Source organism: Chitinophaga sp. CF418 (assembly GCF_900142925.1).
Lineage (GTDB): Bacteria > Bacteroidota > Bacteroidia > Chitinophagales > Chitinophagaceae > Chitinophaga.
The window spans coordinates 115,344-172,227 of record NZ_FRCN01000014.1 but is presented as its reverse complement, the minus strand read 5'-3'; the positions used below and the strand labels follow the sequence as shown (position 1 = coordinate 172,227).

The 56,884-nt window shown below is 44.6% G+C and carries 60 protein-coding genes and 1 tRNA gene (2 of these 61 only partly in view); 38 read left to right on the top strand and 23 right to left on the bottom strand.

What is annotated here, in order from left to right; translation table 11 throughout:
- The 18 genes from F3I09_RS27135 to F3I09_RS27050 all read left to right on the top strand — a co-directional run.
- Positions 1-21: the final stretch of a prohead protease/major capsid protein fusion protein gene (locus F3I09_RS27135; RefSeq protein WP_149698198.1), read on the top strand. 1,971 nt of this gene lie to the left of the window's left edge; only the last 21 of its 1,992 coding nucleotides appear in the window; its start codon lies off the left edge, out of view; its stop codon occupies positions 19-21.
- Between the two features lie 67 nt (positions 22-88).
- Entirely contained in the window at positions 89-418 is a 330-nt protein-coding gene (locus F3I09_RS27130) for a DUF2190 family protein (RefSeq protein ID WP_149698197.1), read from the top strand.
- Between the two features lie 48 nt (positions 419-466).
- Positions 467-802, top strand: a complete 336-nt coding sequence (locus F3I09_RS27125) for a hypothetical protein (RefSeq protein WP_149698196.1) — start codon at positions 467-469, stop codon at positions 800-802.
- A complete protein-coding gene (locus F3I09_RS27120) occupies positions 802-1,320 on the top strand; it encodes a Gp37 family protein (RefSeq protein ID WP_149698195.1) in 519 nt (172 codons plus the stop codon). Before F3I09_RS27125 ends, F3I09_RS27120 begins: the two co-directional genes overlap by 1 nt.
- A 48-nt stretch (positions 1,321-1,368) precedes the next feature.
- A complete protein-coding gene (locus F3I09_RS27115) occupies positions 1,369-2,784 on the top strand; it encodes a phage tail sheath subtilisin-like domain-containing protein (RefSeq protein WP_149698194.1) in 1,416 nt (471 codons plus the stop codon).
- A gap of 34 nt (positions 2,785-2,818) precedes the next feature.
- The gene (locus F3I09_RS27110) at positions 2,819-3,337 is read left to right on the top strand and encodes a phage major tail tube protein (RefSeq protein WP_149698193.1); all 519 of its coding nucleotides are present in this window, start codon (positions 2,819-2,821) and stop codon (positions 3,335-3,337) included.
- Positions 3,338-3,391: 54 nt separating this feature from the next.
- The gene (locus F3I09_RS27105) at positions 3,392-3,763 is read left to right on the top strand and encodes a phage tail assembly protein (protein ID WP_149698192.1); all 372 of its coding nucleotides are present in this window, start codon (positions 3,392-3,394) and stop codon (positions 3,761-3,763) included.
- A 142-nt stretch (positions 3,764-3,905) separates the two neighbouring features.
- Entirely contained in the window at positions 3,906-5,951 is a 2,046-nt protein-coding gene (locus F3I09_RS27100) for a phage tail tape measure protein (RefSeq protein ID WP_149698191.1), read from the top strand.
- Between the two features lie 55 nt (positions 5,952-6,006).
- The gene (locus F3I09_RS27095; protein WP_149698190.1) at positions 6,007-6,858 is read left to right on the top strand and encodes a phage tail protein; all 852 of its coding nucleotides are present in this window, start codon (positions 6,007-6,009) and stop codon (positions 6,856-6,858) included.
- Entirely contained in the window at positions 6,851-7,075 is a 225-nt protein-coding gene (locus F3I09_RS27090; protein ID WP_188133974.1) for a tail protein X, read from the top strand. Before F3I09_RS27095 ends, F3I09_RS27090 begins: the two co-directional genes overlap by 8 nt.
- A 51-nt stretch (positions 7,076-7,126) precedes the next feature.
- On the top strand, positions 7,127-8,146 hold the full coding sequence (locus tag F3I09_RS27085; RefSeq protein WP_149698188.1) for a phage late control D family protein: 1,020 nt from the start codon (positions 7,127-7,129) through the stop codon (positions 8,144-8,146).
- Positions 8,143-8,859 (top strand): phage baseplate assembly protein V, encoded by a 717-nt coding sequence (locus F3I09_RS27080; RefSeq protein WP_149698187.1) that lies wholly within the window; start codon positions 8,143-8,145, stop codon positions 8,857-8,859. Before F3I09_RS27085 ends, F3I09_RS27080 begins: the two co-directional genes overlap by 4 nt.
- A 48-nt stretch (positions 8,860-8,907) precedes the next feature.
- Complete coding sequence (locus F3I09_RS27075; protein WP_188133973.1) at positions 8,908-9,930, top strand: GPW/gp25 family protein; 1,023 nt, start codon at positions 8,908-8,910, stop codon at positions 9,928-9,930.
- Positions 9,931-9,941: 11 nt separating this feature from the next.
- Positions 9,942-11,045 carry a baseplate J/gp47 family protein gene (locus F3I09_RS27070; RefSeq protein WP_149698185.1) on the top strand — a complete coding sequence of 368 codons (1,104 nt, stop codon included), beginning with the start codon at positions 9,942-9,944 and terminating at the stop codon, positions 11,043-11,045.
- The gene (locus tag F3I09_RS27065; RefSeq protein WP_149698184.1) at positions 11,038-11,685 is read left to right on the top strand and encodes a phage tail protein; all 648 of its coding nucleotides are present in this window, start codon (positions 11,038-11,040) and stop codon (positions 11,683-11,685) included. Before F3I09_RS27070 ends, F3I09_RS27065 begins: the two co-directional genes overlap by 8 nt.
- A 2-nt stretch (positions 11,686-11,687) precedes the next feature.
- On the top strand, positions 11,688-12,128 hold the full coding sequence (locus F3I09_RS27060) for a hypothetical protein (RefSeq protein WP_149698183.1): 441 nt from the start codon (positions 11,688-11,690) through the stop codon (positions 12,126-12,128).
- 6 nt (positions 12,129-12,134) lie between these two features.
- Positions 12,135-13,136 (top strand): hypothetical protein, encoded by a 1,002-nt coding sequence (locus tag F3I09_RS27055; RefSeq protein WP_149698182.1) that lies wholly within the window; start codon positions 12,135-12,137, stop codon positions 13,134-13,136.
- The gene (locus F3I09_RS27050; protein WP_149698181.1) at positions 13,137-14,792 is read left to right on the top strand and encodes a hypothetical protein; all 1,656 of its coding nucleotides are present in this window, start codon (positions 13,137-13,139) and stop codon (positions 14,790-14,792) included.
- Between the two features lie 60 nt (positions 14,793-14,852).
- On the opposite strand, the gene F3I09_RS27045 is transcribed toward F3I09_RS27050, so the two are convergent.
- Positions 14,853-15,245 (bottom strand): hypothetical protein, encoded by a 393-nt coding sequence (locus F3I09_RS27045; RefSeq protein ID WP_149698180.1) that lies wholly within the window; start codon positions 15,243-15,245, stop codon positions 14,853-14,855.
- Positions 15,246-15,355: 110 nt separating this feature from the next.
- Positions 15,356-15,607, bottom strand: coding sequence for a helix-turn-helix domain-containing protein (locus tag F3I09_RS27040; protein ID WP_149698179.1), 252 nt, complete (start codon positions 15,605-15,607; stop codon positions 15,356-15,358).
- 426 nt (positions 15,608-16,033) lie between these two features.
- On the opposite strand from F3I09_RS27040, the gene F3I09_RS27035 reads away from it, so the two are divergent.
- The 4 genes from F3I09_RS27035 to F3I09_RS27020 all read left to right on the top strand — a co-directional run bounded on the left by F3I09_RS27035 (position 16,034) and on the right by F3I09_RS27020 (position 19,845).
- Positions 16,034-16,345, top strand: coding sequence for a hypothetical protein (locus F3I09_RS27035; RefSeq protein ID WP_149698178.1), 312 nt, complete (start codon positions 16,034-16,036; stop codon positions 16,343-16,345).
- A gap of 69 nt (positions 16,346-16,414) precedes the next feature.
- A complete protein-coding gene (locus tag F3I09_RS27030) occupies positions 16,415-16,831 on the top strand; it encodes a hypothetical protein (protein ID WP_149698177.1) in 417 nt (138 codons plus the stop codon).
- An 83-nt stretch (positions 16,832-16,914) separates the two neighbouring features.
- Complete coding sequence (locus F3I09_RS27025) at positions 16,915-17,454, top strand: RNA polymerase sigma factor (protein ID WP_149698176.1); 540 nt, start codon at positions 16,915-16,917, stop codon at positions 17,452-17,454.
- Between the two features lie 180 nt (positions 17,455-17,634).
- Entirely contained in the window at positions 17,635-19,845 is a 2,211-nt protein-coding gene (locus tag F3I09_RS27020) for a S8 family serine peptidase (protein ID WP_149698175.1), read from the top strand.
- 493 nt (positions 19,846-20,338) lie between these two features.
- Here F3I09_RS27020 and F3I09_RS27015 read toward each other — a convergent pair whose 3' ends face one another.
- The 4 genes from F3I09_RS27015 to F3I09_RS27000 all read right to left on the bottom strand — a co-directional run bounded on the left by F3I09_RS27015 (position 20,339) and on the right by F3I09_RS27000 (position 22,438).
- Positions 20,339-20,521: a hypothetical protein gene (locus F3I09_RS27015; protein WP_149698174.1), complete on the bottom strand. Its 183-nt coding sequence runs from the start codon at positions 20,519-20,521 to the stop codon at positions 20,339-20,341.
- Positions 20,505-20,870 (bottom strand): hypothetical protein, encoded by a 366-nt coding sequence (locus F3I09_RS27010; protein WP_149698173.1) that lies wholly within the window; start codon positions 20,868-20,870, stop codon positions 20,505-20,507. Before F3I09_RS27010 ends, F3I09_RS27015 begins: the two co-directional genes overlap by 17 nt.
- A gap of 36 nt (positions 20,871-20,906) precedes the next feature.
- A complete protein-coding gene (locus tag F3I09_RS27005; protein WP_149698172.1) occupies positions 20,907-21,800 on the bottom strand; it encodes an LPD29 domain-containing protein in 894 nt (297 codons plus the stop codon).
- A gap of 161 nt (positions 21,801-21,961) precedes the next feature.
- Positions 21,962-22,438, bottom strand: coding sequence for a hypothetical protein (locus tag F3I09_RS27000; protein WP_149698171.1), 477 nt, complete (start codon positions 22,436-22,438; stop codon positions 21,962-21,964).
- A 301-nt stretch (positions 22,439-22,739) separates the two neighbouring features.
- Here F3I09_RS27000 and F3I09_RS26995 point away from each other — a divergent pair, with 301 nt between their 5' ends.
- From F3I09_RS26995 to F3I09_RS26985, 3 genes are all read left to right on the top strand, one after another.
- Complete coding sequence (locus tag F3I09_RS26995) at positions 22,740-23,018, top strand: hypothetical protein (protein ID WP_149698170.1); 279 nt, start codon at positions 22,740-22,742, stop codon at positions 23,016-23,018.
- Between the two features lie 339 nt (positions 23,019-23,357).
- Entirely contained in the window at positions 23,358-23,948 is a 591-nt protein-coding gene (locus F3I09_RS26990; RefSeq protein ID WP_149698169.1) for a hypothetical protein, read from the top strand.
- Entirely contained in the window at positions 23,945-24,469 is a 525-nt protein-coding gene (locus F3I09_RS26985) for a TIGR02594 family protein (protein ID WP_149698168.1), read from the top strand. The genes F3I09_RS26990 and F3I09_RS26985 overlap by 4 nt, the downstream gene beginning before the upstream one ends.
- 102 nt (positions 24,470-24,571) lie before the next feature.
- Here F3I09_RS26985 and F3I09_RS34215 read toward each other — a convergent pair whose 3' ends face one another.
- From F3I09_RS34215 to F3I09_RS26965, 5 genes are all read right to left on the bottom strand, one after another.
- The gene (locus F3I09_RS34215; RefSeq protein ID WP_188133972.1) at positions 24,572-24,748 is read right to left on the bottom strand and encodes a hypothetical protein; all 177 of its coding nucleotides are present in this window, start codon (positions 24,746-24,748) and stop codon (positions 24,572-24,574) included.
- A 321-nt stretch (positions 24,749-25,069) separates the two neighbouring features.
- Positions 25,070-26,347: a tyrosine-type recombinase/integrase gene (locus F3I09_RS26980; protein WP_149698167.1), complete on the bottom strand. Its 1,278-nt coding sequence runs from the start codon at positions 26,345-26,347 to the stop codon at positions 25,070-25,072.
- Between the two features lie 85 nt (positions 26,348-26,432).
- Positions 26,433-26,519 (bottom strand) — tRNA-Ser (locus F3I09_RS26975).
- Positions 26,520-26,585: 66 nt separating this feature from the next.
- Positions 26,586-27,629, bottom strand: coding sequence for an asparaginase (locus F3I09_RS26970; RefSeq protein WP_149698166.1), 1,044 nt, complete (start codon positions 27,627-27,629; stop codon positions 26,586-26,588).
- A gap of 45 nt (positions 27,630-27,674) precedes the next feature.
- Positions 27,675-28,445 carry a TatD family hydrolase gene (locus F3I09_RS26965; protein ID WP_149698165.1) on the bottom strand — a complete coding sequence of 257 codons (771 nt, stop codon included), beginning with the start codon at positions 28,443-28,445 and terminating at the stop codon, positions 27,675-27,677.
- A gap of 121 nt (positions 28,446-28,566) precedes the next feature.
- Here F3I09_RS26965 and F3I09_RS26960 point away from each other — a divergent pair, with 121 nt between their 5' ends.
- Positions 28,567-29,457: a hypothetical protein gene (locus tag F3I09_RS26960; RefSeq protein WP_149698164.1), complete on the top strand. Its 891-nt coding sequence runs from the start codon at positions 28,567-28,569 to the stop codon at positions 29,455-29,457.
- Positions 29,458-29,521: 64 nt separating this feature from the next.
- On the opposite strand, the gene F3I09_RS26955 is transcribed toward F3I09_RS26960, so the two are convergent.
- Positions 29,522-30,148: a polysaccharide deacetylase family protein gene (locus tag F3I09_RS26955; RefSeq protein WP_149698163.1), complete on the bottom strand. Its 627-nt coding sequence runs from the start codon at positions 30,146-30,148 to the stop codon at positions 29,522-29,524.
- A 54-nt stretch (positions 30,149-30,202) separates the two neighbouring features.
- Here F3I09_RS26955 and gltX point away from each other — a divergent pair, with 54 nt between their 5' ends.
- Entirely contained in the window at positions 30,203-31,735 is a 1,533-nt protein-coding gene (gltX, locus tag F3I09_RS26950; protein ID WP_149698162.1) for a glutamate--tRNA ligase, read from the top strand.
- Positions 31,736-31,846: 111 nt separating this feature from the next.
- Here the strand turns inward: gltX and F3I09_RS26945 are convergent, their stop codons facing one another.
- The gene (locus F3I09_RS26945) at positions 31,847-33,514 is read right to left on the bottom strand and encodes a glutamine--tRNA ligase/YqeY domain fusion protein (protein WP_149698161.1); all 1,668 of its coding nucleotides are present in this window, start codon (positions 33,512-33,514) and stop codon (positions 31,847-31,849) included.
- Positions 33,515-33,640: 126 nt separating this feature from the next.
- On the opposite strand from F3I09_RS26945, the gene F3I09_RS26940 reads away from it, so the two are divergent.
- From F3I09_RS26940 to fumC, 4 genes are all read left to right on the top strand, one after another.
- A complete protein-coding gene (locus F3I09_RS26940; protein ID WP_149698160.1) occupies positions 33,641-34,060 on the top strand; it encodes a cobalamin B12-binding domain-containing protein in 420 nt (139 codons plus the stop codon).
- An 86-nt stretch (positions 34,061-34,146) separates the two neighbouring features.
- Entirely contained in the window at positions 34,147-34,947 is an 801-nt protein-coding gene (locus tag F3I09_RS26935; protein WP_149698159.1) for an outer membrane beta-barrel protein, read from the top strand.
- A 424-nt stretch (positions 34,948-35,371) separates the two neighbouring features.
- Positions 35,372-36,148, top strand: a complete 777-nt coding sequence (locus F3I09_RS26930) for an enoyl-CoA hydratase/isomerase family protein (protein ID WP_149698158.1) — start codon at positions 35,372-35,374, stop codon at positions 36,146-36,148.
- A 159-nt stretch (positions 36,149-36,307) separates the two neighbouring features.
- Entirely contained in the window at positions 36,308-37,708 is a 1,401-nt protein-coding gene (fumC, locus tag F3I09_RS26925) for a class II fumarate hydratase (protein ID WP_149698157.1), read from the top strand.
- An 82-nt stretch (positions 37,709-37,790) separates the two neighbouring features.
- Here the strand turns inward: fumC and F3I09_RS26920 are convergent, their stop codons facing one another.
- The 8 genes from F3I09_RS26920 to F3I09_RS26885 form a co-directional block, all read right to left on the bottom strand.
- On the bottom strand, positions 37,791-38,798 hold the full coding sequence (locus F3I09_RS26920; protein ID WP_149698156.1) for a sulfite exporter TauE/SafE family protein: 1,008 nt from the start codon (positions 38,796-38,798) through the stop codon (positions 37,791-37,793).
- Between the two features lie 210 nt (positions 38,799-39,008).
- Positions 39,009-41,882, bottom strand: coding sequence for a TonB-dependent receptor (locus F3I09_RS26915; protein WP_149698155.1), 2,874 nt, complete (start codon positions 41,880-41,882; stop codon positions 39,009-39,011).
- Between the two features lie 287 nt (positions 41,883-42,169).
- Positions 42,170-42,820: a lipoprotein signal peptidase gene (locus F3I09_RS26910; protein WP_149698154.1), complete on the bottom strand. Its 651-nt coding sequence runs from the start codon at positions 42,818-42,820 to the stop codon at positions 42,170-42,172.
- A gap of 53 nt (positions 42,821-42,873) precedes the next feature.
- Positions 42,874-45,378 carry a bifunctional UDP-N-acetylmuramoyl-tripeptide:D-alanyl-D-alanine ligase/alanine racemase gene (locus F3I09_RS26905; RefSeq protein WP_149698153.1) on the bottom strand — a complete coding sequence of 835 codons (2,505 nt, stop codon included), beginning with the start codon at positions 45,376-45,378 and terminating at the stop codon, positions 42,874-42,876.
- A gap of 388 nt (positions 45,379-45,766) precedes the next feature.
- Positions 45,767-47,467 carry a gliding motility-associated ABC transporter substrate-binding protein GldG gene (gene gldG / locus F3I09_RS26900; RefSeq protein WP_149698152.1) on the bottom strand — a complete coding sequence of 567 codons (1,701 nt, stop codon included), beginning with the start codon at positions 47,465-47,467 and terminating at the stop codon, positions 45,767-45,769.
- 18 nt (positions 47,468-47,485) lie between these two features.
- A complete protein-coding gene (gene gldF, locus F3I09_RS26895) occupies positions 47,486-48,220 on the bottom strand; it encodes a gliding motility-associated ABC transporter permease subunit GldF (protein WP_149698151.1) in 735 nt (244 codons plus the stop codon).
- Between the two features lie 112 nt (positions 48,221-48,332).
- Positions 48,333-48,791, bottom strand: a complete 459-nt coding sequence (locus F3I09_RS26890) for an iron-sulfur cluster assembly scaffold protein (protein ID WP_149698150.1) — start codon at positions 48,789-48,791, stop codon at positions 48,333-48,335.
- Positions 48,792-48,840: 49 nt separating this feature from the next.
- Positions 48,841-50,058, bottom strand: coding sequence for an IscS subfamily cysteine desulfurase (locus F3I09_RS26885; protein ID WP_149698149.1), 1,218 nt, complete (start codon positions 50,056-50,058; stop codon positions 48,841-48,843).
- 128 nt (positions 50,059-50,186) lie between these two features.
- On the opposite strand from F3I09_RS26885, the gene mce reads away from it, so the two are divergent.
- Positions 50,187-50,600 carry a methylmalonyl-CoA epimerase gene (gene mce, locus F3I09_RS26880; RefSeq protein ID WP_370512668.1) on the top strand — a complete coding sequence of 138 codons (414 nt, stop codon included), beginning with the start codon at positions 50,187-50,189 and terminating at the stop codon, positions 50,598-50,600.
- A gap of 377 nt (positions 50,601-50,977) precedes the next feature.
- Here mce and murF read toward each other — a convergent pair whose 3' ends face one another.
- Positions 50,978-52,258, bottom strand: a complete 1,281-nt coding sequence (gene murF / locus F3I09_RS26875) for a UDP-N-acetylmuramoyl-tripeptide--D-alanyl-D-alanine ligase (protein WP_223233397.1) — start codon at positions 52,256-52,258, stop codon at positions 50,978-50,980.
- Between the two features lie 206 nt (positions 52,259-52,464).
- Here murF and F3I09_RS26870 point away from each other — a divergent pair, with 206 nt between their 5' ends.
- The 6 genes from F3I09_RS26870 to F3I09_RS26845 all read left to right on the top strand — a co-directional run bounded on the left by F3I09_RS26870 (position 52,465) and on the right by F3I09_RS26845 (position 56,344).
- On the top strand, positions 52,465-52,842 hold the full coding sequence (locus F3I09_RS26870; RefSeq protein ID WP_149698146.1) for a hypothetical protein: 378 nt from the start codon (positions 52,465-52,467) through the stop codon (positions 52,840-52,842).
- 27 nt (positions 52,843-52,869) lie between these two features.
- The gene (locus F3I09_RS26865; RefSeq protein WP_149698145.1) at positions 52,870-53,415 is read left to right on the top strand and encodes a YceI family protein; all 546 of its coding nucleotides are present in this window, start codon (positions 52,870-52,872) and stop codon (positions 53,413-53,415) included.
- 27 nt (positions 53,416-53,442) lie between these two features.
- Positions 53,443-54,366 carry a DUF5777 family beta-barrel protein gene (locus F3I09_RS26860; protein ID WP_149698144.1) on the top strand — a complete coding sequence of 308 codons (924 nt, stop codon included), beginning with the start codon at positions 53,443-53,445 and terminating at the stop codon, positions 54,364-54,366.
- 92 nt (positions 54,367-54,458) lie between these two features.
- On the top strand, positions 54,459-54,785 hold the full coding sequence (locus F3I09_RS26855) for a DUF4157 domain-containing protein (protein WP_149698143.1): 327 nt from the start codon (positions 54,459-54,461) through the stop codon (positions 54,783-54,785).
- Between the two features lie 142 nt (positions 54,786-54,927).
- Complete coding sequence (gene apaG, locus F3I09_RS26850) at positions 54,928-55,314, top strand: Co2+/Mg2+ efflux protein ApaG (protein WP_089828842.1); 387 nt, start codon at positions 54,928-54,930, stop codon at positions 55,312-55,314.
- A 151-nt stretch (positions 55,315-55,465) separates the two neighbouring features.
- Positions 55,466-56,344, top strand: a complete 879-nt coding sequence (locus F3I09_RS26845; RefSeq protein ID WP_149698142.1) for an MBL fold metallo-hydrolase — start codon at positions 55,466-55,468, stop codon at positions 56,342-56,344.
- Positions 56,345-56,570: 226 nt separating this feature from the next.
- Here the strand turns inward: F3I09_RS26845 and F3I09_RS26840 are convergent, their stop codons facing one another.
- Positions 56,571-56,884 carry the 3' end of a hypothetical protein gene (locus F3I09_RS26840; RefSeq protein WP_149698141.1) on the bottom strand. It continues 631 nt past the right edge of the window, so 314 of the gene's 945 nt are visible here — the last part of the coding sequence; the start codon falls outside the window, past its right edge — the gene reads right to left on this strand; the stop codon is at positions 56,571-56,573.

The following is a 56,884-nucleotide window of genomic DNA, read 5'->3' as shown; positions in this document are numbered from 1 at the left end:
TATAAAAATCCTGGCGCTTAATCTGACTGATAACAACATTTAATAATTATCCCGGCGCGGTCGGTCCCGGGAAATTTAAAATAAAATAATGAGTACCAATTTTAGACACTCATCCCGTAGTATTCAGATTGTTGCGACGGCAAATGTAACAGGCGGAAGCTTGCAGATTATTGGAGGGCTGGTTGGCGTTGCAGAGAGTAGCGTATTGGCTACCGAGCTGTATACGCTGGCTCTTGAAGGTGCTTTCACTGGCTTGCCTAAAAAGACCGGTGAAGCGTGGGCTGTTGGCGATATGGTTTATTTCGATGATGCGACCGATTCGTTAACAAAAACTGCGAGCACTAACGTTTGGGTAGGTTATGCGGCGGAAGCCGCAGCCCTTGCAGATAGTGTTGGCTGTGTATTGCTGAAACAATAATTCCTATACTCCTATAATAGCGCTGGTTTGGGTTTCTTTGATGCATACATGAGGACCGCTTTTGATGTTGTTACGACTGCGATGGGCTGCACGGCTACATGGATTCCATCTTTAGGGGCGGAGCCTGTTACCGCGGAAGTTTTGTATAAAGATCCGACAGAAGGGCAGCCGCTCATCGATACACAATTCGAAATAGAAGGTTGTACCATGGAGTATAAAAAGGGGGATTTGCCTGGCCTCAGAGAAGCCGTAAACAGTTCAGCATTGCCATTGCAGATTATCACTATAACGCACCAGGACGGCAGTGTATTTGAATACTGGGTTAAAAGTTATATAAGCGAGTACGACGGGCAAACATTAGTCGCAAAAATTGTTCAAAGGTAATGGATTACGGAGTAGTTGAGGAAGAAGTGGCAGCACATTTAAATGCGCGATTCGCGGCGTTTGGTGCGGACGACAAGTGTTTAGCCGCTGCAATGCCTGATAATGATGCTGATATGAAGGCCCTGAATGATCGGTTAGACCTGGGGCGTGTCGCTATCCAGTACATTGATAGCAGTTTCGACCCGGATAAAGGGCTGGACACTGCGAGGGTGGAAGAGCGCGCACGGTTTCGAGTGGCATTTCTTGCCACCAGATTACGCGGGGCCTATGGCGTTTACTGGCTGATGGCATTTGCTAAAAAGCATGTGACCGGGTTTAAGCCTACAGACGCTGAACGATTAACGGTGGCTAAGTACGAACCGGTGGCATTTGATCAAAATGCAATACAGCATTCAATTGAGTTTGAATGCCGTACAATAATAACGGAATATGAGCCGGAACAGAGACCCGAAGAAGCACCGATTGGAGGCAATCTTGCCACTATTTCCTTCACGGAGGATTTTATCTATACCTCATAATCTTCTCTGACAATCAACACTATTCCCTATTCCTAAAACAAACTAAAAATGGCATTTATACATGGTACTGAAACCATAGAAATTAGTGACGGTATACGTACCGTCACGGAGGTTAGGACTTCGGTTATTGGGCTTGTGGGTATTGCCCCTAAAGGGCCTAAAAATAAACTTACGTTAGTGCGTTCAAGTGACGATGCAGCGCTGTTTGGCGGTCGTCTGCCTGGGTTTAATATCCCACATGCATTAAATCATATTATTCTGCAAGGCGCGGGTACTATACTGGTTGTGAACGTGTTTGATGAGGCGTTACACACTGAGGCAGTAGAAGATGAAAGCCATACAGTTATTGGTGGGGAATTGCGGCTTTCGGCGGCTCCTATTGGTAATGTGGTTATCACAAAGGATGATGGTTCAGCCGCGACATATGTGGCTGGTACGGACTATCTGTTAAGTGAGTTCGGCTTATTTACTGTGATTAAGGGCCGTATACCTGAGAATACCGTTTTAAAGTTCTCTTTTGATAAGCTGAAGGTTTCCGGAGTTACAGATGCGCATATTATAGGCGCTGTTGATGGGAGTGGTAACAGGACTGGTGCAAAATGTTTTGATCTGGCGTTTACTCTTTATGGGTACGAGCCTAAAATATTAATTTCTCCCGCTTATACATCCTCTCCAACTGTGGCCGCGGCCTTGCTTGCGCAGTCGGATAAGTTGGGCGCAAATGTGGTTCTTGATTGTGCTCCCGATGATACTGTGCCGGACGCTTTAGCCAGCCGCGGGGTAGCGGCAACAGGTAGTTTTAATACTTCCAGCCAGCGGGCTATACTTGCATTCCCTTATGTTCTGTCTTATGATGAGGCGACAAATTCAGACCAGCCATTTCCGTATTCTGCTTTTTATGCTGGTGTAATGGCGGCTACAGATAATAACCCTAGTAAAGGTTATTGGTTCAGTCCTTCAAATAAGAGTATTGTAGGTGTCACAGGTCTTGCGACGCCAGTAACGGCAAGTTTGAACGATCCAGGTGCCGATACAAACCTGCTAAACGCAATAGGGATCACTACTGTGTTTAATGACTTCGGTACAGGGTTTAGAGTATGGGGCAACCGCAATGCATCATATCCGACTAATACCGCCCCTTTAAACTTTGTGCAGATGCGTCGCACAGCCGATGTTGTGCATCGTAGCCTGGAACGCGCAGCCATGCAGTTCAGCGATGATCCTATTAATCAGGCGCTTGCTGACGAAATCAGGCAGTCCGGGAATAATTTCATTAATACCCTTGTTGGCCGTGGGGCATTGCAGGATGGTTCCCGTGTCGAATTTAACAGGGCGGACAACCCGCCCGCGGATCTGGCGAACGGGCAAATTAAGTTCCGTATTGTGTTCATGGGTGCAACGCCTGCTGAGCGCATTACATTCCTTTCCGTTATTGATATTTCCCTTTATTCTGCTTTGAAGTAAACCAAGCATTTAAACAATATAAACTCTATACCTAATGGGATTACGTACTAATCGTTGCGTTAACGCAAACGTGTATATGAACGGCACGAGCCATATGGGCAGAGCCGAAGAAATTACCCTGCCGGACGTTCAGACTAAAATGTCTGATCATAAGGCCCTGGGGATGATTGGGGAGCTTGAATTGCCCGCCGGATTGCAAAAGCTATCGGCAAAATTCAAATGGAACGCTATCTATCCTGAAGTAATGTCCATCACCTACGACCCATATACTGCGACGTCTGTAACGGTTCGAACTAATATTGAAACCTGGGAGGGCGGTAGCCGTGTATCTCAGCAGCCGGGCGTTGTTTTCATGGTTGGGACCTGGAAGAAAACCGGAGGTTTTGGATTTAAGCCACAGGATAATGTTGAGCTGGAATCTGAAATGAATGTAACTGCTTATAAATTGGAGATAGCGGGCGTTGAGGTTGTGAGTATTGATATACTTAATAACATCTGGCGTGTTAACGGGGTGGACCAGCTGGCGCTATTCCGTCAAAATATTGGAGCATAAACTAAAATCCCCGTGCTATACGGGGATACTCTTTGACCAAAAAACCTATACCACATGAATACAGTAGATTCTAATGAGGCAGCAAAATCAGTAACTCCTTTTTTAGACCTTTTACCGAGCGGTGTATTGCCCGAATCGTTCCCTGATGGTGAAAGGATAATTGATACAAAGGACGCGGCGGGATCGCTAGTTAAATGCGTGTTATTCGCTGATGGCAAAACGATTGCCAGAGTAAGAAAGGGAAAAGGAAAGGACGTTGAAAAGGCCACGATAATTGCCGGTAAGGACCAGAGCAAATATATGTCTGCATTGATGGCCGCGGTTGTTACTATTTCTGGGGAGCCGGTAATTATGGAGCAGCTTGCGGACCTGGATATGAGTGATTATATACAGGTGCAGGTGGCTTTCTCAGAGTTAAATTTTTAGTTCGCGCTGAGGACATAACGTTTTTAGCGCATTTCAGCGGAGATAGCATTGAAACGTTGCTACAGTGGGATACAGAGAGATTATTTTTCTGGTATGATCACGCCGTAACCATTCATAACAAACAGAATAAGCCAAAAGAAGAATGAGCGATGCAACTATGAGGGTTGCCGTGGTGCTTACTGCTGTGGATCGTATGTCAGCGGTTGTTGAGCGGGTGGCGGCTGCTTCAAGTAGGGGGCTTTCTGTCCTCAGCTCGAAGACGAGTAAAATGGCTGACAACGCATTCAAGGCAGGCCAGCAGCTTACGGCTGCTGGCCTTGCTATAGGGGCACCGATATACAAGGCAGTTGAAGCGGCTACGGAGTTTGAAACAAAGATGATCGATATACGGAAACAAATGTCGGCTGATACTCCTACTGCTGTTAAGGCTATGACGGCTGACGTGTTTAGGTTATCGAAAGAGCTGCCATTGGCGACCGGAGAAATTCAGGAAATGATTGCCGCCGGGTTACGAATGGGCGTAGCTCAGGATAAAGTAATAGGGTTTACTCGGGATGTGACAAAGATGGCTGTTGCTTTTGATATGCCAGCCGGAGAGATTGCGGATAGTATGGGTAAGATCGCGAATGTGTTTAATATCCCGATTGACCGGATAGGGAATTTTGCCGATGCAATAAACTACTTGGATGATAATACGATGGCGAAGGGGCCGGAGATTATAAACGTGTTGCAGCGTATTGGAGGTAGTGCCCGTAACTTGTCCCCGGAGCAGGCTACCGCGTTAAGTGCTACAATGCTTTCATTGGGGGAATCTTCGGAGACTGCGGGATCTTCGATTAGTTCAATGATTAATACACTGTCCGCTGCCGGTATGCAGTCAGATCGTTTTCAGCAAGGTTTGCAGATGATCGGGATGAATGCCGTAGCTGTACAAAAGGCAATGTCAAGTAAAGACACGGCGCAGGGGACTATTTTGAGCGTCTTGGAAAAAGTATCACAGTTAAAGCCAAATGAACAGACGGAAGCACTAATACGGCTGTTTGGGAAGGACCACGGGCCTGCATTAATGAAGCTAGCGAACAATACAAAGTTGTACGGTGAGGCCCTGGACATGGTGAAGGGAAAGCAAGCGGGGTCAATGGATAAGGAATATCAAAAACGTGTTGCCAGTAGCGCGGCGCAGATGGTAATCTTTAAAAATAGATTGCAGGAACTTGCAGTCAAGGCCGGGGCGACATTGTTGCCAGCACTTAATAAGCTGCTGGTTTGGGCCGGTAAGTGGATGGATAAACTTTCTGCCTTCATGGAGGCTCACCCGGGATTAGTAGAGGGCTTTATGAAAGCGGCTGCGGCTGCATCTGCGGTTGCTTTGGCAGGGGGCTATTTGTCCTTTGTCTTTGGTGGTATTATGCGGGCTGTTAGTATCGGTGCCCGGATTTTTTCGGTGCTATCTACGGTTATCCGTGGGGTGGCTTTTGCGATTCAAATATTAACAACTATCATATATGCATTTCCAATTGTAGGTTGGATACTTGCTATCATTACGGCAATAATTTTGTTAATTGTTTATTGGAAAAAGGTTGTAGCATGGGTTAAATGGGCTTTTAATGCCCTTAAAGGCGAACATCAAGGATTTCTGGGAAAGGTTATTGATTTCGCTAAAACATGGTTTAAATGGCTCATATTCCCGATTCTGATGGCGGTAAGGTTTTTTAAAACGATGTACAAGAGTTTTAAGGATAGCGGGGGGAATATAATTGTTGCTATTGCAGATGGGATAAAGGCGGCTATGCATATTCCTATTGAATTGGTTAAGGAAATGGTGACGAAGATCCGCCGGTTCCTGCCGTTCAGTCCTGCGAAAGATGGCCCGTTAAAGGATATTCATAAAATTCGTTTAGTTGAAACAATCGCAGAAAGCATAAAGCCTACGGCTATGATAAACGCAATGCGAAGGACTGCCGGAGCTGCGATGAATTTCTTACTAAATCCAGGGACCAGGGGGGCGGCTTCGCCAGCTCCTTCCGGTGGGGGAGGCGGTGGAATGCATTTTTCTGTTACAATTAATCTATCTGGCGGGGCTACACAGAAAGATGCAAATATGCTTTCTGGTGAGTTGAAAAAACAAATGGATAGATGGTATACAGAGAAGGTTGCGCAAGATAGGCGTAGAAGTTTTTCACATTAATGTTAATAGCTATTAAGTTGTGGTAAAAGAGAGAGATAAATTAAAGTAAAAGTTAATGTACGCACAGTTAGGATCATTCGTTTTTCAAAATTTATTTGCCCCTACTGAGTATGGCCGAAATTCTCAGGCGGTTTATGCAATGCATCCTCTTATTGACGGTAAGCCTCGTTCACAAAAAACGGGGGATGACCTGGATGAAATTTCCTTGTCTGTTCGCCTTCATATGAACTTTTGTAAGCCAAAAGAGCAGTTAGATGCTATGCGGCAGGCAAAGGAAAATGGAGACGTTTTAACGTTTATTTATGGGAATGGGGACGTTGTGGGTGAGTTTTATATTACTCAAATTCAGGATTTTATTGAGTTTGCAGATCCGCAGGGGAATATGCTTTCTCTATTGGTGAATATTTCATTAAGGGAGTATGTTGTTGATGACAAGTTGCAGCAGCAGCAGGAAGCCCGGATAAAAAGCGCTGACAGCGTAGGGAATAAGAAGCCAGTAGTAAAGAGGAAGGCTAATGCAAGCACCTGCGCTAGTGCTGTTACTGGGCTTGTTTCTACGATAGAAAACCATGCAGCGGCAATTGATAAAATGGTGACGGTGGGTGGCGGTATGTTCATCCCTGCAAATAGGTATACCATATTGCAGCATCTTTCTGATAGTAAGGCGGCGGCGCAGGATATTGTTACCCGTTGTGATGATCCTGCGAGTTGTGCGAGTGGGAAACCTGATTTAAAGTATCGCGCTCAGCAGGTTCTTAATGCGGAAGTGAGTTTTACCAATGTGGTTAGAAATAGCCAGCATGGCCAGTTATCTGCGCAGAACCAAATCTTTAAGGCATGTGCGCGTAATTTAAAGGCCGCGGCGCAGCCATTAGTTAATGTGTCAATGCTTAGACAAAATGCCTGATAATATTAGACAATATACTACTATTGGTGGTGAGCGTTGGGATAGTATTGCTACCGCCCGTTACGGTGATCCCTTTAAGATGGGAGATTTGATTGCGGCTAATCCTGATATTCCTTTTTACGACGTTTTCCCTCAGGGCGTTATTGTGAATGTTCCTATTATTGAGAAAGTAGAGGTTAAGACCTCTTTAGAGCAGTCGGTGCCCTGGAAGCAATAGGCGCAATTTTTTGTTTATTTTTTGGTCCCCCCTGTCGGTTACTTGCGGGCTATGCAAGTAGCTAAAGCCGTTTACGAAGTAATCTACAATGGTAAAAATATTTCGGGTAGCATTCTCCCGTATGTGCTGGCAATAACCTATTCAGATCGTACGTCCGGAGAGGCGGACACGCTGGATATAGCTTTGGAAGATTCTTCAGGGCTTTGGCAATTTGCATGGCACCCCGCCAAAGGGGATAAATTGTCTGTCACGATTACGTTTAAGGGTAATGTTTTAAAGTGTGGAACATTTACGATAGACGGGACCACGTTAAGAGTTGGCCCGGATGGTGATATTGTGACTATTCGGGCTATAGCTGCCGGTATTACTAGTAATATTCGGACTACAAAATTTATCCCTCATGAGCAAAAAACATTGCGAGAGATTGCTAATGTCATTGCTAAGGACCAGGGGTTGATCTTACAGGGGGATATTCCTGAGATCCGGATTGAACGAAAAAGCCAATACAAAAAAACAGATCTGCATTTTTTGCAGGAATTGGCTGATGCCTATGGGTATACATTTTCTATAAGAGATAGTATACTTACATTTACTAATATGTATGAGCTTGAAGGGAAAGACGCCGCGTTGACCATTAATAAGAACGAGTTAATAAGTGCGGATATAGATGATAGAACTTCGCAAACCTTTCAGGCGGTTGATATAAAGTATCACCATCCCCGAAAAAAAACTACAATTATTTATTCCGCAAAAGAAAGTGATGCTGCATTTTCTGGTGTAAAGGCTGATACGTTAGTGTTACGGCGGCGCGTAGAAAATGACCAGCAGGCGGAGGCTATTGCAAAAGCGGCAATGTATCAGTTTAATAGCATGCAGCAGCAGGGCAGTATAGAGGTCCAGGGCAATCCGTTTCTTGTGGCGGGGGCTAGTATACAGTTGAATGGTATCGGCGTGTATTCTGGCAAGTATTATGTAAATGAAAGTACCCATAATGTTAGTAGGGACGGGGGCTATTCTACGTCTGCAACAATAAAAAGGGTGGGATTGATTGATCAGAATAATTACAAATGATGGAAGATAAGAATAAACAATATCCTATTCTAAAGTATGGGCTTGTGTCTGATAATTCAGAGCCGGGTTACGTGAAAGTTACCTTTAATGATGATGATGATTTCGTGACTGACTTCATGCCGGTCCTGGTGAGAAAGTCAAAAACTGATAAAGAAAGTTGGCCCCTGGAAATAAACGAACATGTTGTCTGTTTAATGCTTCATGATTGTGACGAAGGGATTGTGTTGGGTGCAATACCATCTGATGAGGATGCGCCGGATAGTGGGGAGGCTGATGGTAAGTTCCGGAAAAAATTTTCTGACGGGACTGTAATAGAGTATGATAAAGTGGCGCATTCCCTAACTGTAGATGTTAAGGGGAGGGCTGAGGTTAAGACTTCCGGGAGTGTGTTGGTTGATGCGGGGTCCTCCCTTGACGCTAAAGCGGCAATTAAGGCTGTTATTTCGGCTCCTGAGGTGGAGGTTAGTGCCACAGTAAAGGCGACGATTTCAGCGCCTTTAATCACATTAGAAGGGGCTGTAACTGTAATGGGCGCATTGACTGCCGCGTCAATTGCTACGTCCGGAGGCGGGGCTATTACGGCAGGTGGTAATATGTCGGTTACCGGAGAGGTCAGTGCGGCGAAGGTGTCAGCCGGGGGAATAGATTTGGCGTTGCACAAGCATAGCGGTGTGCAAACCGGTCCCGGAATTTCGGGTCCTGCTGTCCCATAACATTTACTGTTTATAAAAAAAATGCCATCGTGGTCATATTTGGCGGCGATGGCAGACATTAACACTATAGATAATCCGGTTTGGGGGCTTTCTACGCTTGGCTATGGGGTTTTAGTTGAGGGGCTGGCGTCCATTCGTCAGTGCCTGGGTATTATCTTAACAACAAGCAAGGGCACAGATCCTTTGCGGCCGGATTTCGGATGTGATATTTATGAGTATATAGACATTCCAGAGGTTACGGGTGTCCCTAACATGAAGCGGGCAATAGTGGAAGCGATTGCTATTTGGGAGACGCGTGTAAAGGTTAAGAATGTGAGCCACTACATGAAGAGCGAGTATAACCCTGTGTTTGAAATAACCTATTCTTTAGTTGATGAAGAGTTAATAGACCGCCTTATCCTAGATCTTAAGGTGGGGGTAACCTCATCTACCGATGACCAAGAAATAATATTACAGGCTTATTATCCGCCTAACCCTAAAGGGTATCCCTATCAGATTGCCTTTATTAAGAGTGGGGCACAGGTGGCCCCTTTACCACGGCCTAATGGGTATGCATCTGTGCAGGAACTTTTTTCCTGGGCGCAGACAAATTGGGGATTCTATGGGCGTTGGAACATGCTGGCAGATCGTTTTGTGATGTATATGAAAGCCGCGGGTGTGAAGCCTCCCACAACGCTTGCAATATCTGTTCTCCCAATAACTACGTTTTACGCGATTCTGCCGGATCTCGGCCCGGGGGAAGCATATTCAGTGTCATTTAAGGTAAACGGCGAAGATGCCGCCCCTGTTGCCCCTGATGATCTGGTAACGCCTGGGGCATTGCTTGCGTGGGTGCAAGATAATTGGGGTGCGCATGCTTCATGGGGGATTGAATGGATTGATGGGATTGGGGAGCCGGTTTTCTCTGATGAATTTAGTGAGGAATTTGACACGGACGCTACTGGCGTTCAATATAGGCTCGTAGGCGTTTCAAATGTTGATGGGTTCGAAGGGGAGCTGATTATTGGGAAAGTGATAGGGCCGGTATTTACTGATGAAATGAGTGGCGAGTTAACAGTGAAGCGACAATAATTTAATATTTAATGGCTGACTTAATACAGTTTATTTCTGAAGATCCAGCGGCGGCGGTTGCTGAGCTGAAGGCGGTGCTAGAGGAAGAGCTAAACCGACAAATTGCGCCTGCTGACGTTGAAATGCTTTTAATAAATGCATTCGCGTATCGTGAGGGGGTTTTGAGAGCAGCCGTAAACGATGCGGCGCGGCTTAGCCTTGTGCGATTTTCTCGTGGCGTAGCCCTGGAAGAGCTTGGGCGGTTGGTAGGCGTAAATAGGTTGCCAGCTTCTCGGGCGCTTGTTTCGCTTCAGTTTCAAATTATTGCGGGACATACGGGTATTACTATCCCGCAAGGGTTGCGGGTCCAAAGTACGGACGGCAAGGCGATGTTTGAAACAATGGAGGCTGTTGTTGTGTCTCCTGGTACTTATGCTGCCACGGTAAGCGCTGCCTGCGCTTCTGCCGGCTTGGTTGGTAATGGGTATGGGTTGAATACTATAAACATCATACTTGACCCCAAACCTTATTTGATGGGCGTTCAGAATATAGATCTGTCGTCAGGTGGGGCCGATCAGGAAACGGATGATAAGTTGCGGGAGCGTATTGAGCTTGCCCCCTCTTCGTTTAGTGTTGCGGGGCCTAAAGACGCATATAAATTCTTTGCTAAATCTGCATCATCTTCCATTGCCGATGTTGCGGTTACTTCCCCCGTTCCTGGTCAGGTGAATATTTATCCGTTGCTTAATGGTGGCGCTTTGCCAACTGAGGCGCTTTTGGATCAGGTGTATGCAATTTGTAACAGTGAAAAAATACGGCCCTTAACTGATACTGTGGTGGTTGATAGCCCAACGGTACAAGAATATGCAATCAATGTGGAGTTGACTGTGCTTACTAATGCTGTAAATCTTGGGATAGATGTGCAGGCGCAGGCTGCATTGCAGGCTTGGGTGGATGCAAGAAAGAGCCGTATGGGGATAGATGTTGTTAAGGCAAGGCTTCAATCTTTATCAATGGTAGAGGGGACATATAACGCCGATGTTGTTAGCCCTGCCTCTGACATTGTAGTCTCTGAGGAAGTGTACACAAAATGTACAGGTATAACAGTTTCAATAATGGGGACGCACGATGAGTAAAGGGAGTGTATTAGCGGATAGCGTTGCGCATTTAGATCATATACGTGCTTTTGATCTTGCTATAAAGAAGCGTTTTAGCCAGATCCAGTTGGACGCAATGTTAGTTTACTTTATTGATAATGTCAGTTCAGCGGCAATCCCCTATTTGGCGCAGCAGTTCGATGTATTAGGTTATAAAGGGTTTCGTTTGGCGGAGACGGAACAGCAGCAGAGAGAAATCATAAAGCAGTCCATCGAATTGCACCGGTACAAAGGTACGCCCTGGGCTATTCGTCAGGCGCTCGTTGCCATTGGTTTCGGTGATGCCTTGTTAGAGGAAGGCGTGGCGGGGCATTGGGCTAATTTTCGAATAACGATTGATCTGGGGGAAAGGGCGCTGGGGAATGCAGAGGTTGACGATTTGGTTAAGATGGTTAACGAGTACAAAAATGCCCGTAGTCACCTAATTGATGTTAGTTATACAATTACCGTGGGTGGCGATACGGTTACCCTCACAGACAGCGAGACAGATGCACAGGCTATTGAGGATATAGATATTATTTCCGCCGGTGGGTCATTCCTGCACAACGGGAAGGTTTTCAGAAACGGGTCGCGGAACTATAGCCGTGATACGGATACACTTACACTTACAATTATTTAAGAATGATTAATAGTGACATTAAAGCTACTGGTGCCGTAAGGGTGCTGATTTACGAGAATGACCGCCTTATTGATACCATTCAAGAAAATAACCTGGTGGTAAACCTGGGGAAAACCAATATCGCAAAGTTGTTGGGCGGCGATACTGAAGGACACGCGATAACGCAGATAGGAGTAGGTACAAATGGTGCTGATGCTGCATTAGGAGATTCGACCTTAGCTAATATGTTTAAAAAGGCTGTCGGGGGCGCGACGTATCCAGATGCTCAAAGTGTGCAGTTTAATTTCGACATATTAAATTCTGAGGGAAATGGTATTACGATCCGCGAGCTTGGATTGCTTAATGCTGCAAACGTGTTATGCGCTCGAAAGGTTAGAGCAGGTGAAATTGTCAAAACATCTGCGATTCGTTTAGTCGGCTCTTGGACAATCACAGTAAACTAATATACTATGGGATTATATACGGGTGATGCAAGTCAATACCCTGAGAAGATTTATCAATTCGAAGAAACGGACCTCGTGTTTGCTGAAAAGGATAATGTGCCGTTGAAACAGCTGGCAGATCGAACTGAGTGGCTTAAACGGAATATTGGGCAGTCCTCAGCATTGGCTGGTGAATTGGTGATTAGTAGTAATGCGACTATTGATAATACGGCGGCTGGTAAGCATATCGTCGCTTCTGCGGCGGCTAACACTATATTAACAATAACGTTGCGGGATGTGACAACGTTCCCGGTTAATACCATTGTGTCCTTATCTGGATACGCTGGTTACATGGGGGTTACTTATTTAAAGAGCCAGGTGACGGGGCAGGGGTTTAATACACCGGTAGGGAATAGGGCTATTATGTACATGCATAACCGGGAACATATGGCTTTGGTGGCTATGGGAACTTATTGGAGGGTGCTGTATGCATCAGATAGTATCTATGGGGCCGGAGAGGAAATAAAGGGTCGTAAACTGCTAAATAATACCGTTATGTTGAACGGTAGCCAAGTTATTGTTTCTCAGGTGCCGCGGCTCTACGAACATGTACAATCCTTGACTTTTGGCCGGGAAGTAGTGGACGAAAGTACCTGGTTGCAGAATGCCAGTTTGCGGGGGCTGTTCGGCCTTAGTCCGGATAGGACACGGATGTATTTACCTGATGAGCGCGGAATGTTTGAGCGTATGTTGGATGGTGGGCGTGGCATTGATATTTATAGAGCCTGGAATTTTGCGGGCGGTTATGAAGCCGACGCTTTAAAGCAGCATAGCCATCTTGGTCAATTGTATAGTCCGCGAGGATACCCGAAAGATTCCGGGGATCGTACTAGCCCTAACGGTGGTTACTACTGGATAGAACCGGGACAAGATCAGCAATTTGCACGTCGCCTTGTGCTCGACGAGGCCGGAACTGCAAGTGAAACGATAGTAAAAAACATAGGTAAATATAATTTAATGCGTTACTAAATGAAGAAATCTTTTTTTTTATTCTTATTCCTTTTCGCGTCTATATTGTCCCGCGCTCAATTTGTCGACACTACGGCGCTTAATCAGTATATTATTGAGAATATCCGAGACAAACGGCCCGAGAAGGTTACAGCCGATCAGTTGCAGAAAGCTTTGTTGGGGGTGTCTTCTATAGCTGGTAAGTATAACATACTTAACGCGAATCTGCGTAATAATATAGGTGCGGCTACTTCCGCCAACCTCGCAGGGCAATCACTAACATTTGATAGTGTAAAGACGTTTACGATCAATGTTGTTTCCGATGATCCCAATTCTGGCATAGTGCTCAATGGCCGGACGACATGTCCGGACTACTTTTCAGTTGCTCGGAAAATGGGAATAGGTACTATTGCGCCTGTCGCACTTCTTCATGTAATAAACAATGATACGACCCGATTTAGCCCGCTTAAATTTCAGACGATTATTGAAAATACAGGCACAGGGGCGGCAGGTCTGACATTTGTTGCAAAGCGTGGTGTGACGCAATCGTCTGACGAAAATTACATCAAAACATTTAGGGCAGGAGGCGGGCCTACTGCCGTAAATGGTTTAATGCTTGGTTCTAACGGAACGGATATTATGTCTGTTTCAACTTTTGGCGTTTCGGTGACCGGGCCGCTAAGTGCAACTGCGGGGCTAAAGTCTGCATCGTTGGCTAACATGGGTGGTAAGATTCTTACTACAGATCCAAGTGGAACTTTAATACTAGCGGCTAATCCATATGCGGCAATGGCTGATGATATGTTTTATCTATCAGCGGTTCACGGTACTTTGAGGTTTTCTTATTATGCAACCAATATTGCGGGCCCCGGCGTTAAGATCGCAATAATAGGCGATAGCCAGGGTGCCGGATCTTTCCAGAGCTCAGGACATACATTGGTTAGTAAGTTAAATACACTTTATCCTAATGCGGTTATCACTAATTATTGTATGGCCGGGTATAATTCTCGGCAGCTTGCGCCGGATGGAACTAATAGCTATGTTGATCCATTACATAATATTACGAAGGCTATAAATGACGGCAATACAGTTATTATTGTTGTTAATACCAGTGATGATAGCCATGTTGAAGGGGCTGGCGGAGTAGTGCCATTGACTGAGTGGCAGGCTAATCTAAATGCTATCGATGCAGCTGCAATAAATGCTGGGGCGCAGATCTTTTACATTTCTGTTTTTCCGCGTGGTGATTTGGATGTTGCTGGTAAGGCTCAACAGGCGCAAATGGCGGCCTATCAGCTTCGGAGGTTCGGGAATAGATTGGCTTATTGCTTTGGTACAATTGCGGCTCCTGGTGATCCAGATAATATTAGGGCATCCCTCCAGGTCGGGGATAATGTACATTTGAATGATTCCGGGATGGATGTTGTGTCTGATGTTCTAACGGCAACGCTCTACTATCACTATCAAGCATTGCCGTCTAAGATTTTGACATATAAGGTGTATCGTTCAAATACTCTTGATGGCGAATATTCTTTATATGCAACGTTACCGGGGAATGATGTAAACACAATCCAGGTGCCAATGGATTCTGCCTTTTATAGGGTACAGGCTTACTATGTTTCCGGTTATGTGCCGCCGCCTACCAATGCCGTCCAAGTGCTTGGAGAGCCCGAATAGTTGCGGCCGCTTAAGATGTAAGCGGCCAGATAATATGTCCAAGGAGGTGCGGCCGATTAATTATATCCACGGCCTTAATAATTCATCAAACAGCTGGTCAGTTACCAAATAGAAAGCCTCAACTGTTATATCTGGTAAAGGGAAAGTTTGATTCGTTTTATGATAATTAATAAGATATCCACAGTGGCTATCGGCCCATTTCTTTGATTGAAATGCTAAAACTGAAGAGTCAAACTCAGTAAAAGTCTGTTTGTTGGTACAAACAAAAAACATTAATCGAAATTTCCTGGACTTTAATACTAGTTCGTGCAATTGAGCGGGAACCATATAAAATCCCTCTATGGATGCAACAGGCAAACGTGGCAAATTTTTTTCCCACGCCCACCGATGGTCTTTATCTCGCGGTTTAAATTTAGCTTCCGCCGCCTCTTTTGATCGATAAGTATCTGTCATGTATACATTCTCCGCAATTATTCTCTTATCATGACATATGAAATATACTAAACGAAACCGATGCATGGTTGCTAATATCTAGTATGAAATTACTAAATTAATTAGCAAAATTATTTTTTTTCTCCGTCTTCGGGAATTGCGTGACTGGGAAGAAGGGTTCTTGGGGAGCAATCAAATATCAAAGCTATCTTATTTATGTGGGCAACACTATATACCTGGTTAAACTTTGGGCTTTCAACCATTGCGACAAAGCCTTGAGAAACTCCCATTTCTAAGGCCAAATCATCTTGAGACATTCCGCGCTCCGTTCTCATTTTCCGAACTTTATCAATTACATACTGATCTACTGCCGTTACACCCATTTTCTTGCTTTGGGGCAAGAAAGTTTTATGGATAAAAATAAAAAATCACTATTAGTGATTGTTTTTTTTAATTATATTACATGTGTAATAGATTGAACGCTCTCAAATAACATTATTTTAGTATATAATACTCAAACAAAGTTTAAACATCCCATATAATTATGTGTAAATACTTAGTGTAATAAGTACTAGCTTTGCAATCCCAAAAACGATTTGCATTGCAATTTTTGTCCTACGGAGTTTGGCAGCGAGTAGGATGGAACAGCGATGCTCATGTTGCTTCCTGATCATAGATCAGTAAAGGCGCGTGGGCTCGCTTGTCGTAGCCATCGCTGCCAAGCTCCTGGTGAAAACAAGCAGAGACCTGCGCCTTTTTATATTCCGCAGGTTACCATTGAATACCTAACCACCTCAACCTTATATGATATGGAATCCACAAAAAAGCGCGGATCTAAGCCTAATAATTACCCAAAGCTTTACTATGCAATATCTTGCTCTTTTAAGGGTATATACTACCGAATAGGAAAGGAAGCAGGAGCCGGACAAATTGTTATCGCAGAAATAGGAAAATTCCAAAACGTTTTAAGATTCAGAGTTGAAGGGAAAGCCATACAATTGATTAAGGAAGAGATATTGGACGACGACAAGAAGCTGCGCGCTATAAGAAAAGGTGATGTAACTGTTTCTGAAGAGCTCAAAGATGCCATATCCCAGCACGTAAGAAACTACTTTGCTTAGTGCTTATTGCGCTAGCATAGGTAAAACATATACTTTTTCTTCTGGACGGCTGCAATTACGTTGTCCTATTTGGGGAAATCAATAGTTCCAAAATCACCAAAATCATTTGATACGAACCGCATGTGGAGCCCCGAATGGAAAGAAGTGGCTGGAAGATTTGGTATTTCTGAAGATCGGCTTGATGTGTTGCAAATGGTATTTACTTACACCACCTCTTTCATAAACAACCAAGACGCTGAAGAATCAAGGCTATCCGAAAGCGAGATATATTTTATAATGTATTACCTACAAAATATCGCAAAGACAACCTTCGGGGAAGCTGCGGGCATATTTAGGATTTCCGAGGAAAGAATTGTTGTACTACTAATGGAGTATCTACAGAATGTTCATAATCCTAAATTGGCGGCAGCCGAAATGTTAAAACTTCCCAAAATTGAATTGGCTTGTGTGGCCTATTACATCGTGGATGTGGTAAAAAAGTTATAGAGATATTCCTGAATATCGTACCTGATGTTCCCTCTTATATTGCTCATGTTAAAAAAAAACCTGAAACTCTTAAATATAGCAAAATGCCTAGTTATTCAAAATCGGCCACAGACGCGATATCATCTGACCTTTTTGAGGAGATATGTAGAACATACAGCAAAGCTTTGTGGGCAGAAGCGTACCGGATTTTGGGCGATTCTGCCAGCGCGCAGGATATTGTTCAAGAACTTTTTATCGAGTTATTATTAAAGAATAATCTCGAGAACATACACAAGACAACTAGAGGTTACCTTTTTACTGCAGTGAGATACAAATGCTACCGGGCGAACAGAAAGCGGAAAATACAAAGAGATCGAGCGGAACATTGGTTTGAACTTCAAATTTGGTCCGAGCCCGAATCTTCTGCTTTGGAACAACAAGAAACGATAAGAGGAATCAGAAGAGCGATTAAAAGCCTGCCAATTCAGGCTTCGAAAATAATACATGCGGTCTTTATTGAAGGAAAAAAAAGAAGAGAGGTCGCGCAACAGATGGGCCTCTCTATAAATACCGTCAATTGCCATATATTCAGTGCTTTGAAGAGGTTGAAAAGAGAAGTTATAGCATTACAAATTGGATTCTAAATTGTGTTGCTTGCCTACGTTAAGCGACACTTAACCTTGATTTTTCATCAATACTGTCTACTAAAAATCAACCCTCTGGCCTTTCAAGGTTGGAGTTGCTGACTATTACCATTTCTAAAACAAATTTCAACGATACTTACGGCAATTAATCCCTTTCATAACCAAAATTTGAACCTCGACATGAAATCAATTGTAAAATTTGTTTTGTTTTTTTTTGCTATCCTCTATGCAGGACAGTTAACAGCCCAAAAGTCCTTTTATTCAGCAGGGAGAAAAATTCACTTACAGGAGGACACGACAAAAATGTTTGTACTTGTATCACCTCGCAATAAAGATGGTAGGCTATCATTTGGTATAGAAAATAGAACCACGATACAAGTTTCGCCGGGGGCCTTTATTTCCTTTGAGAAAGGAGGTGCTAACAGATTAAGCGCACTGAGGGAATTTGATGCAGATACCAATGTCTTGTATTCCTATCACGCTCTTACAGTCGGTGATGGTGGTAAGCTGATTCCCACGGGTGAGATATTGTTGAAGCTAAAACCTGGCGTCGACTTGGCTTCATTGTTAACCTCGTTGGGGTTAACAGGTAAGGTCGAAATATCCAGGAATCGCGAGCTGGAAATGGACATCCCAGAGTCTCAGCGTCCGTCGAAACGAGGGCAGTCAATGCTAGTTTTAACAACAGAAAAAGACAGTGTATTTAACTATGCGAATAGAATTTTTGAGTCTGGGCGGGTAATTTATTCGCACCCCAACTTTTATGCGTTGGATTACATTACAAGCGAAGCTGCGGTTAAAAAATCTCTGCCAACAAAAAGCTGGCCAGCAAATTTTGATGTAGACGACAGGGCGCAAATTCCCTTCAGAAGGGTTGTCCCTAACGATCCTGGTTGGAGTGATCAGGCATATTATATGTCTGGCGTGGGCGATATCGATAGCGTGTTTTTATACTTGCCATTAATTTCACTGAAGCCTATAGTAATACTTGACAATGGCGTTGCGTTACATAACGATTTGAATTTTGTTGGCGGTTATACGCCCGGCTCACCCGGTACAATACCTGGGCGTCCAGTGTCGGTTGATGACTATCATGGGACGGCTTGTGCGGGCCTGGCTGCGGCGGTAAAGGACAATTCCATCGGTATTGCTGGTATTGCCGCTGGCGCGCCTATTTACTCGGTTAATATCAACCATTCGGGAGTAACAATTGCAAATATTGCGGATGGTATCCATTATGCGTGGAATACAAATGCGCCCGTAATTAGTGCGTCTATTGGGTTTAACAATGTTACATTTCCAATATGGGACGCGGTGTATTCGGAAGTGGATGATGCCGTGACCTTGGGAGCAAATGGAAAGGGGGCTACATTTGTAGCATCGTCTGGAAACCATTTCTCACCAACAGACCCAACAAGTGTTTATGCTCCTGCTAAGTGGCCTCAGGTGTTCCCTGCTGGCGCTGTTACTCCTTCAAATGTCCTTTGTAGTTTCTCAAACGTCGGACCGGAAATGCAGTTTGTTGCAACTTCTGACTTGTCAGGAATATTGACAACAGACATTCCTGGTCTTGATGGGGCGAGCTTGAATGATTATTATTATGGGTTTGGTGGCACCAGTGCGGCTTGTCCACAAGCTGCTGCGGCTATGCTAATTTGGAGATCCGTTGACACAAGTCAGGGGAATATAACGGCCCCGTTCGTAGTGCTTGGGAATTCAATCGACATCCCGCCTGCCGGTAGGGACAATAATACTGGTTATGGGCGTATTCATGCCTTTAAGTATTTGCGGGCAGGTATGGACACGAAAGCTACTGTTAAGCGAACTAGTTTGATTGGCACAAACGCGGCCATCTATGAAATGGATGTGCTAGACCCATTCACCCCTGGGACTGCCGGTTATACATACAATTGGACTTGGAGTAACCCAAGTATAGCAACGATTGTATATCCGTTTACTGGTAATAGAAGTATAAGACTAAATAAAGTATCTCCATCTAGTAGCGGAACGGGAACACTTACATGCTCGTACGGCCCCGTTGCTGGGAAATGGATAACGAAAAGCCGAACAGTTAACGTTACCGCTCTTGGTGTGTTAATAGTGGCTAATCCCAATCCTGCTTCAAATATGCTCACAATTCGTTTACAAGAAGAAGATGGAGAGGATAACAATTTAACCCGAGCTGTAGCAACCACCGCAAGTCAGAGGCGGCAGATCAAGTCCATTGAGCTGTTATCCGCAACCAATACTCAACGGGTGTTTTATAAAGAAATTAAAGGAGAAAGTTATAGTGAAGCGATAAATGTTTCTAATCTGCGAAATGATCTCTATATCTTGAAAATAAGTAACGGGGAAGAGATTGTCACTAAAAAAATAGTTATAAAGCACTAGACCAAGACTGAGTGCCGTAAGGAAAAAGGAGCTCCTTTGAGCTCCTTTTTTTTTAATCTACCAAGTCAACGTATTGTGGTTGTGGTAAAATAGGGAAGGTGGCGCATATTACTCCGGGGTCTGTCATCCTGGTAGGACGAATCCGGAACTTTATATTTTGCCCCTCTTTATAGGATTTAGGAAGATTGCCAATTAGTATAGTATCTTTCCCACTATTGTAAAAAATTAATGCTGGTACATATTGATTCGAATTGTCCAAAACTTTGCAAGACGGACAATAACTGTCAATCCTGCCGGAAAGAGCGGGAGAACTATCCTTTGAACATCCATAGCCGAGCAATATTAATGGCAAAAGTAGGGGAATATAGTTTTTCATGACTTAGGGTTTGGTTTAAACAATATTGGTATTCGAGGTTGATACGCAATATAGAATTTTCTTTGCCTAAATCAGTTAATGAGAAGTTAACGCATCCCCTTTTTGCTATTGTAATAATTAGCGTTTGCTGGCATAGTAAATTCCCAAGAGACTTTCAACTAGTGCCGATTTATTTGGCTCCTTGTCTAATAAATCAGCAATGCCATTATCAATGGTAAAGTTCATACGCCTTTTTGTCGGGAGATCTTTTCTCCCGGCACCTGGGCGAGCTCCCCCGCTTCCGCTAATTGTTTTCTTCATTGCGGAGGTATCGTTTGAGGCGGGTTTCATTCCCTTTGATTTTTTCACGTTCATAAAATATTGCCATCTGTTTAAGTTCTTTAACAATCTCTATTGTCAGTAGGCGCGCAGGTGGTATCGTGTTTAAAATCTTGTCTATTGTGCCAATATAAACAACTATTATATTATACGGATGGATCCGAGTATGTAACCCTTTTACCTGATGTTTTGTTTCAAAAATATCTAGGCTTTCCGAACTTTCAAACCTATAAATTTTGCCAATATTATACGGCGGATGGGCACTGAGGATAACCCCACTGCCAGGTAGTTTGTCCTTATTTTCGCAATATAGAAAATCAATCGTTTCCATAAAAAGGTGCCCCGGTAGCCACCGGGGCGAGGTTGTTTATTCTAAGTATGAATTAAGAGCTTTGAGTATTTCGGGTCTCCTTTTTGCTGAAAAAACCCACCCCTGAAATTTTTCTCCTGTCAGCGGATGTGTTAGATATTTATTAAATCGACCGTTCAAGTTACTTAATTGTTCCTTGATTTCTTTTGTTTGTCCATATATAGCAATACTTTTTTCGGAATAGTCTATCATGCTTATTTTAACCTGAATAGATTCTTTGCTAGTGTTCTCTATCTTGATTGCCGGTACTTGTGTCTCAACCTCTCCGGTTTTTCCATTATAAATTAGTCCGGTGTTCAGGTCTTTGTATATAATAGTAAAGGGCTCGTGCCAGTTATCTCCACGTCCTATATATTTAATTTCCATCAACTGTACATTGTCACTTACGAATGTGCATTCATTGACTGTCCGGTAGTAAATGGTTGATGCGCAATTTTCATTATCCCAAGTTCCATCTAGTGTATAATCGTTTTTGGAGGCATTGAACTCCCATCCTTTGATCTCTCCAATTTGTTTATAAATCAACATTACGTCGTCCCTAAGTTCGTAATATTTGCCCGTAGCCTTATATGAATAATATTTGCAATCACGTTCCTCGAATACGAATTTCACTCCTGCTACTTCATTAATCTCTCCATTTTCTCCAACTTCAAGAGCAGGCTCGTTCTGCACATAGATATCATTCATCCCGTCAAAGTGTCCCTGCTGGCGACGTCTTGTTGTTTCTTCGACCTCCCTAACTGCTGGCCCGAATTGCCAGAAGATATTGATATTGTCGCCGCCACTATATACTTCTGATTTTACGGAGAAAGTTACATTGGGATACTTAGCTTTCAGGATTTGCTTTACTTCTTTAGCTGCTCTTGCTGCTTGATTTTTTATCTTTGCCATTTTGTTTGTGCGCCCTTTACCCGGTTGCGCCCCCGCTTTGATAAATCAAAGATACAAAATATTTTGAAATAACTACACACTTAAATCAAAATATTTTTAGGATACTTTATTTCATTTAAATGATAAAGAGAAATAGCCGGACTCCCGGCTATTTCTCTTTATCATTTAAATGGATTCTTGCAATACGAAGCGAGTAGTTTTAAATAGATATCAATCAGTTTTTGTTTGTTAACAATGGGGGCAGGTCCCATAAATATCATATCAAAACTTATCCCCGAAACAGATTCCATTACAGTGATAAGTTTTTTTTCTGCGTTTCGCTGTATATCCTCTGCTATAAGCAACGGGCAATAGCCATATTCTACTTTAAACCCGGCCATTATATACTCCTTATGCAGGTGTGTTAAGTAATGGGAGAAGTCATTATCTGACATTAAATAGCTTCTCTCGTGAGTTACAATTGGCTCGCGCAGCCTTGCTTTAGAGGCCTGTTCATCGACCTTGTACTGAAACCTCTTCAGTATGTTTTGTTGGATCTCAATTATTGCCGGTCGGATTGTTTCGCTGTAGGCTATTGCAATAAAAACATCTTCTGCGGCTTGGATCATTTCTTTTGTAACCTTAAAATTCTTATTCATTTTGTTTGTGCGCCCTTTACCCGGTTGCGCCCCCGCTTTGGTAAATCAAAGATACAAAATATTTTGAAATAAATACACACTCAAATCAAATAGTTTAACATATTGTTTATCCTTTTAAGGGTTGGTGATATGTTGTTACTTGTTTTTTACAGGTTCCGTATTCCGGAAGGGGAGACTGTAGCTGTTTCTCGTCGCCAACCTTGAATAGCTATTCTTTCTGCTCGTCTCTATTATTATCTGTTTATAATACTGCCCTCTAAATATGGACGTTTGTATACCCTTTTTTAACAAATAAATAGATATGTCAGTAACAGAGGCTAAGAACATGCGAATGAATATACAGATGAACATTGTGCATGTGTTAGTGATGTGCGCTAACCTAATCTGGGCATCCTACACGTACGCAAAGCGCGACAGCCTTGTGGATCAGATTTCCGATTCATTGATACGAATCGAATCTAACCAAAAACAGGATGCTGCTGATGCAAAGATTTGGCGGGGAAAAGTTGAGGCAGATTTGGCAGAATTAAAGGTGCGTACAGCGTTGCTGGAAGCGCGTGTGTTTAATACAAAAAGATAATACTAGTGAACCCACAAATTGAATTGTTGAAGTTGACTCAATACATAGATATTAAGTTAATGGCGTTGATAGTTGCCATTGGTTTTTTTACAAAAAAGAATCTCGGTAATTTTTTTCAAAGTGTAAGATTGGCACATAAGGTAATGCTGCTTTCGGGGATTATGTCATTACTGTACTATGTGACACTTCGAAGAACTGGGATTGCGAAAACAGAGGATTGGCCTATTTATTTCCTTACCTACTGTGTCACTACCTCGTGTTACGAGGTTCTTATTTCTCCAATGTTAGCAATGGTTTCTCGAATTTTTGGAGTAAAAAAGCCGTCTGAGCTCATAGAAGATGAAAAATAAAATTATAATATCTATAATCATTACGGCCGCTTCCTTTGCCAGTTGTAGCTATGCGCGGAAGACGCAGAACAGCAAAAAAAACACCTCAGAAGTCGTAGAGGAAACGAGCAATGCAAACGTGAAAGCGGCCGTAATTGATAGCCTTGAAGTTGAAGGACACAACACGTTGGGGAAAAGCAGGGTCGATAGTGTGTATGCAAGAATTACTACAACTCGGGAATACTTCAGCGGCGAATTTGATTTCGACAGTGGCGTAATGAATAAAACGTTACCCGCGCCCGAGCTAATAGACCGCCCTTCCCCTTGTGCCGGAACCCTTTTGTATCGTGAGAAAATTGTCAACGAAATAGGAACTGTTCGAAAGGATGATGAGAGCCGCAATATAGCTATAAGTGCTGCACGGGTGGAGAAAGCAGAACAACAGGCCAATAGAATTGCGCAACGGCAGAGTCGAAAAACAACTGCAACCACGTCACAACTTACTATCCATCGGAAAGGAAAATCAATCGCCTTTCTGATAATATTGATCATCGCTGTTGCTGGATATGTAGCATACAGATATTTAGGAAAGAAACAATGATACCAGTTAAATATTCTTGGATCCAAAATGAAAGTGGTCCGAAGATGATTTCTGAGGCTATAAAACTTTATGGTACTCTCGAAGTTCCAGGAGAAGAAAGCAATTCCGTTATTTTAAAATGGGCTCAAGAAATTGGTGTTGATATAGTTTACACGTCGGACGCTATTCCCTGGTGTGGGCTGTTTATTGGTGTGGTAGCTTTTCGTTCTGGTAAGGAGGTTGTAAAGAGTCCATTGTGGGCCGCAAACTGGCTTAATTTCGGAGTGTCAGTCGAGAGGGCTATGCTTGGTGATGTTCTTGTATTTAAGCGCAGTGGGGGGAATCATGTTGGGCTCTACATTGGTGAAGATCTTAATTACTATCACGTTTTGGGCGGGAATCAGAATGATCGGGTTAATATTATGAGAATTGCAAAAATTCGATGTATTGGAAAGAGAAGACCGAAATACCGCAATCAGCCAGCAAATGTGAGAGTAGTCAGAGTCGATGTCGATACACAGGTTTCGCAAAATGAAAATTAATATCTCATGGTAAATTTTAAAAGCGGGTTTCTTTGAGTATAACTCTTTAAAATAAAGAAGCCGTCCAGATTTGGGACGGCTTCTTTTATATAAAGATTAATCTTACTGCTTCTGGTAAGCCTCTATACTGACACTTACCGGTCCTGATTTCGCTTCAAGTTTTTTAAGGTTAGGATTGTTGACCGCCAGATTTGTGATAAATACAAGGGCTGTACCGGTCGTTAAAACTACCTGTACATAATACTTTAGGTAGCCATGATCGCGTTTCTTACGTTTCATAGAGAGACGTCGAGATTTGGTAGGTTAGAGAATCGCTAGTGTCAGGCAGTTATATATACCAGCTCGCTATACAAGTTTACCAGTTTTCAAACTTTGCCCGCTATTGTTATCCTGCTATTCATTATTCCACTATATACATTGCTGAAATCATACCGAAATTTTTCTGTTTTCAGTACTCCCACTTTATCTGCAAAAAAGGCAGCTATGTGGGATGACTTGGCAGCTATGTGGATGTTACTTGGTGACTTAGCGCCAAAATTTCCTTTTAATATGCATGAGTCTGCTGTCACTATTCCTTGACTTGTTCCTTGGCCGTTCTTTTTACGAAAGCTTATTGATAAATTCAGGCGCTTTCTTAATAATCTCGTTCTTATAAACGCCTTTTATCTTCTTGGTATACGTTTCAGTCATTCTCTTTGATCCGTGTCCGTAAAGATTTCGTAAGGCGTCCAGATCGACACCCGCTAAAATTTTGTCGTCCCCACCTGTGTGTTTCATGCCATACATGAATTTGTCGATACCCAATTGTTTCTTGACAATAGCTTGCCATAACTTTGTTACGGTATCTCTTTTTATTTGATTGGGGGAGGATAAAAAATAATTAGGGTGCATTGCGCCGCCCTTCCCTTCCTTTCTGCGCCCGCGATATCCCCCTTGCCCTGTATACGGACTTCCGAATACGTAATATTCCATGGGGTAGTTTGACAATTCCAGGCTGGCAAGATATTCGAACAGTTCATCAGGTATAGGAACTTCCCGTCTTTTTCTTGTTTTTGCATTTTCCTCTTCCGGGTTGGGCTCAATGGTTATTATTCTTGATTGAAAGTTAATGCATGAAATGCGCAATGCAAGTACCTCTTTGGGCCGGATGCCGGTATGATATATAACTAATAGATAAACGAAATAAAGAGGATGTTCTAAACATAAATGTTCTGCAATCTTCTGTTTTTCCTCTGCTGTAAGAGCTTTGTATTTTTCAGATTCCGGAACTTCTCGACTTGGAATTTTGCTTGCCGGATTATATTCAATTATCTCCCATTGCTCCAACTCGCCTAACATTGAGCTAATAACGTCTTTATATTTATTATAGCCATGATCAGATAGTGAACGGTCTGTTTCTACCTGTTGCAGTATTGTTTTTACATGAAATCTGGTGAGTTGGGTTATTGTTATGCCATCATAAAAGAGATTTGTAATCGCAGTTTCTATATGATTTATTTGGCTCGCATATCCCAAGCGGGATTTGTTAGAAAGTTTCTTTTTGTCTAATGCCCATTTTAAAGCCGCCGATATGGACAAGGATACTACATTTTCTTTGTTGGCCGATGTTTTTGGGGAATGTCTTAATTTAAATTTGGGATCTGTTATTGGGTTCCAGCCCGCTTTCAGCCACTCTTTTCTTGCCTCGAGAAGAGCTTCAGCTTCGATAGTCTTTTGTTTGAGATCTTTTATGCGGTTAATTCCTTCACGCCATTTTCGGGGATATTTTTTTCCGGCGTGTGTGTATTCACAGTACACATACCATTCGCTGTTTACACCCTCTGATTGGCCGCACAATACAGGGGTGGTGTAGGGAGTTTTTTGATTTGGACTTGTCATGTTTTAAATTACTTCCGGGTTTACTTCCGGATTTGTTAGTAATTGGATTTAAAACATTGACAAACAAGCGACCATAAAAAAAGAGCGGAGAAGAAGGGATTCGAACCCTTGAAACCCTTTCGAGTTTACACACTTTCCAGGCGTGCCAGTTCAACCACTCCTGCACTTCTCCGGTTGAATTGAATTTTTAATTCAGGGTTGCAAAGATATCTCTTTCCCCCGTATTACCAAAATTAATTTATATCGCTTCCCAATCATTGGCATTTGTTGTCAGTTCTCCCCTCAGGGGTGCCTCAATCATTGCCTTGGTTGCTTCGAGATCCAGGTTTTGTCCCAGCACGAACATGAGTTTAGTAATGGCCGCCTCGAAGGTCATATCATGACCGCTGATCACCCCTATCTGCTGCAGGGGCTGACTGGTTTCATATTTGCCCAGTTCTACGGAACCACCGTCACACTGGGTGATATCTACGATCACTACACCCCTGTCAATGGCCTTTTTAAGGCTTTCTATGAACCAGGGCTGAGTGTTTGTGTTTCCGCTCCCAAAAGTCTCTAATATCACGCCACGGAGGCCGTTTACGTTGAGTGTAGCTTCCACTGCTTTACGGGTAATGCCGGGGAACATTTTCAGGACGGTCACATTATCATCCAGGTGTTTATGTACTTTCAGCGGTTTTTCCGGAGAAGGTAATACAACCTGTGTCTTGTACTTGATGTCAATACCTGCTTCTGCCAGCGGAGGGTAGTTCATGGAGTAGAACGCTTCAAATTTTTCGGCGTTATACTTCTTGGAACGGTTACCGCGGAAGAGAGCAAAGTCGAAATAGATACATACCTCCGGTACTACCACCTGCCCGTTATGACGAGTGGCAGCAATTTCCATAGCGGTAATAATATTCTCTTTGGCATCGGTACGGATCTTGCCGATAGGCAGCTGTGACCCGGTAAGGATAACCGGTTTTGAAAGGTTCTCCAGCATAAAACTGAGTGCTGAAGCAGTGAAGGACATGGTATCGGAACCATGTAAGATGACAAATCCGTCATACCGGTCATACCGGTCTTCTATGATAGAAGCTATTTCTACCCATATCTCCGGTTGCATGTCGGAAGAATCGATAGGAGGATTGAAGGCGTATACGTAAAAGTCAATCCCCATGCGGTACAATTCCGGAAGATTGTTACGTATTTCATTAAACCCGATAGGTCGTAAGGCTTTGGTTTTCTCGTCGTAGATCATCCCAACTGTGCCCCCTGTATAAATAATCAGGATTTTACTCATTGATGCTGCTGTTCCAAATTGCCTGCAAATGTACCGCCTAAAAGGTTAGTGGGTTTTGAATAATTTAAGCGCGTTGTTTGTAGTAATTGCAGCGACGTCCGCTATTTTTAGATTTTTTACATCTGCTATCTTTTCTCCGATCAGTGGAATGTAAGCACTTTCATTCCTTTTGCCTCTGTAAGGTACAGGCGCCAGGTAAGGTGCATCTGTCTCCAGTACAACGTATTGCAGGTCGATATCTTCCAGGATCTTGTCCAGCCCGGACTTCTTGAATGTCACCACACCGCCTATGCCCAGGTAAAAGCCCAGGTCAATGATCTCTTTCGCTTCTTCCAGTGTACCGGAAAAGCAATGGAAAACTCCTGACAAGCGGCCGTCCTGTAAGGCTTTCACCTCGTCAATACATTCCCGGGTGCTTTCCCGGCTATGAATGGCTACCGGCAGATGGTACTCCCTTGCCAGTTCCAGCTGACTGCGAAATGCCTGGTACTGCTGTTCCCGGTAAGTAGTATCCCAGTAGAAATCAAGCCCTATCTCTCCGATGGCTTTAAACGGCCTTTTTGCCAGCCATTCCCGCACCACAGAAAGCTCCTGTTCTACATTCTCATTGATGTAACAGGGATGTACGCCCATCATGGCAAAGCAGTTGTCGGGAAACTGAACTTCCAATGCCAGCATACCCTCGATGGATGTGCTGTCGATATTAGGAAGGTATAACCTGGATACGCCCGCTGCCAACGCCCGTTCTACTATTGTTGTCCTGTCCGCCGAAAACTCCTCCCCATATAAATGGGCATGTGTATCAATCCAGTTCATTACTCAGATATTAAATTTTTTTATTGGATTTGTAAAAATATTACATTTGTATAATATTTATATTTTAGATAGCCCGTACAAAAGTACGGCCGGAAAACCTCATTTAAAACTATACTATTCTATGAAAGGCTATTTTTGCTTTAACCGTATCTTCGCAGGAGTTGTAATCCTGCTAGTAATGGCAACCCTCTTTTTTGCATGTTCTAAATCGGCTACTGATACAGCCAATGTGGACACGAATAAAGGAGACAATCAAACAATCACTGCTGCCGCTGATCAGGCGATCGTAAGCGGAATATATGACGACCTCTTCGGCATTGCGCTGGAAGTAGGTGCTGACGCCAGCCTGAATGAAACTGGCCGTAAAGCTCACAGCGCTGAGCTGGCTGCAAAACTGGGCAGCTGTTTCTCATATGATATCGATGATGTAACGGTAGACCAGTGGCCTAAAACCCTGCTGATCAAGTTCGGTGCAGGTTGCGCTGATAATACCGGCCGCGTGCGTGCAGGTAATATCCAGGTGACTTACAGTGGTTACTTCTACTACCCTGGCTCCGTGATCGTTATTAAACCGCTGACCTATACCGTAAATGGTGTGACTGTTACCGGTACAAAAACTATCACCAACATGAGCAACGGCAATGTATACAAATATAGTTCTGTAGTTACCGGTGGCACTGTGAAGCTGGATACCGTGATCGTTGGCTTCAATAGCAATACCATCATCACCCAGACTTCAGGTACCGCTACTTTGAGCGATGTGACTGACGATATTTTCAGCATCACCGGTACAGATTCACTGGCATACCCACTGGGTATCTCTGCTACCATCACTGTAAATGAAGCAGATGCACTGGAAAGGAAACTGGAATGTCCATGGATCGGTAAAGGTAAAGCACTGGTGACTGTAAAGGGTGTGACCGCTACCGTGAACTATGGTAATGGTATCTGTGATGATTCCGCTACTATCGACCTGGGCGACAAAATTAAGAGCATTGTATTGCCTAAATAAGCAATAATAATTCATAGGAAAAGCCCGGGTTATATGCCCGGGCTTTTTTATTGCAGGATATTGTTCAGTAAGGTATTGCTTCCATGTTGAGTTGCTGTTTTTTGAAATACTCCACCACCCGTGGCAAGGCATACTCCAGCCGGTCCCAGGCCTTGGTGCTATCGTGAAACACGATAATAGACCCCGCTTTTGCCTTGAATACCACATTCTGCACACAATCCTCTCCGCTTATTTCTGTATCAAAATCGGCACTTAATACATCCCACATGATAACCTGTGCATTGGGGATCACTTTTTTCAGATGCCTGACCTGGAAAGGGGTGATCCTGCCATAAGGAGGTCTGAACAAGGGGGAATTGATGTATTTGCGGGCTTCCAGGATGTTCTCTATATATTTATCTGTGCCCGTTTTCCAGCCGTTCAGGTGGTTATGGGTGTGATTGCCGGTATGATGCCCTTCCTCCAGTATCCGCTGATAGATATCTGGATGGTCAATAACGTTTTTCCCTATACAGAAGAAAGTGGCCTTTGCGTCATATTTGCGGAGCAGGTCCAGTATAAAAGGGGTTGCTGTAGGATGGGGGCCGTCATCAAATGTCAGGTATACAGATGGCCTGGCCGGGGAGAAGTTCCAGGTACAGCCTTTATACAATGCTTTCAGCAGTGCAGGTGTTTTCGTAAGATAAAACATGGATGTTGTGATTGAAAAATAAAGGTAGCTAAAATCTTTCTTTACCTTTGCGGCATGCAACAACAGAAAGTAAGGGTACGCTTTGCGCCCAGTCCAACAGGTGGCCTGCACCTCGGTGGTGTACGCACGGTTTTATTCAATTATTTATTTGCTAAGCAGCACAACGGTGAATTTGTGCTGAGGATAGAAGATACGGATCAGACCCGCTATGTGCCGGGTGCGGAAGAATATATCATAGAGTGTCTCCGTTGGTGCGGATTGAATCCTGATGAAGGTCCGCATGTGGGAGGTCCCTATGCGCCTTACCGCCAGAGCGAGCGTAAAGCGCAATACCGCCAGTATGCAGAACAACTGGTGAAAGATGGCTATGCCTACTACGCTTTCGATACTCCGGAAGAGCTGGAGGAAATGCGTAACAAACTGAAAACTGCTGAGAATCCTTCTCCGCAGTACAACGCTGCTGCCCGTCAGCAGATGCGTAACTCTATCAGCCTGTCTGCCGAAGAAACAGCCAGCCTGCTGGAGAAAGGCACACCCCATGTGATCCGTATCAAGATGCCACAGAATGAAGAAGTTGGCTTTACGGATTTGATCCGCGGACATGTGCAGTTCAATACCAGTACTGTTGATGATAAAGTGCTGCTAAAGGCAGACGGGATGCCTACCTACCACCTCGCTGTGGTGGTGGATGACTGCCTGATGAAGATTACCCATGCCTTCCGCGGGGAAGAATGGTTGCCTTCTGCACCAGTACACCTGCTGTTGTGGAAATACCTGGGTTGGGAAGCACAGATGCCTAATTGGGCACACCTGCCATTGATCCTGAAACCTGATGGTAACGGTAAACTGAGTAAACGTGATGGCGACAGACTGGGTTTCCCGGTATATGCCATGAACTGGACGGATCCTAAGAGCAATGAATTGACTAAAGGCTTCCGTGAATTGGGTTTCCTGCCTGAGGCATTTGTGAATATGCTGGCAATGATCGGTTGGAATGACGGCTCTGGTCAGGAGATCTTTACGATCGAAGAACTGATCCAGCGCTTCTCCCTGGAACGTGTGCATAAGGCAGGCGCCAAGTTTGATTTTGAAAAGGCAAAATGGTTTAATCACCAGTACCTGCTGCATGCGGATAATGACCGTTTAGCGGCGCTATTTGAGCCTGTGCTGAAAGAAAGGGACATCAATGCATCTCCTGAATATATTGCGAAAATAGCCGGTCTTGTAAAAGAACGTTGCAACTTCGTGAATGATATCTGGGAACATGCTTTCTTCTTCTTCCAGCAGCCGGAGAGTTATGATGTTGCGGCTGTAAAGCCTAAGTGGAATGACGACAAAACACAGTTCTTCCGTAACTGGGCAGCTGTAGTTGAAGATCATGCGGAGTTCACTGCTGTATCTCTGGAAGAAAGTTTCAAAACATTGGCAGCTTCCATGAATATCAAACCAGGAGAGCTGCAACTGCCTTTCCGTATTATGTTGTGCGGTGGTAAGTTTGGTCCTCCGGTATTTAATATCGCAGAGGTGTTGGGTAAACATGAGACGATCGCGAGGATAGTGAAAGGATTGGATGCGATCAATGCGTAATCAGTAAAATTCTGAGATGGCAGAGTCGCTGGCATTATGTATTGGCGTGATAGCATAAAACAAAAAAGAGAGGGATGCCCCTCTCTTTTTTGTTTTATGCTAAAGTCTTGATTAGCCCTTCTTGGCCTCTTTCGCCCACGTATCCTTCAGCGTTACCGTACGGTTAAACACTACCTTCTCAGCAGTACTCTCCGTATCCACACAGAAATAACCTTTACGCAGGAACTGAAAACGTTCTCCCGGCTTAGCTTTCAGCAGGCTAGGCTCGATATAGGCATTTGAAATAACCTGCAAAGAATCAGGGTTGATATATGATTTGAAATCACCTTCCTCATTACCCGGATCTTCTACTTTGAACAGACGATCGTATAGCCTCACCTCCGCAGTAGCAGCATGTGCAGCGCTCACCCAGTGGATGGTGCCTTTCACATTCAGACCGCTGGTATCTCCACCGCTTTTGCTTTCAGGGAAATAAGTAGCATAGATAGTAGTGATGTTACCGTCTGCATCTTTGTCAAAGCTTTCGCCTTTAATAATGTAGGCGTTTTTCAAGCGTACTACCAGGCCAGGTCCCAGGCGGAAGAATTTCTTTGGAGGTTCTTCCATGAAGTCTTCACGCTCGATGTACAGTGTATTGCTGAAAGGCAGCGTACGGCTACCTGCATTTGGATCTTCCGGATTGTTTTCAGCGACCATTTCTTCTACCTGATCAGCAGGATAGTTGGTGATCACCAGTTTTACCGGGTCCATTACCGCCATCACGCGGTTGGCCGTTTTATTCAGCTCTTCACGGATACAGAATTCCAGCAGGCTCACATCGATCATGTTATCGCGTTTCTGTACACCGATGCGTTCGCAGAAAGCACGGATACTGGCAGACGTGTAACCACGGCGGCGCAGACCGCTGATAGTTGGCATACGGGGATCGTCCCAGCTGGTGACATGCTTTTCGTTCACCAGTTGCAGGAGCTTACGTTTGCTCATCACCGTATAGGTAAGATTGAGACGTGCAAACTCATACTGATGGGACGGGAATATATGTAGCTGCTCGATGAACCAGTTGTACAACGGGCGGTGCGGAATAAATTCCAGTGTACATATAGAATGGGTGATATTTTCGATGCTGTCGCTCTGCCCGTGGGCAAAGTCATACATCGGATAGATGCACCAGTTGTCGCCGGTGCGGTGATGATGTGCATGTTTGATACGGTACATGATAGGATCACGCATATGCATATTGGGAGACGCCAGGTCAGCCTTTGCACGTAATACTTTCTCACCGTCCTTAAATTCTCCTTTACGCATACGCTCAAACAGGTCGAGGTTTTCGGCTACGCTGCGATTGCGATAGGGAGTACCTTTGCCAGGTTCGGTAGGTGTACCTTTGGATATAGCGATTTCCTCCGCAGTAGAATCATCTACATACGCCAGTCCATTTTTTATCAGTTGTACAGCGAAGTTGTATATCTGTTCGAAATAATCGGACGCATACAGTTCCTGGGCCCATTCAAAACCCAGCCATTGTATGTCGGCCTTAATGGAATCCACATATTCAGTATCCTCCGTAACGGGATTTGTATCGTCAAAACGGAGGTTGGTTTTACCATTGTACTTCTGTGCAAGGCCAAAGTTGAGGCAGATGGATTTGGCATGCCCGATGTGCAGGTAGCCATTTGGTTCCGGTGGGAAGCGTGTAAGCACCCTGCCGCCATGTACTCCGTTGGCAATGTCCTCTTCTACGATCTGTTCCAGAAAATTGAGGGTCCTTTCTTCGCTCATAAAGTTTAATATATTTCGGACGGCAAAGGTAGTGAAAAGTCCACAGACCGGAGTAGGAAGAAAGGTAGCACTTCGTGGTGGACTGCTCAAAAAACTTATATTTACAACCTTAACAACCCGAAGATTATGGTCAACCCCCTACAACGTCCTGTACGTGTGCTGGTGGCTAAGGTCGGACTGGATGGTCATGACCGGGGCGCCAAGGTGATTGCGGCAGCCCTGAGAGATGCCGGTATGGAAGTGATTTATACCGGACTGCGCCAAACCCCCGAAATGGTGGTCAGTGCAGCACTCCAGGAAGATGTGGACGCCATTGGTGTCAGCATCCTGTCAGGCGCACACATGACGGTTTTTCTACGTATTATGGCCCTTATGAAAGAAAAAGGGATGGATGATGTATTGCTTACGGGCGGCGGCATCATACCGGAAACAGATATGTCGGAACTGAATGAGATCGGCGTTGGAAAGCTGTTCCCGCCCGGTACCCGTACCGAAGATATTGCCATATATATTACAGATTGGGTCGCCAGCCACCGGAGTTTTTAAAAAATGGCACCGTTTTGAAACTTTTTTTCGTCCCGGGCGTCTTAGATGCGTATACAAGACAACCCAATTAAAACAGAAGAAGATATATGAAACGGAAACTCTACCTTATTCCACTGCTGCTTTGTTTGTTACAGTTCCCCGCATTTTCTCAGGACAATAAATCTGACACCAGCAAACATGCATGGAAGGAAATGATATTTGGCAGATATGCGGGCGCTAATCCAAGTAAGCGTCCTTATATGACCTGGGGCGGAGATGGTCCGCTGCTTTCTTTCAGTGACGAGGTCAGAGATGCCGGTAAGCATGTGCATAACATTCCCCGTTTTACCTTCTTTTTTAACGTCGGTCACAATCTGAACTATGATTTTGATAGGCACTTCGGTATTTTTACCGGGCTGAATCTCAAGAACATAGGGCTCATCACAAAAGATGACAGGGATTCTGTAAAACTAAAACGCCGTGTATACACCCTGGGTATACCCCTGGGCTTCAAGATCGGGGATCTGAGAAGAGGTTCGTTTTTCTTCTTTGCGGGTGGTTCTTATGATCTGGCGTTCAATTACAAGGAAAAGAAATTCATCCACGGCGATAAAAAAGACAAGTTCAACGAATGGTTCAGCGACCGCACACCGCTGCTGATGCCTTCACTGTTTGCCGGTTTAAGGATGAGCCCCGGTTTCGGACTGAAAGTGCAGTATTATCCTAAAAATTTCTTCAATAAGGAGTACAAGGAAGTGTTGAATGGTGGCACCACTACTCCCTATAAAGACCTGGAAGCCAAACTGTTCTTTGTAACGCTCAGTTATGATTTTGGCAGGATCCCTGATCATAAATACTGGAAAGAAATGCATAAACGGCATCAGAAACACCGGGAGAGAAACTCCTGATATATAAAATAAGTTTAAAACAATATTGTTGATCTGATGCCGGAAAAGGCATATCTTAGGAATGACGAATAATGTTAATGGATGTATGTGCATTTATTCGTCATTCCTGTTTTTTATCGTTTTCCTGTGCTCCTGTATTATTTTAACATCCCGTAATAATCCTTTTTCTGTCTCTTTTTTGACCTTGCTTGTTCGTTGCGTCTTCGTCGCTTCTTCTCTGCTTGTTCTACCCTTGGTCTCTCCTTGTTCTCTTAGATCCCTTCTCTGTCTCGAAATTCTTTCTGCTGGCGGATCTATACGTGCCAGTATAATGAGCTGAGGGCTTTTCCCGGAGAGATATATTCTTTTGTTTCAATGTTAAAATAACATCACAGTTTGTGTTGGAAAATAAGATAAATTAGCCCTCCAACAAAACCCGGATCTCATGTACAATACTATCAAAACTGAACTCACCGATAATATCTTCTTTATTTACATCAATCGTCCTGACAAAATGAATGCCCTGAACCAGGAAGTGATGAAAGAGCTGGCATTGGCGATAGATGAAGTATACACCAATAAAGAGATTAAGAGTGCAGTAATCACAGGTAAAGGAGAGAAAGCTTTTGTGGCGGGTGCTGATATTTCAGAATTCCTCACTTTGTCCGATCAGCAGGGAATTGAGTTGGCCAAGAAAGGACATGTGGTCTTCAAGCGTATTGAAGATAGCGCCAAGCCGATCATCGCAGCTGTGAATGGCTTTGCGCTGGGTGGCGGATGTGAACTGGCAATGGCCTGTCATTTCAGGATAGCTGCCACCAATGCCCGGTTCGGGCAACCGGAAGTCAACCTGGGACTGATACCTGGTTATGGTGGTACACAACGCCTGACTGCCCTGGTGGGTAAAGGAAAGGCGCTGGAAATGATGATGACGGGCGATATGATCAATGCCGAAGAAGCACTGGAATGGGGGCTTGTCAACTATGTGGTGGCGCCGGGCGATCTGCTGCTGAAATCAACAGAGCTTTTACAGAAAATACATACCAGGGCGCCACTGGCGGTAGCCCGCGTCATCAAGTGTGCAAATGCTGTGCTGAATAACGGCGTGGACGGTTATGAAATGGAACTGAATGAGTTCGGCGCCTGCTTCGCCACAAAGGACCTGCAAGAGGGCGCTGAGGCATTTATACAGAAACGGGCGGCAAGCTTCATAGGAGAATAAAAGACCTGTTTGTTTATCACACTATAACAGCCATAACAGGAAGGGCACGGCTCCGTTGCAAGGGCCGGGTTTATCTTTTCATTAATGGCATTGAATTAGTAATTCGTAATTGATAATTCACAATTCATATGTACGTTTGTACCGCAAAAAATCAAGCATATGGAATATAGAATAGAGAAAGACACGATGGGCGAAGTGAAAGTACCTGTAGATGCTTACTATGGTGCTCAAACTCAACGTTCTATCGAAAATTTCAAGATTGCTCAGGATATTAACAGAATGCCGAAGGAAATTATCCAGGCGTTTGCCTACCTGAAGAAAGCTGCAGCACTGACCAACCTGGACGCCGGTGTACTGCCTCAGGAAAAAGCAAACCTGATCGGACAGGCTTGTGATGAAATACTGGCTGGTAAACTGGATGATCAGTTTCCGCTGGTGGTTTGGCAGACCGGTTCCGGTACACAGTCAAACATGAACGTAAATGAAGTGGTTGCCTACCGTGCACACGTGATCAATGGTGGAAAACTCTCCGATAAAGATAAAGTGATACACCCGAATGACGATGTGAATAAATCACAGTCATCCAACGATACATTCCCTACTGCTATGCACATTGCTGCATACAAAATGTTGATCGAGACCACTATTCCGGGTATCGAAAAACTGAGGGACACCCTCGCTGCCAAAGCGCAGGCTTTCAAAAACATCGTGAAGATCGGCCGCACCCACTTCATGGATGCTACGCCGCTCACACTGGGACAGGAGATCAGCGGATATGTTTCCCAGCTGAATCATGGTCTGAAAGCTATTAAGAATACCCTTGCTCACCTGAGTGAACTGGCCCTGGGCGGTACTGCAGTAGGTACAGGTATCAACACGCCAAAAGGTTATTCTGAGAATGTAGCAAAACACATTGCTACATTGACGGGTTTGCCTTTCATCACTGCTGAAAATAAATTTGAGGCACTGGCTGCACATGATGCTATCGTGGAAGCACACGGTGCACTGAAAACTGTAGCAGTTAGTCTGATGAAGATCGCAAATGATATCCGCATGCTGAGCTCCGGCCCACGCTCCGGTATCGGTGAGATCCATATTCCTGACAATGAGCCGGGTTCTTCTATCATGCCAGGTAAGGTAAATCCTACCCAGTGTGAAGCGCTGACCATGATTGCTGCACAGGTACTGGGAAATGATGTGGCTATCAACATCGGTGGCGCTACCGGCCATTTCGAACTGAACGTGTTCAAGCCGGTAATGATCTACAACTTCCTGCACTCCGCACGTCTCATCGGCGATGGCTGTGTAAGCTTCAATGATAAATGTGCTGTTGGTATCGAACCAATAGAAGCAAACATTAAAAAGCATGTGGACAACTCCCTGATGCTGGTAACTGCACTGAATACCAAGATTGGTTACTATAAGGCAGCAGAGATTGCGCAGACTGCCCATAAAGAAGGTACTACCCTGAAGGAAATGGCGGTGAAACTGGGTTATGTGAAGCCGGAAGAATTTGACGCCTGGGTAAATCCGATCGATATGGTGGGTGAGATTAAATAAGCAATTGCTTAAGTCATAAAATAAAAAACGGGTATCTGTTCATACAGATACCCGTTTATGTTTAACCGGAAGCCGGTTTATGTCAATGAAGAAGCGTCAGAATAATTGTACGCAGGCTTAAAAGTATGATGAGCGTACCCACCATGATCATCAGCGGCTTACGTTTGAGCCTTCTCACGAGGATCGCTGCAAATGGAGAAGCGATCACTCCACCGATGATCAATCCTATAATAACAGGCCAGCCGGCAATGGCGCCGAAAATGAGAAATGTACTTGCACTGGAAAGAGAGATGAAGAATTCTGCAGCATTCACAGAACCAATAGTATAATGGGCAGTACGGCCTTTACTGAGCAAGGTGGAAGTCACGATCGGTCCCCAGCCTCCACCGCCAAAAGAATCCATAAAGCCACCAAAGAACGCCAGTGAGCCCAGACGTTTGGTTTTACTTTTTGCTTTTTTAGGCAGGAATGCTTTCCGCAGCACAATAGCGCCCAATATGAGCAGATAGGCACTGATGAAAGGTTTGATATTGTCTTCCTTAAAGTAAGATAACCAGGGAATAGCCTCAGAAATCGCGTTCATCCTGGAAAGCAGTAATGAACCACTGACAGCGCCTATCATACCTGGTATCAGCAGATACAGAAATAGTTTCTTATTTACGTTACCGAAACGGAAGTGGGAAATACCGGATGCACCGGTGGTGAACACCTCCGCCACATGAACGCTGGCGCTGGCAATAGAAGGGGGAATGCCCAATCCCAGCAACAGCGAGGACGACGTAGCACCATAGGCCATGCCCAGCGCTCCATCTACAGTCTGCGCCGCCAGACCTACCAGTATGTAAAATAACAGCTCCCTTGTAAAAAGGGATTGTGTGAACTCGAAAACCCGTGTATGGGTGGCCTCGGATGTATTGTAGTAGGATAAGATCCCTATCCCGGCCAGTACTGCAACGGCTATAATACCGATCAGCAGCCACAACACAGGCTTACGTTGGTTCTCCTCATTGACCAGGTCAATCAGTATCTCCTGACGTTCTACCGTAGCGTACTTTTTTTCAAGTTGGTCTATCTCCTGGTTATGCGGCATGTATTACTTCAGTTATATAGTCTATAGATGTTATAGACTAAGGTAGGTCGAAATCGCCGGATATCCAAATGCAGGAGATTAAAATGTGCTGAATATTCTAATAATGAGGCGAAACTCAGGTAGTCAGGATAAATAATCCCCCGGGATAAAAAAGAAAACCCGCCGGGCAAATGGTCTGCTGCCGGCGGGTTGCTTAATTATGCTGATGCCTTACTTCTTGAAAGGCAGGTCATATGTGAATGCAACGTAATACAATCCTTTGATGGTCGGACCACCAACATACTGGAAGTAGGATGTGTTGAGAATATTGGAGCCACCCACTTTTACGGAAGTATGCAGTTTAGGTAAGCTATAAGTCACCTGTGCATCTACAGTGCTGTAAGCAGGTACGTCTCCATTACCGAACAGGTTCTGCCAGTAGAAAGTCTCCTGCCAGTGCCATACCACGTTGAAGCCCAGGTTAGGCAATACCCTTCTGTTACCGAAGCTCACATTGGTGAACCATTTAGGCGTATTAAAGCCGGGGATCAGGGCGTCATCTTTGGTCTTATCCTGCGCCAGGGCATTGTAGTTGGCGTTACCGCTGATAGTGAATGTTTTCAGGAAATTATATGTAACACCCAGTGCAAAACCATAGTTCTGTACAGTGGATTTACTGTTTGTCCATACCCGGTAACGGTTCTGGTACTGCTTATCATACATCTGGTTCAGTACTTCCTGGGTAGGATTATTCACGTTACCGGTTTTCGGTACCGCTACTTCTACCTGACCGATGAAGTTTTTGTAAGTGTTGTAATAACCGTCGATGTCGATAAATACTTTGTTGTCAAACAACACACTCTTGTAGCCTGCTTCAAATGACTGGATCTGCTCAGGTTTGATAGCGTCCAGGTTAGCTACCTTCAGCACATTTGCATTCTGCTGCTCCGCCTGATCTCTGGTCAGGGTAGGATCAGCGTTAGTAGCCTTGTTCACTGCTGTAGTAAATGCAGTAGCACTGGAAGTGAGGAAGGAGTTCTTGAAGTAGCCCAGGCCTTCCTCTATAAATGCCAGACCGCCTACACGCCTTACTCCGCCGTTATTTACGAAGGAGTAAGCCTCAAACAGGGAAGGGAAGCGGAAACCGTTCTGCCAGGAAGCCCTGAAGTTGTGACGTTGATCCGGTGTAGTATATACAGCTGCTACACGGGGATTGAATTTACCTGAAAACTCCTGGCTCTTATCAAAACGCAGGGAAGCAGTCAGTTTCAATTGATCGTGCAGGAATACTTTGCTACCCTGTACGAAGCCACCGGCTTTACCATACCAGATGTTTTTTCCACCGGGAGTATTACGTTTGTCTAATGGTTTGGTAAGGTCCACGAAGTTATTACCATCCGGGATGATCTCGTAAGTGCGGTAGTCGGCTCCTACCAGTACATCCATGAAGTGGATGTACTTACGCAGGTTCCAGGTGCCTTCTGCATGGTAAAAACGGCTCATCTGGAGCAGGGCAGCGCCACCGCTTTTGTTGGTGCTGTCTTTGGAAACAGGGTAAATATCCCAGTCGTTAATGCTCTTGATCTTGGCCACCTGCGCATCAAAAGCTGCCGTACCAGGTGTCCAGCGGCCCGCATCAGCAGCTGCACGTGCAGCCCTGTGGGCTTCTGCTATATTGCTGCCGCTAGCATCCAGTGCGTTGTTCAACGCAGTGGTATAATCTGCCTGCCATTTTTTATCTGTTTTGAAGGACTTTTCCAGGTTGTCAGCCAGCGGGTTCATATTGTAGGAATCACCTGTGTTCTCAAGGGAGACATAAGAGCGTAGGGTAAAATCCTGCCCTACTACTTCTACCTTATGATTCTGCACGACTACATTTTTCAACCCGATACGGTTACCACGCTGGAAGAAACCATCCATTTTGCCTACACGGTAAGTGTAAGATGCTTCTACTTTAGGACTGATCTTATAGTGCAGGGCTCCGTCAAATTTCAGGTTCTTAACGGTATAGTCGCCTACCAGGTCTTTTTCCCAATAGCCAGTGCGGGATACGTTATAAGACTTTCCGAATTTGTCGGTGATAGGGAAAGTACTCTGATCTGCATATTTATTCCAGGCATCATTTGCCGGGTTGTTTGCGCCGGTCAGCTGTGGGAAGTCAGGATTCGCCTTACTGCCGGGATTGAAATCATTGTGGCTGTCCGCATACCAGTCAGTACCCTGCATGTAGGAGAAATTCACCTTGAATGCCAGCTTTTTGCTGAGCGCCTGTGCATAACGTACTGAGGTTTCAGAGATCGGTTTCGGAGAGCTGCCATTACCATCAAAGTGGTTGAAGGCAACTTTCTGGTATACGCTGATACCCTGATATTGGAAAGGGTTTTTGGTAATGAGATTGGACATCCCGTTCAGGGCATTCATACCATACAGCGCGGAAGAGGCGCCGGGTGTTACCTCAATACTTAAGATATCCAGTTCAGTGGGGCCGATAGCGTTTCCCAGGGGCACACCCAGTGTGGCGGCCTGATTGTCCACACCATCTATCAGCTGCATGAAGCGGAAGTTATTGGGCACGTTGAAACCACGGGTATTGAAAACTTTGAAGGTCAGACCGGCGGTAGTCATCTGAACGCCTTTCAGGTTGCCGATAGCGTCGTAAAAGGAAGCCGCCGGTGTTTCTTTCAGGGCTTTTACGTCCAGTTTTTCAATGGCTACCGGTGATCTCATCAGCTTTTCCTGCTGACGGGAGGCTGATACCACTACTTCATTTACCAGCAAGGATTGTGTTACCAGCTGGAATTGTAAGCGGCTGTTGCTGTTCCTTACATCAAATTCCTGGTTTTGATATCCCAGCAGGCGAACCTGCAGTTTTAAAGGAAATTTGGTATTTGTGGTGATCTCAAACCGGCCGGTAGTGTCTGTCGTTGCACCGAAAGAAGTCCCCTTGATCTGAACAGTGGCACCAACCAGTGGCTCGCCTTTATCTCCGGTGATCGTTCCGCCGAGAATATAAGAGCCGTTCAGCTGAGCCTGGGCCAGTACAGGCAGTAATAAGGCCAGCAGCCAAAAAGATGCTGTATAGATAGTGTGTCTTTTTGCGGACATAACTATAGTTTATTAATAAATGAATTGGTCTTGTGAATGAAAATGATTTTGGCAGATGCCATTAAAGGTTCATCGGGGAAAAGCTGTGTTCAGTGCTCAACAACATCGTAAAGAAGTGTTCATTGCGTATTAAATTGGTGGTGAATACTATTTTAGTCCTTTATTATATCTATTAGTCTATCGGATTTGTGGACAAATGTAATACGGCAATTTAATTTTTCAAAGGAATAGGCAAAAAAAAGCGGTCTCGTCCAGGACGAAACCGCTTTTAAAAATATCTGAAAAGCTTATTTTGTTATTGCAACTGGTTCTTTTTCAGTGGATTGCTTCTCGTTGTGTTTGTGAAAAAAACGTTTCTGGAAAACCAGGATTGTGATCACGCCCACAGAGATGGCAGCATCTGCAATATTGAAGATCGGGTTGAAGAATACGAAATAGTCGCCTCCCTTGAATGGTATCCAGGTAGGAAGGTAACCACGGTAAACCGGGAAATAGAGCATATCTACCACTTTCCCATGGAGGAACCCGGCATAACCACCGGCCTTTGGCAGGAAGGTAGCAACATCGTAGAAGTTGGTCTCGGAGAATATCAACCCGTAGAACATGCTGTCTATCAGGTTACCGGCAGCACCTGCGAGAATGAGGGCGCCACAGACCAGTAAACCGGTATGATGGTGCTGTTTTACCAGCGTCTTCATGTATTTAAAACCTATTACTACAGCGGCCAGGCGGAAAAGCGTCAGTAACACTTTGCCCCACTCTCCTCCAAGTTCCAGTCCATAGGCCATACCAGGGTTCTCAGTGAAGTGAATGCGGAACCAATTAGGGAAAATGATAAACTCCTGGCTAAAGTTCATGTGCGTCTTTATCCAGAACTTCAGGGCCTGATCCACCACCAGCACTAAGACAACAATCCAAATTACGTGACGATATTTCAAAGGGTAAAAATTTTATCAAAAATAATAATAATGTGCAAAATCGGAATTTCCGGTCATTCCTCGAAATATACACGCTTCACTCGCTGCGAAATTCCTGTTAATATTTCGTAAGGAATGGTTTCTGCCCACGCTGCCACTTGCTGAACAGGCAATTCGCTGCCAAATACGACTACTTCATCGCCTTCCGTTACATCCGGGATGTGGGTTACATCCAGCATCAGCATGTCCATGGCTACAATGCCGGCCACCGGGGCCAGTTGTCCGCGTACCAGCATTTTCCCTTTCCCATTGCTCAGCCGGCGGGGATAACCATCTGCATAACCTATGCGTACAGTAGCTGTAACCGAGGGACCTTTAGCTACCCATTTGGCGCCATATCCTACCGTATCTCCGGCGGCCAGGTGTTTTACCTGTGCCACTGTCGTTTTCAATGTACTGACAGGACGCAGCTGCTCCTGGATGGAAGTGGCGCTGTCAATGCCATACATCCCGATGCCCAGTCTCACCATATCCAGCTGCAGGTCAGGATGCCGTTCTATGGCTGCACTGTTGGATATATGTCTGATAACGGCATATCCCAGGGCTTTTTGCAGCTCATGGCTCATTTCAAAGAATAAGTGACCTTGTTGCTTTGTGAACTCGTCCATAGCCGGATCTTCACTGGCTGCCAGATGACTGAATACAGAGCTTACCCGGAGGTATATATTGTCATTCAGCAATCGTCCCAGTTCCGGAATGTCTTTCTTCTCAAAACCGAGCCTGTGCATACCTGTGTCCAGCTTAATATGCACAGGGAAGCCATTTTTACCGGCCAGCTGTACTTCTTCTTCAAACTGTTTTAACAGGTGCAGGGAATATATTTCGGGTTCCAGGTTCCATTGAAGAATGGCATCGAAAGAGGCGGGTTCAGGGTTCATTACCATGATCGGCATGGTAATACCGGTCCTTCTTAATTCTACTCCTTCATCAGCATAAGCAACGGCGAGGTAATCTACGCCATGAAACTGCAATAGATTTGCAATCTCAAAACTTCCGCTGCCATAAGAAAATGCCTTCACCATTGCCATTAGTCTGGTGCTGGATTTCAGGCGGGATTGATATTGTTTTACATTGTGTACTACAGCACTTAAATTAATTTCCAGGATGGTCTGATGCACTTTCTGTTCGAGCAGCTTACCAATCCTTTCAAATTCAAATACGCGGGCGCCTTTCAGCAGAATGGTCTCATGCTGAAAATCCTGTGGGTTGAACTGCTGGATAAATTCTTCCGTTGTCAGAAAGAAACTGCTTTTCAGACCGGAGATCTGCTGAAAGCTCTTTTTCTCCCTGCAGATGTTTTTACCGATACCTATTACCTTATTGATACCCTTCTGCTGCAGCAGACTGGCTACTTCCTCATAAAGAGATGCATCGCTTTTACCGCTCTGCAGTATATCGCTGAGGATGACTGTGCGGGTAGGATGTTGCTGCTGCTGTTGCAGGAATTCCAATGCAATGGTCAGTGATCCGAGGTCAGAGTTGTAGCTGTCATTGATGACGGAGCAGTTGTTAATACCCTGTTTGAGCTCGAGGCGCATGGCAATGTTGCCCAGCTGGTCCATCCGCTGTTGAATAACGTCCTGGCTCATCCCCAGGTGTATCATCAGTGCCCAGCAATGAATGGCATTCTCCACGGAACCTTCATCCACAAAAGGGATACTGATGTGTAGCGGCTCATGCTGATACAGCGCTTCTATATGGGAGCGATTATCGCTTTTATTTACGCTTACAATACGCAGGTCCGCTTCTGTTTTACGCGACCAGGAGAATAGCTGTAAGCCGCCCTCATGGCTGTCTTTCTTACCTACCAGGTTGTGAAAGTTGAGCACACATTCATTGAGGGCGAGATAATCTTTACAGTAGATCAGCAGTTCGCTTTTGGAGAATAATACCAGCTTCTCGTTGATCTTCTGTCTGATATTCAGGAATCCTTCATTGTGAGCTTCACCTATATTGGTGAAGATGCCAATGGTAGGACGGATGATCTTTTCCAGATGTTCCATCTCTCCCGGCTGGGAGATGCCGGCCTCGAAAATTGCCAGCTGGTGCTCGGGTTTCATCTGCCATACAGACAATGGAACGCCGATCTGTGAGTTATAGCTTTTAGGACTGCGAACGATATTGTAATCTTTTTCCAGCAACTGATATAACCATTCCTTTACGATGGTTTTACCATTACTGCCAGTAACACCAATAACCGGAATATGGAACTGTTGCCGGTGATAAGCCACCAGTGTATGCAGTGCGTGCATGGTGTCTTTAACAAGAATAATGTTGGCTTTGGGATATTTGCCTGGAGGTAAAGGTTCACTTACAATGAAATTGGAAACTCCTTTGTCATATAGTTCCTGGATATATTGATGCGCATTACGTCTGCTGCTGACCAATGGTATGAAAAGAGATGTTTCAGGAAAGCTGAGTTTCCGACTGTCCAGCAAAATGTGTTCAATCTCCGGGTTACCCGTCTGCTGCAATAGTTCACCTTTCAGCACTTTGCTGATACTTTCTGCGTTGTACACGTGTGGTTAATTTTTGATGTGAAAAGCGTCTTGCATTTCACGACTTCCCTTAATAGTTCCCGGTAGGCCGGGTATTAAATTTTAAAAGTTGACTCTTTTATTTCAGGGGTTCAAGTAGCCGCTTTTAAATTTATCGCTGGGCAAATATATGGGGAATAGTCCATAGTCATAGACCTGAATCCATAGTTGTGTCCGTTAAAAGAGCATCTGCTGACTATTGCTGATAGTCTAAAGCTGTGATTGTTATAAGGTGTTGTCATCCTCCTTCAACGGAGGGGATTGCTGGTCTATTGTTTGTAAATCAATTATTTGCAAACAATTAAAGGACAACCGGCATTTTGTTTCAACGCATACCTCAGATAACAAATCAATCAGCTGCTGCTGTCAGTTATACTTCAAATTTTCTTTGTCTGATAAATTGGAAAATGGCGGCGAACAAAAGAACCAGTCCGATGGGGACGATGAAACAAATAGCCTGCCATTTGCTTTTCTCCTGTTTGACTTTTTCAGGATTCAGCAGCCGCAATGTTAATTCCTTGTTACGGGCGTCCATGATGCCGGTATTATGGGTCAGGTATCCCAGGGAATTAAGGAGGAATTCGCGGTTGGCATATACCATGGATTGATCGTAGAGGTTCACGCCCATCTGCAGGGGACCGCTTTTCTGAGAGAAGGAATTGGTGATGAGATCTGCATCACTTGCCACGATCATTTTATTAACAGAGTCGCTGTTGTTCTTAAAAGGCTGACCGGAGGCCCGTTGTATGGCCTGGTGGGTATTCTCATCCAGACGGTTGCGGAACAGAGAAGTGAATTGTCCTTCCAGCAATACAGCCACAGGCAGGTGCTGTTTGGTAAACTCCCGGCGGTTGGGCCTTACGCGCAGGCTGTTCCAGCTGATTTCTACTGGTGCGCTTACACTACGGCTGTTGGCAGAAGTGGTCAGTAATACCGTTTTCTTAATATTACCACCTTTAACTGTATCTATTGAACTGGCGAAATGGCTCAGTACCAGGTCCAGGTTTTTTACAATAGGATGTGCACCGGTTGGCGTCAAGAGGGGGAAATAAGGGAATCCCAGTGGTTGCATCTGGCCGGTGCGGTCTACTACCTGTGGAACAAAATCACACTGCATGTCCTGCACCAGGTCCTGGTTAATACGTACTCCATAGCGGAACAATATATCTTCCAGGTTCAATCCTTTATCAAAGGCAACAAAGCTTTCCTGCTGTTGCAGGCTATCTATTGATGCATTCAGCTCGTCAATGAACCAGATTACTTTACCACCATTCATGACATACTGGTCTATCTTCAGTTTGTCCTCATCCGTAAACCGGGTCTGAGGTTTCGCAAACACGATTGTATTAAACTCCCGTGGGATATGAGAGATGTATTGCAGTGTAATGGTATCCAGCAGGTAACTACTTTGCATGGTGGTAAGCGCATCATATACTTCAGCGCCCAGTAGTTCTCCATTGCCCAACATGTAGCCTACCAACGGCGGTTGTTTCTGCTGCAGCTGATAGATGGCATTGGCGAACTGGTATTCCAGCAGGGACTCTGAGTTGTTCATAGTAGCCTCAGGATTCAGTCCTCCCTGGTTCTTCAGCAGGTTGATACCGACGGTTTTGGAGCCGTAGTGTAGCAGGGCGCCGGGGAAGATCAACTTTTCAGAATACCCCTGGTTGGCGTCTTCCTGTACCTGCATATTGAAGGGAACGATGCCCTTCTCTACGAGCGTCTGCTGGAAGGCGAGACGGGCGGAATCCGGCAGGCCCTGGCCAGGGCTTTGAAAGGAGAATTGTATATGCTGACCCCCATATTCCCGGAATTCTTCCAGCAGTTCCTGGCTGGACTGCGCCAGCTGGCGGAAACCGGCGGGATAATCGCCTTTTAGAAAGATCTCTATGGTAACGGTACTATCCAGCCCGCGGAGCAGGGCCTTAGTACCTGGAGTAAGTGTATATCTTTTTTCCGCGGTGAGGTCCCAGCGGGTATGAAAGTAAGCTGCAAGTATGTTGATCCCCACAAGTACACCCACTACGACAATAGCCCTCTGCAAGTATTTTTTCCTTCTGTTGATAGCCACGAAACGAGTGTTTTTAAATTAATCCCAGATCCTGCGTTGTAATGATAACCTTGTCAGGTAAAGCATCAGACCGATCACGCTCAGGAAGTATATAATGTCCCTGCTGTCTATCACGCCACGGCTGATAGAGGTATAATGGAACTTAATACCTGCCATCTGCAGATAATAATCGGCGCCACCGGTAAAGGCAGGCACTTTGCTTAACGCATCAAAGCCATTGTAAAATATGTAACAGGTAAATATAGCGATAAGGAAAGCTACTACAGAGTTGGTGGTCAGGGAAGAAGACCAGACACCGATAGCAGTGAATACAGCTCCCAGTAGGAACAAACCGGTATACGAGCCGGCCATGCCGCCATTGTCAATATGGGCCGGATCGGCGCTCAGTTGCCTGACAGCAATATAGTAAACGAGGGTAGGAATGAGAGAGATCAGTACTACCAGCAGGCCGGCAAGAAACTTTCCGGTAACTATCTGCCACCAGCCTAAAGGTTTGGTGCTCAACAGTTCCATCGTGCCGGTTTTGAACTCATCTGCAAAGCTACGCATGGTAATAGCCGGAATAAGCAGCAGATAGATCAGGGGAGCCAGCTCAAAGAGCGGATCAAGATTGGCATATCCGTAGTCCAGCAGGCTGGTATCGGGAAAAACGAACAGCAACAGGCCATTGGCCAGTAAGAACAGGATAATGGCCACATATCCGGTAATACTGCTGAAAAACTGGTGTATTTCCTTTTTAAAGATTGCTAGCATAGTGATACTGAAAGCACAAATATATATAATTAAAAATGATCAATTAGGAATCCGGAATTGAATACTATGCAGTCAGTCAATTCTTAACGCTTAATTGATCATTTAATTATATTTAATTATGTTCTTCTTCCAGCTCGTAGTCACGCTCAGCCTCTTCTTCCTCCTCTTCTTCCTCCTGCAGCGGTTCCATGCCATTCTTGTGGCGGTAATCGTTAATAGCCGTTTTAACGGCATCTTCTATGAGGATGGTGCAGTGGATCTTGGCAGGAGGCAGGCTCAATACTTCCACGATGTCCATATGATCGAGCCGGGCTGCTTCTTCAATGGTTTTACCCTTTAACCATTCGGTAGTGATGGAAGTCGCTGCAATAGCGGCACCACACCCGAAGGTTTTAAAGCGGGCATCCATAATAACATGTCTTGCCGGACTCACTTCAATCTGTATTCTTACCACTTCTATATACTCCGGCACGTGTATCAACCCTGTTCCTACTCTCGCGCTGGTTTTATCCAGCGTTCCCACATTCCTGGGGTTGTCGTAATAATCAAGAACTCTTTCAGCGTAAGCCATAAGCATAAGTATAAAGCTGTCAGTAATTGTCCCCCCGTGTTCACTGTCCTCAAAGACGGGACCACTCTATAGTGTTCATGTCCGCGCCTTCTTTAAACATTTCCCACAGCGGACTTATTTCTCTCAATTTATTAACCGTTTCCGTAACGGTTTGAATGGCATAATCAATTTCTTCTTCAGTAGTGAATCGTCCCAGTCCAAATCGGATAGAGGAATGGGCCAGGTCATCCCCAAGGCCAAGGCCCTTCAGCACGTAACTGGGTTCCGGTGAAGCTGAGGTACAGGCAGAACCGGACGATAGTGCAAGATTCTTGTTAAAGCCCATCATCAGGGCTTCTCCTTCCACATAGCGGAAGGAAATATTAGTGGCATGCGGTAAACGGTTGGTTTTTGATCCGTTAACGAAGGTTTGTTCCAGTTGCAGCAATGCGTTCTCCAATTTATCACGCAGTGCTGTCAGTCTTTTACCTTCTGCTTCCATTTCCTGCTGACATAGTTCACAGGCCTTTCCAAAGGCCACGATACCCGGAACGTTCAGTGTGCCTGAACGCATGCCTCTTTCATGTCCGCCGCCATCCATCTGGGCAGTCACTTTCACCCGGGGCGACTTGCGGCGTACGTAGAGGGCTCCCACTCCTTTGGGGCCGTAAAGTTTATGAGAGCTGAATGCCGCCAGGTCAATACCCTCGCGGTTCACATCCACAGGCACCTTACCGGCCGCCTGAGAAATATCACTCATCATCAGCACGCCATGCTTTTTGGCAATGGCGCTGATTTCTTTGATGGGGTTGATCACTCCTATCTCGTTATTGGCATACATAACAGACACCAGGATGGTCTTGGATGTGATGGCGGCTTCCAGTTCTTTCAGATCAGGAAGGCCTTCATTGTTCACCTTCAGATAGGTGATCTCCGCACCCAGCTTTTCCAGGTGTTTACAAGTGTCCAGTACTGCTTTATGTTCTATTTCTGTAGTAATGATGTGGTTCCCTTTGTCGGCATACATCTCAAATACCCCTTTCAGGGCCAGATTGTCTGCCTCGGTAGCGCCGGAAGTAAAGATGATCTCTTTAGGATCTGCACCTATCAGTGCTGCTACCTGTTCGCGGGCCAGGTCGACCGCTGCTTCTGCTGCCCACCCAAAGGAGTGATTACGGCTGGACGCGTTCCCAAATGTTTCCGAAAAATAGGGAAGCATTGCTTCAACTACCCGCGGGTCGCAGGGGGTAGTAGCATTGTTATCCAGGTAAATTGGCAACTTAAGCATATCTGTCCGTCTTTAATTGTATGTATTGATTCCTCTACTACAAATTTAATGCTTAATTATGTTTCTTGCCTCCCACGATCATTGTAAGAACTGATGCGGATATAGAGAACGCTTATTTCTGCATTAAAATGCTAAATTGCTATATGCTGAAAGTAGAACACATAGGAATAGCCGTCAAATCATTAGAGACTTCAATACCCTTGTTTCAGAGGCTTCTGAACAGTGATTGCTATAAAAAAGAAATAGTGGAAAGTGAGTCCGTACAAACGGCTTTTTTTCGCCAGGGAGAGACTAAAATAGAACTCCTGGAAGCGACCAGTCCCGGCAGTACCATTGCGAAATTTGTGGACAAAAAGGGTGAGGGCATTCATCATATCGCTTTTGAAGTAGCAGACATCTATGCAGAGATGGAACGGCTGAAAGAAGAAGGTTTTACGTTATTGCAGACTGTGCCTAAACAAGGCGCTGATAATAAGCTGGTATGTTTTCTGCATCCGAAAGATACAAATGGTGTACTGATCGAACTTTGCCAGGAAATCTGAGATTTTTTTTAAATAATGAAATCCAGAGAATTAAAATGTTCGTAGATATATCTAGACACATGTAGCAGACACGTTAAAAGAAAAACATTCAATCAGGAAATTTTAAGGATTTAAAACAATCAGACGCACAATTTGTTGTTTTTTGGGGAGCACGGAAGTGTTCGCAATACCCGTAACCTCATAGTAGTTATGCCTCATAAGAAACAATTGCAGCTAATGGTCTCATATGCCTTATAAAAACTAATTCATCACTTTAATTAATTCCAGCATTACATATTTACATATATAACGTAATTACCAAACTCTTTATAATAATACTCTAAAGTTGGCATAGGTTATGAACACCTGCGGGCTTTCCAGCTTGCAGGTCTCTTTTTTTATAGAATGACCTTTTCCATGCCCATACTCCTGGAGCCTTTGATCAGCAGGTGTGTATCTGTAAACTGTTGCTGTTGCAGCCAGGAAGCCGCCGCAGCTGCATTTTCAATGAATATATACGGATGATTGGTTTTGATGAAATCTCCTCCTACCAGTACAACTGCATGCCAGTGCGTAGTTTGCAGCAGGTCAACCAGTGCCTGATGTTCTTTTACACTGTCGGCACCCAGTTCCATCATAGCACCCAGCAACAGTACTTTCTTCTCAGCAGTGATGCCGGCAAAGTTTTCAATGGCTGCTTTCATGCTTGAAGGGTTCGCATTATAAGCATCCATGACGATGGTGTTGCTGCCCTGTTTGATTACCTGTGAACGGTTGTTGGAAGGAGCATATGTAGCAATAGAAGTCCTGATATTTTTAGCAGGTACCCCGAAGTGCAGCCCAACTGCCACAGCGGCCATCACATTCGGGAAATTGTACGCACCTACCAGCTGACTATCGATCTGTCCGATATCTTCATGACTGGTAACCCTGACGCTCAGTAAAGCACTGTCTGCCAGCGGCTGGCCGGTATAATCAGCGGACTGTTGTCCATAGGTAATAACAGTTGGAATACCTTTGCTCATATCGAGGAGGTATGAATATTCATTGCAGACGAATACTGTTCCGTCATTCTTCCGCAGGAAATCATACAGCTCACCTTTCGCCCGGCGCACGCCCTCTTCACTGCCAAAGCCTTCCAGGTGCGCCTTTCCAATGTTGGTGATAATACCATGTGTTGGCCTGGCTATTTTACAATAACTTTCGATCTCGTGTTCATGATTAGCGCCCATTTCAATAACGGCAATGGCTGTATCAGATGGAATGCGGAGTATGGTCAGGGGTACGCCTATATGATTGTTCAGATTACCGATAGTCGCGGTAGTCTTGAATGCGGACGACAATACCGTACTGACCAGCTCTTTCGTAGTTGTTTTCCCGTTAGTACCGGTGATGGCCAGGAAAGGAATATCGAAGCTTTGCCTGTGGCGTAACGCCAGCTGTTGCAGTGTCTCCAGGACATCTGATGTCAGCATCATCTTTTCCGGCTGGGTATAATAAGCCTCCTCATCTATTACTGCAAATGCAGCGCCTTTTTCAAGTGCAGCTGCAGCATAGGTGTTTGCATTGAAATTAGGTCCTTTCAATGCAAAGAATATATCACCTGCCTTGAGCTGTCTGGTATCTGTCTGTATAGATGGGTATTGCTTATAAATATCGTAAAGCTGATCAATGTTCATAAAAACAAATGTATTAAAATTCAGTTGATAGTCCATATGCATCACTATAATTAGTGATGTGCTGCTGCACTGAAACACTCAAAAATAAAGATGAGTTATTCCGACAAATATAGACTTGTCAATTATATAATATATTTTTGTCTTACGCGTTATAACGAACAATAACCATAAAAGACCCGGGGTTATACCCGCCAAACTCAAGTGAAATGAAAAAACCTATGAAAACAGCACTGTTTCCATTAGTGCTTATGCTCTTTGTGTACAGTTGTACCGCCGAACAGGCTCCTGCACCAGATCCAGGTATTGAACCCACTGCCTGCGATACTGCAGTGATCACATCCGCCTACATTATGACAACCGTTTCCAGCAAGTGCACCAATGGCGCCTGTCACAAGGGAACGGGAAATTTTATTGTATCGGATTTCTCTACACTGGAGAAGCTGAAAACCTATCTCAACGCGAATGAAGCAATATTCCGTGAGCGGGTTACAAGTGCTAATGCCGATATGCCTCCCCGTGGGAAGCTAAGCGAGGGAACGCGCGACTCTATTAATTGCTGGCTCTCCCATGGTATGCCAGATTGATGCCCCATTAATGTAAAACAGTTTACAATGAAACAGATCATTACCATGCTTGCAGGATTGTTCCTTGCCCACGCAGGCTTTGCACAGGATGTGTTTACCTGCCGGAACACTGCACTATCTTTTTTTTCAGCCACACCCGTAGAAGACATTGACGCTATTTCAGATAAGGGCGTTTCTGCTATCAATCTAAAAACGGGCGAAGTGTATTTTAAAGTGGCTGTTAACACATTCAAGTTTAAGAAGCAGCTCATGGAAGAGCATTTCAATGAGAATTACCTGGAGAGTGATAAATATCCTCATGCCGTTTTCAAAGGCAAACTGGTATCACCTCCTGATCTGCATAAAGATGGTACCTATGAGGTAATGGTAGATGGTACTCTGTCTCTTCATGGCGTAGATAAAGCCTACCATGAGAAGGTGACTATTACTGTCAGGGACGGAAAGCCGGCAGCCAATGCAAAATTCAATGTAAAGCTGGCCGATCATCATATTAAAATACCTACACTGGTTATCAAAAACATCGCTGAGGTAGTGGAAGTAACTGTGAAAGCTGCTTATACTGCTGCAACCTGATAAAATCCTTTTAATCTGTCAGAACCTATGAAACATATTTCTCTGCTGTTCCTGGGCTGTTGCCTGGGACTGAATACCTTTGCCCAGGACAATCTGGAAGCCCTGGTGGCGAAAGACGAAGTGAAGACGCATGAACCAGTGATCGCTACTTACAAGTCTACCCGTATTATTCAGGGGCATTCTCCTGAAACCCTGAAAAAGCGTGAGCTGGACTTCAGGGTAGCGCACCATTTCGGCGATCTGGGGGGCGAATTCGGTGGTACCAAGACCTTCTTCGGAATGGACAACTCTGCTGATGTCCGCATTGCTTTCGAGTATGGCATTACTGACCGTCTGATGGTAGGTATTGGCCGTACCAAAGGTTCCGGTAGCCTTACCCAGCTGTATGAAGGGCTGGCAAAATATAAACTGCTCCAACAAACCACAGACGATCATATGCCTTTGACGGTCACCCTGTTTGGTAATTCGGTGGTGAGCGCTATGACTTCCAGTGAAACTGTTTCCGATGCGAGCTACTTTGGCAAATTCAGTGACCGCCTCTCTTATACGGGTCAGGTGATCATCGCCCGGAAATTTAACCGTAATCTCTCCCTGACCTTATTACCGACGCTGGTACACCGCAACCGGGTAGGATACAAGGATGAAAATGACATTTTCGCACTGGGAGCAGGTGGCCGGCTCAAGTTTTCCAAGCGTATCGGCTTGCTGGTAGAATATTTCTACCCTTTCCGCAGCCAGGATAGCAAGGACTATTTTAAAGAGCAGGGCCGGAAGCTGTACAATCCACTGGCAGTAGGTTTGGAAATTGAAACAGGTGGGCACGTATTCCATGTGAACTTTACCAATTCGACGGCTATACTGGAGAACCAGTTCATCCCGGAAACCACTACTTCCTGGTTGCAGGGCCAGTTCAGGTGGGGATTCAATATTTCCAGGAGATTCTCTCTGTGATAATTAGGAATTAGTATTAAGAATAAGAAATTATTACCACGTAACTTCTTAATTCTTAATACTAATTCCTAAATTGTATTTTTACATACGTCATGGAACCGGTAACCTGTTACATAAAAGAAAGATCCTTTCTGGCTCGTCTGGCGGCACGTTATATGGGTGGAAATCAGATAGCCATGGTCATAGGAAAGACGATCCACCTGCATGGCACCAGCAGGGAGAACTTTCTGCGTCATACGTGGTGGGTCCGGCATGAAATATGTCATGTAATGCAATACCGGGAACTGGGGCTGGTGCCTTTTCTCTGGAAATACTTTTGGGAATGTGTCAGGGTGGGCTATTATGCCAACCGGTTTGAGGTAGCAGCCAGGGCTGCGGAGCGGGATGCGGCAATTATGGAAGGTGTTAAGATAGTTTAAATGCCTTTTAATCAGTAGATTAGATATGCCCGGATGCCCATCTGTGCTACTTCTAAACGAAAAGTTAAAGTCTGACTCATCATATAATTTTTAGTACTACTGGATATATTTTGCTTATTTTTACGTTAAACGGAGGTGTTTTATGGTAAAAAAAGTAACCGACGGCATTACCATCAGTGTGGAGACATTTTATCAACCGGACTATTCAAATCCGATTGGTAGTGAGTTTATGTTCGCCTACCGTATCACAATTGAGAATAACAACACTTTCCCTATCAAGCTCCTCCGCCGCCACTGGTACATCATAGACTCCAATGGTACTCATCGCGAAGTAGAAGGAGAAGGCGTAGTAGGTGTACAACCGCTGCTCGCTCCATCTGAAAGTTATCAATATGTCTCAGGTTCCAATCTGCGTACAGAGATCGGCAAAATGTACGGTACTTACCAGATGGAAAATCAGCTCAACAAGAAGCTGTTTGAGGTCAAGATCCCCGAATTTCAGATGATTGTTCCTTTTAAGCTAAATTGATTTACTTTTTACCCTTTATTTGCTGTTGTAAAGCGCCTTTACGGGTGCTGCAATGCTGTTCTGGAAAATGAATGGCTGACTTGTATTGTCTGTTGACAGACAGTTGGCGACTATTTTCGGCAGGCTTACTATTGATTTTGAAGAATGTTTAATGGAACTAACGATCACAGGTTATTCTACCGCTTTGTTTTCTACCTGGTATTTCATTGAGGAGCTGGGGCTTTTGCTGGATGCAGGAGATGGCGTGATGTCTGCCTTACTGCAGAAAAGCAGGAAGATCAATCATGCTTTTATCTCACATGCAGACAGAGACCATCTTACAGGATTATTGCAATTCAATCAGCTGAATGCCAGGGAAGGATATCCTGTCATTCATTATCCGAAAGACTCCCGCTCTTTCCCATATATGCAGGCTTTCTTTCAACAGTTTGATCCTTATGCAATAGGGACGGTATGGGAACCTGCATCACCTGGTGATGAGATCCGTGTGAAGGATGATATTTTGGTGATACCTGTGCGTAATGGACATGTACCAGTACCACCGGAGATCATCAGGAGCCTGGGTTTTAAAGTCATGCAGACAAAACGTAAACTCAAACCTGAGTTAGCAGGACTTTCCGGAGAAGAGATCCGCAGGATAGGGCTTGAACATGGGAAAGAAGGTACTACTATGGAGGTCAGGACGAATATACTCAGCTATTCCGGTGATACGCCGGTAGAAGATCTGACACAGTGGAATGATTCGAAGATCCTTATTCATGAGGCAACTTTTCTGGAGAGAGAAGAAGAGATCAAAGTATATGCGTACAAGAATAAACACAGCAGGCTGGATGAAGTGATAGAAATGGTAAGTGGGAGTAATATTGAGAAACTGATATTGGGTCATTTCTCTTCACGATATTCTGCGGAGCAGATTGATGGCGCGATCCGGCAGTTGTGTGAGAGGTATAACTTGAATATTCCTGTATTCAGGATATTACCAGGAGAGACAGTGGTGGATGTGCTGGGTGGGAAGCCGGTGAATGGGTAGTGTGGTAATTGCTTAATTTTAGAATATAATCAGTTAATATATCAAGTGAGCTCAAACTTCAGAATAATATAATTACCACGGGCAAAAGTACACATGCATATGAAGCCGCATTGATTGCTGAATTTTAAGGCAGCAATTGATTTATGCGGGACATTCATTCTCATTCGAAACAGTGATGTCTCATGCATCCAAATTGGAAATGGAAAAAATGCAGCTGCTTTGATAGTTAACCCGGCCTGTACTTCGACTGCGAAAATATCTGCATTGCATTCTTATTCTCCATCAGCTGTTGCAGCGTTACCTCAGGATGATGTTTCATATACTCTTTTACAATCTTCCAACCCACAAACGGTCCGATCCTGCCTGGCGCCCCTTCCGGCATACCCTGTGTAGACGGTCCATCATTCATGAAATGCATATTGCTCTGCCAGTCTGATTTATACAACAGATTCTGTTGTACAAAATATTGCCAGATCATGAGTTCACTGTCATTACACCACTCCATCTGTGCTTTCGTATATCCCAGGCGGATACTATCTT

What these genes read in the sequence shown, in the direction of transcription:
- F3I09_RS27010 (WP_149698173.1), bottom strand. Translation starts at nt 20,870, where the DNA reads ATGGAAACGATTGATTTTCTATATTGCGAAAATAAGGACAAACTACCT.
- F3I09_RS26915 (WP_149698155.1), bottom strand. Translation starts at nt 41,882, where the DNA reads ATGTCCGCAAAAAGACACACTATCTATACAGCATCTTTTTGGCTGCTG.
- F3I09_RS27020 (WP_149698175.1), top strand. Translation starts at nt 17,635, where the DNA reads ATGAAATCAATTGTAAAATTTGTTTTGTTTTTTTTTGCTATCCTCTAT.
- F3I09_RS27120 (WP_149698195.1), top strand. Translation starts at nt 802, where the DNA reads ATGGATTACGGAGTAGTTGAGGAAGAAGTGGCAGCACATTTAAATGCG.
- F3I09_RS27000 (WP_149698171.1), bottom strand. Translation starts at nt 22,438, where the DNA reads ATGAATAAGAATTTTAAGGTTACAAAAGAAATGATCCAAGCCGCAGAA.
- gltX (WP_149698162.1), top strand. Translation starts at nt 30,203, where the DNA reads ATGCAACAACAGAAAGTAAGGGTACGCTTTGCGCCCAGTCCAACAGGT.
- F3I09_RS26870 (WP_149698146.1), top strand. Translation starts at nt 52,465, where the DNA reads ATGAAAAAACCTATGAAAACAGCACTGTTTCCATTAGTGCTTATGCTC.
- F3I09_RS27065 (WP_149698184.1), top strand. Translation starts at nt 11,038, where the DNA reads ATGAGTAAAGGGAGTGTATTAGCGGATAGCGTTGCGCATTTAGATCAT.
- F3I09_RS27110 (WP_149698193.1), top strand. Translation starts at nt 2,819, where the DNA reads ATGGGATTACGTACTAATCGTTGCGTTAACGCAAACGTGTATATGAAC.
- F3I09_RS26965 (WP_149698165.1), bottom strand. Translation starts at nt 28,445, where the DNA reads ATGAACTGGATTGATACACATGCCCATTTATATGGGGAGGAGTTTTCG.
- F3I09_RS27025 (WP_149698176.1), top strand. Translation starts at nt 16,915, where the DNA reads ATGCCTAGTTATTCAAAATCGGCCACAGACGCGATATCATCTGACCTT.
- F3I09_RS26945 (WP_149698161.1), bottom strand. Translation starts at nt 33,514, where the DNA reads ATGAGCGAAGAAAGGACCCTCAATTTTCTGGAACAGATCGTAGAAGAG.
- F3I09_RS26960 (WP_149698164.1), top strand. Translation starts at nt 28,567, where the DNA reads ATGAAAGGCTATTTTTGCTTTAACCGTATCTTCGCAGGAGTTGTAATC.
- F3I09_RS26985 (WP_149698168.1), top strand. Translation starts at nt 23,945, where the DNA reads ATGATACCAGTTAAATATTCTTGGATCCAAAATGAAAGTGGTCCGAAG.
- F3I09_RS27085 (WP_149698188.1), top strand. Translation starts at nt 7,127, where the DNA reads ATGCAAGTAGCTAAAGCCGTTTACGAAGTAATCTACAATGGTAAAAAT.
- gldF (WP_149698151.1), bottom strand. Translation starts at nt 48,220, where the DNA reads ATGCTAGCAATCTTTAAAAAGGAAATACACCAGTTTTTCAGCAGTATT.
- F3I09_RS26920 (WP_149698156.1), bottom strand. Translation starts at nt 38,798, where the DNA reads ATGCCGCATAACCAGGAGATAGACCAACTTGAAAAAAAGTACGCTACG.
- F3I09_RS26890 (WP_149698150.1), bottom strand. Translation starts at nt 48,791, where the DNA reads ATGGCTTACGCTGAAAGAGTTCTTGATTATTACGACAACCCCAGGAAT.
- fumC (WP_149698157.1), top strand. Translation starts at nt 36,308, where the DNA reads ATGGAATATAGAATAGAGAAAGACACGATGGGCGAAGTGAAAGTACCT.
- F3I09_RS27090 (WP_188133974.1), top strand. Translation starts at nt 6,851, where the DNA reads ATGCCTGATAATATTAGACAATATACTACTATTGGTGGTGAGCGTTGG.
- F3I09_RS27070 (WP_149698185.1), top strand. Translation starts at nt 9,942, where the DNA reads ATGGCTGACTTAATACAGTTTATTTCTGAAGATCCAGCGGCGGCGGTT.
- F3I09_RS26855 (WP_149698143.1), top strand. Translation starts at nt 54,459, where the DNA reads ATGGAACCGGTAACCTGTTACATAAAAGAAAGATCCTTTCTGGCTCGT.
- F3I09_RS27050 (WP_149698181.1), top strand. Translation starts at nt 13,137, where the DNA reads ATGAAGAAATCTTTTTTTTTATTCTTATTCCTTTTCGCGTCTATATTG.
- F3I09_RS26940 (WP_149698160.1), top strand. Translation starts at nt 33,641, where the DNA reads ATGGTCAACCCCCTACAACGTCCTGTACGTGTGCTGGTGGCTAAGGTC.
- F3I09_RS27115 (WP_149698194.1), top strand. Translation starts at nt 1,369, where the DNA reads ATGGCATTTATACATGGTACTGAAACCATAGAAATTAGTGACGGTATA.
- F3I09_RS26845 (WP_149698142.1), top strand. Translation starts at nt 55,466, where the DNA reads ATGGAACTAACGATCACAGGTTATTCTACCGCTTTGTTTTCTACCTGG.
- F3I09_RS27130 (WP_149698197.1), top strand. Translation starts at nt 89, where the DNA reads ATGAGTACCAATTTTAGACACTCATCCCGTAGTATTCAGATTGTTGCG.
- F3I09_RS27095 (WP_149698190.1), top strand. Translation starts at nt 6,007, where the DNA reads ATGTACGCACAGTTAGGATCATTCGTTTTTCAAAATTTATTTGCCCCT.
- F3I09_RS26980 (WP_149698167.1), bottom strand. Translation starts at nt 26,347, where the DNA reads ATGACAAGTCCAAATCAAAAAACTCCCTACACCACCCCTGTATTGTGC.
- F3I09_RS27080 (WP_149698187.1), top strand. Translation starts at nt 8,143, where the DNA reads ATGATGGAAGATAAGAATAAACAATATCCTATTCTAAAGTATGGGCTT.
- F3I09_RS26860 (WP_149698144.1), top strand. Translation starts at nt 53,443, where the DNA reads ATGAAACATATTTCTCTGCTGTTCCTGGGCTGTTGCCTGGGACTGAAT.
- F3I09_RS27060 (WP_149698183.1), top strand. Translation starts at nt 11,688, where the DNA reads ATGATTAATAGTGACATTAAAGCTACTGGTGCCGTAAGGGTGCTGATT.
- F3I09_RS26970 (WP_149698166.1), bottom strand. Translation starts at nt 27,629, where the DNA reads ATGAGTAAAATCCTGATTATTTATACAGGGGGCACAGTTGGGATGATC.
- mce (WP_370512668.1), top strand. Translation starts at nt 50,187, where the DNA reads ATGCTAAATTGCTATATGCTGAAAGTAGAACACATAGGAATAGCCGTC.
- F3I09_RS27125 (WP_149698196.1), top strand. Translation starts at nt 467, where the DNA reads ATGAGGACCGCTTTTGATGTTGTTACGACTGCGATGGGCTGCACGGCT.
- F3I09_RS26995 (WP_149698170.1), top strand. Translation starts at nt 22,740, where the DNA reads ATGTCAGTAACAGAGGCTAAGAACATGCGAATGAATATACAGATGAAC.
- F3I09_RS34215 (WP_188133972.1), bottom strand. Translation starts at nt 24,748, where the DNA reads ATGAAACGTAAGAAACGCGATCATGGCTACCTAAAGTATTATGTACAG.
- F3I09_RS26885 (WP_149698149.1), bottom strand. Translation starts at nt 50,058, where the DNA reads ATGCTTAAGTTGCCAATTTACCTGGATAACAATGCTACTACCCCCTGC.
- F3I09_RS26930 (WP_149698158.1), top strand. Translation starts at nt 35,372, where the DNA reads ATGTACAATACTATCAAAACTGAACTCACCGATAATATCTTCTTTATT.
- F3I09_RS26935 (WP_149698159.1), top strand. Translation starts at nt 34,147, where the DNA reads ATGAAACGGAAACTCTACCTTATTCCACTGCTGCTTTGTTTGTTACAG.
- F3I09_RS26990 (WP_149698169.1), top strand. Translation starts at nt 23,358, where the DNA reads ATGAAAAATAAAATTATAATATCTATAATCATTACGGCCGCTTCCTTT.
- F3I09_RS27105 (WP_149698192.1), top strand. Translation starts at nt 3,392, where the DNA reads ATGAATACAGTAGATTCTAATGAGGCAGCAAAATCAGTAACTCCTTTT.
- F3I09_RS27045 (WP_149698180.1), bottom strand. Translation starts at nt 15,245, where the DNA reads ATGACAGATACTTATCGATCAAAAGAGGCGGCGGAAGCTAAATTTAAA.
- apaG (WP_089828842.1), top strand. Translation starts at nt 54,928, where the DNA reads ATGGTAAAAAAAGTAACCGACGGCATTACCATCAGTGTGGAGACATTT.
- F3I09_RS26955 (WP_149698163.1), bottom strand. Translation starts at nt 30,148, where the DNA reads ATGTTTTATCTTACGAAAACACCTGCACTGCTGAAAGCATTGTATAAA.
- F3I09_RS27075 (WP_188133973.1), top strand. Translation starts at nt 8,908, where the DNA reads ATGGCAGACATTAACACTATAGATAATCCGGTTTGGGGGCTTTCTACG.
- F3I09_RS27040 (WP_149698179.1), bottom strand. Translation starts at nt 15,607, where the DNA reads ATGGGTGTAACGGCAGTAGATCAGTATGTAATTGATAAAGTTCGGAAA.
- F3I09_RS27005 (WP_149698172.1), bottom strand. Translation starts at nt 21,800, where the DNA reads ATGGCAAAGATAAAAAATCAAGCAGCAAGAGCAGCTAAAGAAGTAAAG.
- murF (WP_223233397.1), bottom strand. Translation starts at nt 52,258, where the DNA reads ATGAACATTGATCAGCTTTACGATATTTATAAGCAATACCCATCTATA.
- F3I09_RS26865 (WP_149698145.1), top strand. Translation starts at nt 52,870, where the DNA reads ATGAAACAGATCATTACCATGCTTGCAGGATTGTTCCTTGCCCACGCA.
- F3I09_RS27035 (WP_149698178.1), top strand. Translation starts at nt 16,034, where the DNA reads ATGGAATCCACAAAAAAGCGCGGATCTAAGCCTAATAATTACCCAAAG.
- F3I09_RS27015 (WP_149698174.1), bottom strand. Translation starts at nt 20,521, where the DNA reads ATGAAGAAAACAATTAGCGGAAGCGGGGGAGCTCGCCCAGGTGCCGGG.
- F3I09_RS27100 (WP_149698191.1), top strand. Translation starts at nt 3,906, where the DNA reads ATGAGCGATGCAACTATGAGGGTTGCCGTGGTGCTTACTGCTGTGGAT.
- F3I09_RS27055 (WP_149698182.1), top strand. Translation starts at nt 12,135, where the DNA reads ATGGGATTATATACGGGTGATGCAAGTCAATACCCTGAGAAGATTTAT.